The sequence below is a fragment of the Pedobacter sp. MR2016-24 genome (assembly GCF_026239655.1).
Classification (GTDB): Bacteria; Bacteroidota; Bacteroidia; order Sphingobacteriales; family Sphingobacteriaceae; genus Pedobacter.
Map to the genome: position 1 here is coordinate 461,370 of NZ_JAPIVO010000004.1, position 57,671 is coordinate 519,040.

Annotated in this window: 47 protein-coding genes and 1 tRNA gene (2 of these 48 cut by a window edge); 33 read left to right on the forward strand and 15 right to left on the reverse strand. The window is 41.4% G+C overall.

The window, feature by feature from the left end; genetic code table 11:
• On the reverse strand, positions 1–678 hold the 5' portion of the coding sequence (locus tag OQX62_RS13020; protein ID WP_265831970.1) for a GntR family transcriptional regulator. 348 nt of this gene lie to the left of the window's left edge; 678 of the gene's 1,026 nt are visible here — the first part of the coding sequence; its start codon is at positions 676–678; its stop codon lies off the left edge, out of view.
• A gap of 199 nt (positions 679–877) precedes the next feature.
• Here OQX62_RS13020 and OQX62_RS13025 point away from each other — a divergent pair, with 199 nt between their 5' ends.
• The 5 genes from OQX62_RS13025 to OQX62_RS13045 all read left to right on the forward strand — a co-directional run bounded on the left by OQX62_RS13025 (position 878) and on the right by OQX62_RS13045 (position 6,867).
• A complete protein-coding gene (locus tag OQX62_RS13025) occupies positions 878–1,030 on the forward strand; it encodes a hypothetical protein (RefSeq protein WP_265831971.1) in 153 nt (50 codons plus the stop codon).
• A gap of 123 nt (positions 1,031–1,153) precedes the next feature.
• A complete protein-coding gene (locus OQX62_RS13030; protein ID WP_265831972.1) occupies positions 1,154–1,939 on the forward strand; it encodes an SDR family oxidoreductase in 786 nt (261 codons plus the stop codon).
• A 211-nt stretch (positions 1,940–2,150) separates the two neighbouring features.
• Positions 2,151–2,543 (forward strand): BlaI/MecI/CopY family transcriptional regulator, encoded by a 393-nt coding sequence (locus tag OQX62_RS13035; protein WP_265831973.1) that lies wholly within the window; start codon positions 2,151–2,153, stop codon positions 2,541–2,543.
• 30 nt (positions 2,544–2,573) lie between these two features.
• Positions 2,574–4,343: a M56 family metallopeptidase gene (locus tag OQX62_RS13040; protein WP_265831974.1), complete on the forward strand. Its 1,770-nt coding sequence runs from the start codon at positions 2,574–2,576 to the stop codon at positions 4,341–4,343.
• 73 nt (positions 4,344–4,416) lie between these two features.
• The gene (locus tag OQX62_RS13045; protein WP_265831975.1) at positions 4,417–6,867 is read left to right on the forward strand and encodes a TonB-dependent receptor; all 2,451 of its coding nucleotides are present in this window, start codon (positions 4,417–4,419) and stop codon (positions 6,865–6,867) included.
• A 148-nt stretch (positions 6,868–7,015) separates the two neighbouring features.
• On the opposite strand, the gene OQX62_RS13050 is transcribed toward OQX62_RS13045, so the two are convergent.
• Positions 7,016–8,917: a DUF4153 domain-containing protein gene (locus tag OQX62_RS13050; RefSeq protein WP_265831976.1), complete on the reverse strand. Its 1,902-nt coding sequence runs from the start codon at positions 8,915–8,917 to the stop codon at positions 7,016–7,018.
• A gap of 367 nt (positions 8,918–9,284) precedes the next feature.
• Here OQX62_RS13050 and OQX62_RS13055 point away from each other — a divergent pair, with 367 nt between their 5' ends.
• The 9 genes from OQX62_RS13055 (at position 9,285) to OQX62_RS13095 (ending at position 25,007) form a co-directional block, all read left to right on the forward strand.
• On the forward strand, positions 9,285–10,040 hold the full coding sequence (locus OQX62_RS13055; RefSeq protein WP_265831977.1) for a hypothetical protein: 756 nt from the start codon (positions 9,285–9,287) through the stop codon (positions 10,038–10,040).
• A 135-nt stretch (positions 10,041–10,175) separates the two neighbouring features.
• Entirely contained in the window at positions 10,176–10,787 is a 612-nt protein-coding gene (locus OQX62_RS13060) for an RNA polymerase sigma factor (protein WP_265831978.1), read from the forward strand.
• A gap of 66 nt (positions 10,788–10,853) precedes the next feature.
• Positions 10,854–12,086, forward strand: a complete 1,233-nt coding sequence (locus tag OQX62_RS13065) for a FecR family protein (protein WP_265831979.1) — start codon at positions 10,854–10,856, stop codon at positions 12,084–12,086.
• Between the two features lie 252 nt (positions 12,087–12,338).
• Positions 12,339–15,623, forward strand: coding sequence for a SusC/RagA family TonB-linked outer membrane protein (locus tag OQX62_RS13070; RefSeq protein ID WP_265831980.1), 3,285 nt, complete (start codon positions 12,339–12,341; stop codon positions 15,621–15,623).
• 10 nt (positions 15,624–15,633) lie between these two features.
• Positions 15,634–17,217 (forward strand): RagB/SusD family nutrient uptake outer membrane protein, encoded by a 1,584-nt coding sequence (locus OQX62_RS13075; protein WP_265831981.1) that lies wholly within the window; start codon positions 15,634–15,636, stop codon positions 17,215–17,217.
• A 106-nt stretch (positions 17,218–17,323) separates the two neighbouring features.
• Positions 17,324–19,153, forward strand: a complete 1,830-nt coding sequence (locus OQX62_RS13080) for a glycoside hydrolase family 35 protein (RefSeq protein WP_265831982.1) — start codon at positions 17,324–17,326, stop codon at positions 19,151–19,153.
• 23 nt (positions 19,154–19,176) lie between these two features.
• Complete coding sequence (locus OQX62_RS13085; RefSeq protein WP_265831983.1) at positions 19,177–21,480, forward strand: family 20 glycosylhydrolase; 2,304 nt, start codon at positions 19,177–19,179, stop codon at positions 21,478–21,480.
• A 2-nt stretch (positions 21,481–21,482) separates the two neighbouring features.
• Positions 21,483–23,591 carry an alpha-L-fucosidase gene (locus OQX62_RS13090; RefSeq protein WP_265831984.1) on the forward strand — a complete coding sequence of 703 codons (2,109 nt, stop codon included), beginning with the start codon at positions 21,483–21,485 and terminating at the stop codon, positions 23,589–23,591.
• Between the two features lie 378 nt (positions 23,592–23,969).
• The gene (locus OQX62_RS13095) at positions 23,970–25,007 is read left to right on the forward strand and encodes a glycerophosphodiester phosphodiesterase (protein ID WP_265831985.1); all 1,038 of its coding nucleotides are present in this window, start codon (positions 23,970–23,972) and stop codon (positions 25,005–25,007) included.
• 72 nt (positions 25,008–25,079) lie between these two features.
• On the opposite strand, the gene OQX62_RS13100 is transcribed toward OQX62_RS13095, so the two are convergent.
• Positions 25,080–27,050, reverse strand: a complete 1,971-nt coding sequence (locus OQX62_RS13100) for a heavy metal translocating P-type ATPase (protein WP_265831986.1) — start codon at positions 27,048–27,050, stop codon at positions 25,080–25,082.
• A gap of 201 nt (positions 27,051–27,251) precedes the next feature.
• Here OQX62_RS13100 and OQX62_RS13105 point away from each other — a divergent pair, with 201 nt between their 5' ends.
• Together OQX62_RS13105 and OQX62_RS13110 are read left to right on the forward strand one after the other, a co-directional pair.
• Positions 27,252–27,752 carry a hypothetical protein gene (locus OQX62_RS13105; RefSeq protein ID WP_265831987.1) on the forward strand — a complete coding sequence of 167 codons (501 nt, stop codon included), beginning with the start codon at positions 27,252–27,254 and terminating at the stop codon, positions 27,750–27,752.
• 52 nt (positions 27,753–27,804) lie between these two features.
• A complete protein-coding gene (locus OQX62_RS13110; RefSeq protein ID WP_265831988.1) occupies positions 27,805–28,374 on the forward strand; it encodes a helix-turn-helix domain-containing protein in 570 nt (189 codons plus the stop codon).
• A 23-nt stretch (positions 28,375–28,397) separates the two neighbouring features.
• Here the strand turns inward: OQX62_RS13110 and OQX62_RS13115 are convergent, their stop codons facing one another.
• Positions 28,398–28,748 carry a DUF2200 domain-containing protein gene (locus tag OQX62_RS13115; protein ID WP_265832176.1) on the reverse strand — a complete coding sequence of 117 codons (351 nt, stop codon included), beginning with the start codon at positions 28,746–28,748 and terminating at the stop codon, positions 28,398–28,400.
• Positions 28,749–28,923: 175 nt separating this feature from the next.
• Positions 28,924–29,223, reverse strand: a complete 300-nt coding sequence (locus tag OQX62_RS13120) for a hypothetical protein (RefSeq protein ID WP_265831989.1) — start codon at positions 29,221–29,223, stop codon at positions 28,924–28,926.
• 116 nt (positions 29,224–29,339) lie between these two features.
• On the opposite strand from OQX62_RS13120, the gene OQX62_RS13125 reads away from it, so the two are divergent.
• On the forward strand, positions 29,340–29,918 hold the full coding sequence (locus OQX62_RS13125) for a hypothetical protein (RefSeq protein ID WP_265831990.1): 579 nt from the start codon (positions 29,340–29,342) through the stop codon (positions 29,916–29,918).
• Positions 29,919–29,995: 77 nt separating this feature from the next.
• Here the strand turns inward: OQX62_RS13125 and OQX62_RS13130 are convergent, their stop codons facing one another.
• Positions 29,996–33,076 (reverse strand): beta-L-arabinofuranosidase domain-containing protein, encoded by a 3,081-nt coding sequence (locus tag OQX62_RS13130; RefSeq protein ID WP_265831991.1) that lies wholly within the window; start codon positions 33,074–33,076, stop codon positions 29,996–29,998.
• 268 nt (positions 33,077–33,344) lie between these two features.
• Between OQX62_RS13130 and OQX62_RS13135 the strand changes: the two genes are divergently transcribed.
• From OQX62_RS13135 to OQX62_RS13145, 3 genes are read left to right on the forward strand one after another with little or no spacing between them, the layout of a single operon-like run.
• Entirely contained in the window at positions 33,345–34,316 is a 972-nt protein-coding gene (locus tag OQX62_RS13135; protein ID WP_265831992.1) for a pectinesterase family protein, read from the forward strand.
• 49 nt (positions 34,317–34,365) lie between these two features.
• Entirely contained in the window at positions 34,366–34,923 is a 558-nt protein-coding gene (locus tag OQX62_RS13140) for a YeeE/YedE family protein (RefSeq protein ID WP_265831993.1), read from the forward strand.
• A 10-nt stretch (positions 34,924–34,933) separates the two neighbouring features.
• Positions 34,934–35,347: a DUF6691 family protein gene (locus OQX62_RS13145; RefSeq protein WP_265831994.1), complete on the forward strand. Its 414-nt coding sequence runs from the start codon at positions 34,934–34,936 to the stop codon at positions 35,345–35,347.
• Positions 35,348–35,409: 62 nt separating this feature from the next.
• Here OQX62_RS13145 and OQX62_RS13150 read toward each other — a convergent pair whose 3' ends face one another.
• Entirely contained in the window at positions 35,410–35,970 is a 561-nt protein-coding gene (locus tag OQX62_RS13150; RefSeq protein WP_265831995.1) for a hypothetical protein, read from the reverse strand.
• 438 nt (positions 35,971–36,408) lie between these two features.
• Here OQX62_RS13150 and OQX62_RS13155 point away from each other — a divergent pair, with 438 nt between their 5' ends.
• A complete protein-coding gene (locus OQX62_RS13155) occupies positions 36,409–36,963 on the forward strand; it encodes a hypothetical protein (protein ID WP_265831996.1) in 555 nt (184 codons plus the stop codon).
• A gap of 859 nt (positions 36,964–37,822) precedes the next feature.
• Positions 37,823–38,194 carry a hypothetical protein gene (locus OQX62_RS13160; RefSeq protein ID WP_265831997.1) on the forward strand — a complete coding sequence of 124 codons (372 nt, stop codon included), beginning with the start codon at positions 37,823–37,825 and terminating at the stop codon, positions 38,192–38,194.
• A gap of 2 nt (positions 38,195–38,196) precedes the next feature.
• Here OQX62_RS13160 and OQX62_RS13165 read toward each other — a convergent pair.
• Positions 38,197–38,270: transfer RNA gene (locus OQX62_RS13165), tRNA-Pro, on the reverse strand.
• Between the two features lie 482 nt (positions 38,271–38,752).
• On the opposite strand from OQX62_RS13165, the gene OQX62_RS13170 reads away from it, so the two are divergent.
• The 8 genes from OQX62_RS13170 to OQX62_RS13205 all read left to right on the forward strand — a co-directional run bounded on the left by OQX62_RS13170 (position 38,753) and on the right by OQX62_RS13205 (position 47,637).
• Entirely contained in the window at positions 38,753–38,830 is a 78-nt protein-coding gene (locus OQX62_RS13170) for a potassium-transporting ATPase subunit F (RefSeq protein ID WP_084498241.1), read from the forward strand.
• A gap of 9 nt (positions 38,831–38,839) precedes the next feature.
• Positions 38,840–40,558 (forward strand): potassium-transporting ATPase subunit KdpA, encoded by a 1,719-nt coding sequence (gene kdpA / locus OQX62_RS13175; protein WP_265831998.1) that lies wholly within the window; start codon positions 38,840–38,842, stop codon positions 40,556–40,558.
• Between the two features lie 5 nt (positions 40,559–40,563).
• The gene (kdpB, locus tag OQX62_RS13180; protein ID WP_265831999.1) at positions 40,564–42,594 is read left to right on the forward strand and encodes a potassium-transporting ATPase subunit KdpB; all 2,031 of its coding nucleotides are present in this window, start codon (positions 40,564–40,566) and stop codon (positions 42,592–42,594) included.
• 96 nt (positions 42,595–42,690) lie between these two features.
• Positions 42,691–43,260: a K(+)-transporting ATPase subunit C gene (locus OQX62_RS13185; RefSeq protein ID WP_265832000.1), complete on the forward strand. Its 570-nt coding sequence runs from the start codon at positions 42,691–42,693 to the stop codon at positions 43,258–43,260.
• A 132-nt stretch (positions 43,261–43,392) separates the two neighbouring features.
• The gene (locus tag OQX62_RS13190; RefSeq protein WP_265832001.1) at positions 43,393–44,463 is read left to right on the forward strand and encodes a porin; all 1,071 of its coding nucleotides are present in this window, start codon (positions 43,393–43,395) and stop codon (positions 44,461–44,463) included.
• Between the two features lie 42 nt (positions 44,464–44,505).
• The gene (locus OQX62_RS13195; RefSeq protein WP_265832002.1) at positions 44,506–44,715 is read left to right on the forward strand and encodes a hypothetical protein; all 210 of its coding nucleotides are present in this window, start codon (positions 44,506–44,508) and stop codon (positions 44,713–44,715) included.
• A gap of 12 nt (positions 44,716–44,727) precedes the next feature.
• Positions 44,728–45,858, forward strand: a complete 1,131-nt coding sequence (locus OQX62_RS13200; RefSeq protein ID WP_265832003.1) for a sensor protein KdpD — start codon at positions 44,728–44,730, stop codon at positions 45,856–45,858.
• Positions 45,859–45,885: 27 nt separating this feature from the next.
• A complete protein-coding gene (locus tag OQX62_RS13205; protein WP_265832004.1) occupies positions 45,886–47,637 on the forward strand; it encodes an ATP-binding protein in 1,752 nt (583 codons plus the stop codon).
• Positions 47,638–47,644: 7 nt separating this feature from the next.
• On the opposite strand, the gene hutG is transcribed toward OQX62_RS13205, so the two are convergent.
• The 6 genes from hutG to OQX62_RS13235 all read right to left on the reverse strand — a co-directional run bounded on the left by hutG (position 47,645) and on the right by OQX62_RS13235 (position 54,380).
• Complete coding sequence (hutG, locus tag OQX62_RS13210) at positions 47,645–48,691, reverse strand: formimidoylglutamase (RefSeq protein WP_265832005.1); 1,047 nt, start codon at positions 48,689–48,691, stop codon at positions 47,645–47,647.
• Positions 48,688–49,926, reverse strand: a complete 1,239-nt coding sequence (gene hutI, locus OQX62_RS13215; protein WP_265832006.1) for an imidazolonepropionase — start codon at positions 49,924–49,926, stop codon at positions 48,688–48,690. The genes hutG and hutI overlap by 4 nt, the downstream gene beginning before the upstream one ends.
• A 19-nt stretch (positions 49,927–49,945) precedes the next feature.
• Positions 49,946–51,619: a urocanate hydratase gene (gene hutU / locus OQX62_RS13220; RefSeq protein ID WP_265832007.1), complete on the reverse strand. Its 1,674-nt coding sequence runs from the start codon at positions 51,617–51,619 to the stop codon at positions 49,946–49,948.
• Complete coding sequence (gene hutH, locus OQX62_RS13225) at positions 51,597–53,159, reverse strand: histidine ammonia-lyase (protein WP_265832008.1); 1,563 nt, start codon at positions 53,157–53,159, stop codon at positions 51,597–51,599. The genes hutU and hutH overlap by 23 nt, the downstream gene beginning before the upstream one ends.
• On the reverse strand, positions 53,152–53,661 hold the full coding sequence (locus tag OQX62_RS13230) for a MarR family winged helix-turn-helix transcriptional regulator (protein WP_265832009.1): 510 nt from the start codon (positions 53,659–53,661) through the stop codon (positions 53,152–53,154). Before OQX62_RS13230 ends, hutH begins: the two co-directional genes overlap by 8 nt.
• A 77-nt stretch (positions 53,662–53,738) precedes the next feature.
• The gene (locus OQX62_RS13235) at positions 53,739–54,380 is read right to left on the reverse strand and encodes a 2OG-Fe(II) oxygenase (protein ID WP_265832010.1); all 642 of its coding nucleotides are present in this window, start codon (positions 54,378–54,380) and stop codon (positions 53,739–53,741) included.
• A 515-nt stretch (positions 54,381–54,895) separates the two neighbouring features.
• Here OQX62_RS13235 and OQX62_RS13240 point away from each other — a divergent pair.
• The 3 genes from OQX62_RS13240 (at position 54,896) to OQX62_RS13250 (ending at position 57,593) form a co-directional block, all read left to right on the forward strand.
• Positions 54,896–55,477 carry a YceI family protein gene (locus OQX62_RS13240; RefSeq protein ID WP_265832011.1) on the forward strand — a complete coding sequence of 194 codons (582 nt, stop codon included), beginning with the start codon at positions 54,896–54,898 and terminating at the stop codon, positions 55,475–55,477.
• Between the two features lie 36 nt (positions 55,478–55,513).
• Positions 55,514–56,905, forward strand: a complete 1,392-nt coding sequence (locus OQX62_RS13245) for a hypothetical protein (RefSeq protein WP_265832012.1) — start codon at positions 55,514–55,516, stop codon at positions 56,903–56,905.
• Positions 56,906–56,981: 76 nt separating this feature from the next.
• On the forward strand, positions 56,982–57,593 hold the full coding sequence (locus OQX62_RS13250) for a YceI family protein (RefSeq protein WP_265832013.1): 612 nt from the start codon (positions 56,982–56,984) through the stop codon (positions 57,591–57,593).
• Between the two features lie 2 nt (positions 57,594–57,595).
• Here the strand turns inward: OQX62_RS13250 and OQX62_RS13255 are convergent, their stop codons facing one another.
• On the reverse strand, positions 57,596–57,671 hold the 3' portion of the coding sequence (locus tag OQX62_RS13255) for a DNA-formamidopyrimidine glycosylase family protein (RefSeq protein ID WP_265832014.1). It continues 686 nt past the right edge of the window; the window shows 76 of its 762 coding nt (coding positions 687–762); its start codon lies off the right edge, out of view; the stop codon is at positions 57,596–57,598.

The following is a 57,671-nucleotide window of genomic DNA, read 5'->3' on the forward strand; positions in this document are numbered from 1 at the left end:
CTTTTCTGAGTAGTAGGAACTTTCAGGAAAGATAATCTTCAGGGTATGGTATTTCGCGAGATTGGGGCGCAGTTCTTCCAGTGCATTGAATAGATCAGTTTCGAAATTCTCATAAACAGCCGTAAAATCACCTGTAATATGATCTGCGAGTTTGCCCATTAATACAAGTTTATTCTTGGGGATAGTATCAATCAGCGCATATCCCATTTCTTTACAAGCTGTAAAATTAGGAATGATTACGCATTTCGAATAAGCATCTGCTTTCTCCTCCAGCAGTTTTTTAAAGAGGTTGAAGTCATTGTTATAAATGTAGAAATCAATTGCTGCTTCACTTCCCAGCGTTGCAGCAAATGCATCATAAATGATCTTTTTATGCAGACTTAACTTATTAAAAAGTAATAATATTTTAATTGGATTATTGAATTCAATAGCTGTAATAAAGTAGCCCTTACCGGCTATAGGTGTAACCAACCCCATCTTCCTTAGCTCTTTATAAGCCCTTTCAACTGTGTTTCTGGCAGTTTCCAATACGATACTGAATTCATTTATTGAGGGTAAAATGTCATTCTTTTTGATCTGCTCTTTTCTTATACCCTGTAGAATAGCGTGCGTAAGCTGCAGGTATTTGGGGGTAATTGAACATTCATCAATCTTAATACACTTCAAATAATTATTCATAATGAATGCCTATAGCTTTCAAGTTTTAATGACCATAATCCCCTTTCAAAGGGATTTGCTGTTCCAAAAATATCACCTGTTCAATATGAACTGCCTGGGGAATATTTCTATAATTATTATGATTGTGGTTAATCCTTCTCTGATGTCCTATGTCTATATAGTGTTAGGTTATTTTATTAAAAATTTAAAACACATACAGATGAAAAGATTTAGAAATTTAATGCTGCTGCTGGTTGCAGTATCATTATTCAGTTCATGTTTAGTACAGGATGGACCACGTGGTGGTGGCGGATACGGACATCGTCCGCATGGCCATGGTCATGGACACGGTCATCACCGCGGACACTGGTAATTTTATCCTCAACAGCTGATCATCTGTTAAAGGTGGTCAGCTAATTTTATTTTGAAATCATTTTTATAAATTGTTTGTTAGATTAGCAACAGATCTATGTTGATTGTCAACTCATATTTAAAGATGGATATTTCACTGAAAGATAAAACTGCGGTTATTTGCGGAAGTACACAGGGGATAGGCTTAGCCTCTGCAAAAGCATTAGCGCTATTAGGTGCCAACTGTTTTTTGATAGCAAGAAATGAAGATAAACTAAAGGAGGGATTGACGCTTTTAGATACTTCAGCCGGGCAAAAGCATAATTACAGTGTTGCTGATTTCTCAAATGTACAAACAGTAGAGAAAGCCATAGCTGATATCGCGGTAGAACATACGGTTCATATTCTGATCAACAATACAGGCGGACCTAAATCTGGTCCGATCACAGCGGCTTCGGCATCCGACTTCGAAAATGCTTTCCGTCAGCATTTGGTTTGTAATCAGATACTGGTAAATGCAGTGATAGGTGGAATGAAAGGGGCGGGGTATGGCCGCATTATCAATATCATTTCTACTTCTGTACGCACCCCTTTGCCCGATCTTGGTGTGTCAAATACCATCCGTGCTGCGGTAGCTTCCTGGTCAAAAACACTGGCGAATGAAATTGGAACTTTTGGCGTTACGGTAAATAACGTTTTACCTGGCTTAACGGAAACCGGCAGATTAAGCAGTCTTGTCAAAGCTGCGGCAGATAAACAAGACCTCGATGAGCAAAAGGTTGCTGCTCAAATGGCAGCTACCGTACCCATGAAAAGATTTGGTCAGCCCGAAGAAATTGCAAATGTGGTTGCATTTCTGGCATCGCCTGCTGCATCCTACGTAACAGGTACGAGTATCCCTGTAGATGGTGGCCGAACACCTACCGTATAGATTTCTATTAATTGCTCTCTTAGAGCTACTGATTTTACTTTGGTTCGCTTCAATTCTTGGAGCGAACCTCATCTGTTTTATTCCCCTTTTAACATGTAAAAAGAGATGATCCCCGACATAAACTGTTGGGGAAAAGGATCTTGTATGGATTTTTTTTTTAAATATTTATCGTAATACTTGTTTCGTACGAAAAGTTTCCTACCTTTGAAATATGAAACATATAACTCCTGAAAATATGCTGCCTGAACCAACTAAAGCTGAACTGGAAATTCTCCAGGTATTATGGGAATTTGGCCCGTCTACAGTGCGCACTGTCAATGACAAACTAAATGAACACAGGAATGTGAATTATACTTCTACATTGAAACAAATGCAGATCATGGCGGATAAAGGCATCCTGAAAAGGGATGAAAGCCAGATGAAGCACATTTATATTCCGGTAGAGGCAGAGCATAAGACAAAAGATCAGCTACTGGACCGTTTTGTAAACACATTATATAATGGGTCGGCCTCAAAACTGGTAATGCAGGTGCTGGGAAACAAAAAGGCTTCAAAAGAAGATCTGGAAGCGATTAAAAAAATGCTTGAAAAATTAGATAAATAACAGAATTCAAAATAATTAAGAACCACAATTATGGAATTTCATCTTGTAGATTTTTTGCCGTCAAACCTGGTACATGCATTGGGCGTGACCTTATTTCATTCCCTTTGGGTGGGTGTGATCTTAGCTGTAATCACCAGTATTGTGATCATCCTCACCAGAAAGCAGAAAGCCGCTTTGAGATATAATCTGCTAACTGCATGCCTGGGTATATTTGTTTTAGTAATGGCAGGTCTGTTTTATCAGTCAGTCGTTTCCGCGCCCGCAACTGAAAATCATGTAGTGGGCCTGGGCGATACGATTACTGTACCTGTGAACAATTCTCCATCTGCTGTACGTGCAGTCACAGATGTGAATAGTCAGGTAGACCGTTTAATGAACCTGTGGGTAGCTTATTCTTCACAGATCGTGCTGGTTTGGTTCCTGATTATATTTGCGCGGAGTATTCAGTTGATAGCTGGTATTCACTCCGTATCTTATCTGAAGAAAACACGTGTGTTCGATGCCGGCAGGTACTGGGATGAAAAAGTAATTATGCTTTCTGCTAAACTGGAAATCAGCAGAACCGTCAGTATCCTGCAATCCGGACTGGCAAAGGTGCCACTGGTAGCTGGTCATTTTAAACCGGTAATTTTACTGCCTTTAGGTCTGTTAAATGGTTTGTCGACCGCCGAAGTAGAAGCGATTATCAGTCACGAACTGGCGCATGTGAAACGCAGCGACTATATTGTTAACATTCTGCAAAGCTTCGTGGAAATTGTATTTTTCTTCAATCCGGCCGTTTTATGGATCTCTAAGCTCATCAGGGAAGAAAGAGAAAATTGCTGTGATGATCTGGCGCTGTCTTGTACAGGAAATAAACAGGATTATATCAAAGCACTCATTTCTTGTCAGGAGTTCCAGGCAGATGCACCAGAACTAACCCTGGCTATTACTGGCAGGAAAAACCAGTTGGTTCAACGGGTAAGCAGAATCGTATTTAATAACAGTACTTCATTGAATGGCATGGAGAAAACACTGCTGACCACAAGTCTTGTATTTACTTTACTTTTCACTGCAGCATTTACACAAATCAGTAAACCTGTTAAGATAGAAAAAATTGAGATCGATCAAACTCACAATGTGAGCAGGCAGGATACTTCTACAAGAAGTAAAACCAAAACGCTGGTCAAACATGGTAAAAAGAAACCTGCAACTGTGGCCTCCACAACCACCGTTAAAAAGAATAACCTTTCTGAAGAACAATGGAGTAAACAAGAAGAAATTGCTGCTGCAAAGGAAGATGTGAGAGCTGCAAAAGAAGAGGCGTGGGCGGCGAAACAGGAAGCATGGGCAGCGAAACAAGAAGCATTCGCGGCAAAAGAGGAAGCGAAAGCAGCCAAAGAAGAAGCCAAAACTGTTAAGTTTTCGGCTAAAGCAGGGCACGCTTATACTTATTCGTCTTCAAATGGGCTTAATGTTCCACTTAGTATAAATATACCTGCAGCTCCTGCCATGCCCGCTGTACCGGCTATTCCTGCTATGCCAGCGATGCCAGCGATGCCGGCTGTTCCTCCTGCGCCAAAGATGCCGAATCTGCCTCCTGCTCCACCCGCTCCTCACATGAATCAGGCAGAAGCGATAAAAAATGAACTGATTAAAGACGGTTTGATCAGTGATACAAAAAACATGAGCTATAAGCTCAATAAAAACGAGCTGACTGTAAACGGAACAGCACAATCTGACGCTGTGCGCCAGAAATATGTTAAAAAATTCCTTAAAAGTCCTAACCAGACAATCGAAACAAGAGTAACCAGCAACTAGCTGGTTACTCAACCCTCGTTACAACAAACCGGACAGGTATTCCCATCTTTAAAACGCTTTATATCACCTCAACATGCTGAAACAACTCATAGCTCTTGTAGCTGTTTGGATCTTTATTGCCCAAAATCCGGCTTTTGCACAAAATGGTGCTGCCATCACAGGAAGTATTCAGGATGCTGATGGCAAAGCTCTTGATCTGGTTACCGTAATACTCTTTTCAACTAAAGATTCAGCTGTAGTAAAAACAGGTTTTTCGGAAGGAAATGGTTCATTCGAATTCACTAAATTAAAAGCTGGTAATTACTTTATCCGTATGTCCGCATTAGGTTATGAAAATCGTGCAACGCAGCTGATTTCTGTAGATAGCAATAGTAAAACGGTTCAGTTGGGTGTTTTTAAATTGGGGGCGACCAGCAAAGCATTGAAAGAGGTTAGCATTTCGGGCAAAAAGGCTTTTATTGAACAGAAACTGGATAGGGTGGTTGTTAATGTAGATGCATTAATTGCCAATGCCGGAACTAGTGCTTTAGATGTATTAAGTAAATCTCCGGGTGTAATTGTAGACCAGAACGGAAACATCAGTCTGAAAGGAAAAAACGGCGTAACTATTTTTATCGACGATAAACCTACGTACCTGACTGGGGCGGATCTGGAGAGCTATCTGCAATCTTTACCTTCCTCTTCAATGGAGCAACTGGAAATCATGACCAATCCTCCGGCTAAATACGACGCAGCGGGAAATGGTGGAGTAATCAATATCAAAACAAAAAAAGGTACACTGAAGGGTTTTAATGGGGGATTGAATCTAAGTCTTACACAGGGCAGGAAAACGAGAACGATCAATAGTATCAACTTCAATATCAGGAATAAAAAGTTCAACTATTTTACCAACCTGAACTATAGCCATAACAGTAATTTTATGGACCTGGATATTAACCGAATTTACAGAAATGCAGACGATAGTCCGAAAACGTATTTCAATCAAAACACCTATGCAAACAGAAAAGGGGACAGTTATAATTTAAAAGCAGGTGCCGATTATTATTCTTCAGATAATACAACATGGGGAATAGTAGTCACGGGCATTTCAAGGAAGTCTACTGAAGTAAACACGGGTCGCAGTAACTTGTTAAATTCAGCACAGGTGCTGGATTCTACCATAGCTGCAGATAATATCAATAAACTGAATTTCAGGAATGGAGGTTTCAACCTCAACTATCGCCATCAGTTTGATAAAAATGGTCATGGGATCACTGCAGATGCAGATTACCTGACCTACAGGAATAAAACTAACCAGGTATTTTATAATTCCAGTTATTTTGCTGACCAGAGCCTTAAATCTCAGGACAGGCTGGACGGGGCATTACCATCCAACATTGATATTTATTCAATAAAAACAGATTACTCATTACCATTAAAAAACGACTGGAAGTTTACAGCAGGGTTAAAATCCAGCTATACCAAAACAGATAATGTGGCTGACTATCGTACAACGGTTAACGGGCTAACGGAACAGGATTACGATAAGAGTAACCATTTCCTTTACAAAGAGAACATCAATGCCGGATATATCAATTTTAACAGAGAAATGAAGCAATTGTCTGTTCAGGCGGGCTTAAGAGCAGAAAATACGATGTCCGACGGTCACCAGCTGGGTAATTTACTGAAAGCAGATTCTTCTTTTAAAAGGAATTATACCGGACTTTTTCCTACGGTGTATCTGCTGTATAAATTCGATACGCTTGCCACTCACCAGCTTGGGATCAATTACGGAAGAAGGATAGACCGTCCGTATTATGAAGACCTTAATCCTTTTTTGTCCCCTTTGGATAAATTTACGTATTACCAGGGTAATCCTTTCTTAAAACCCTCTTATACGCAAAGTCTGGAACTTTCGCATACGTATAAAAGTAAGTATACGACCACGCTGAGTTATTCCAATACTAAGGATGATGTAAACGAAACGATAGAAATCCTGAATGGCATTTATTACAGCCGGCCGGGCAATCTGGGTCGCAAAATTGTGAAGAGTCTCTCTTTTAACGGAACTTTTGATCCTGCTCGATGGCTGAGCATCAACTTATACTCGGAGCTGACCAACATCACGACCAAAACAGATTTTTACACGGGAAAATTACATACCAGCGGAACATTTTGTTATGCCAGCGCAAATGTGAAATTGGGATTTGGCAAGGGATGGGACGGCGAGCTGAGCGGGAATTACCGTACTAAAATAACCGATGCACAATTTGTTCTGGGTACAATCTGGCAGGCAAATGCCGCGGTGCAGAAGAAATTGTCTGCAAGCACGACGCTGAAATTAAGTGGTAATGATTTGTTTTATAGTAAGATCAACAGGGGGATTATCAATAATCTGGCACAAACATCGGCCAATTGGGTAAACAAGGGCGATTCAAGAACGGCAGTACTGTCTTTAAGCTACCGATTCGGGAAAGCATTCAGTACACCTGCAAAACATGATGAGTCTGGTGCTGAGAGTGAGAAGAACAGGGTGAAGAATTAGGGATAGAAACCGGTGGAATACCAACGTTATCAATCATAAAGGTCAAATGATCTATGAGATTACATCACACGAGTAACAACGCTTCTTAATGAAGGAAAGGCCGGAATTTGCAAATAAATTCCGGCCTTTCTTATTTTAGAACCAACAATTATTTATTGATCTTTATCAGGTAAATGATGTTTGAGGAATTGATCTCTTCTACTACTTTCTTGTTATCAATTAAAAACCTGATATCGGTTACTTTTACCGTTACCGTATAATGCGGTGTTTTCTGTGTAAATGTAAGGTGGTTTGGTGGCAGGATATAATCCGCGTCATAAGGATCTTCCTCGCTGCCTGCGAAAGGCTTTAACTTCGCCTGATCTTTCATCGTGGTAGTCATCAAAGTCCGCAGATCAAATACCGCCTTTTCTCCATTCAGTTTCAACCCGGGATAATTTTCAGTTCCATCCTCTATTATCCGGATGCCATCGATAAGTTGACCCTTGGTTTCATTGATGTAATTGTTGCTGTTTAACATCAAATCATAGCCTTTAACATCCACAATACCACTGCTCTCCGCGGTGATATAATAATTAGTCTTTAAAGCGGATGTAGATTTATCCCAGTCATATCTGTAACCAACAAATTTATTTAAGCCGAGATAACTGGTGATCCATAATAACTTTTTTGTTTTCAGCTCATAGTTGTCGATTGAACCGCGCTGATTGGTGCTTTTCAGTTTGCTTAAAGAATCACTCACCAGCTCCAGGTCTTTTTTAACGTATGGCTGGAATACTTTTAAATCATAATTATTGATCATGTATTCTATTTTTTCTACAGCCAGCTCGCCTTCTTTTTTTGCGATTTTCCGATCGCCTGAAGAGATGAGCTGATCCTCCTTAATCAGGCCGTTCCTTTCCAGTATGTTGAGCATGATGCGTTTCTGGGAATACATGGATACAGAAAATGCACTCTGCGGACCATAGATGGACAAAAGTGTACAGATACATAAGGAGATCGGGATCAGCTTGATATTTTGTTTCCGGGAAAAAAGGAAGTAGAGTGCAATAAATAATTGCCAGCATGCCAGCAGGATTAAAAAGTAGCGGAACTCGGTAATTCCATAGCTGAAGATACGTGTGCCTACGGCTATAAATAACAAGACGATCAGCGGAAGCATCAGGAAGTAAAAGCTGCGGGAAAAGGTCCTGATCCACTTATTTTCTTCCTGGTGACTGATGGGAAAAACCAGCAGCAGCGAAAGGAGACCGAATACAGAATAGCCCAGGATCAGGTTGGATACCAATCCTTTTGGCAGATTCCATTGCACCAGGATTTTTATTTCATAGGCCAGCAGAATGACTACATACAATGTTGCCAGCGGGATCAGCACATACTGTGTGAAAATCTTTAGTCCTTTAGGATAAGACAGATCATTATCCAGTGCAGCAGTATCTGTTGGAACGCCTGCAAGGAAAAACAGGGTACTGAATAATCCTGTAATACAGATAAAAAGGATCATAAAAGTGTCCCATTCAAACTTGAAATTGAAAAGGAAGTTCATAGCGCCAAGCGCAGCCGATATACCCGCAAATAACACAGCACTGTATAAAGCACTGGTCAGGAATCTTAGAAATAGCGTTTTGTTGAACTGCCAGAATCCCTGGATTTGTCCGGGTGCTAAAAAAGCGGCGAATGCAACAAGAAGATGAAAACCAGAGCTGAGTAAAAAGAACCGGGTATAATCTGCTTTATTCACATAAGGATTAATGAGGAAAATCAGTCCTGCCGCCAGTAAAGCGGTGATTATTTTATACATCAGCAATTGCTTTCCGCTTATTTTTCTGCTTTCTACATACAGGGTGGTCGACAAACTAATAAGCAGGCCAAGATTAGCAGTCATCAATGCTCTTACACACCAGGTTTCAGCAAGGGTGGCCGTATTGGAAAGTTCAGTTAAAAAGATAGCTGCTACGGTACCAATAACAGCAAACAGCATTTCAAAAGGGAAACGTCTGATGACTGTGGCCACATCCGCTAATACATTTCTTAGAGAGGGAAATTTCATGTTTTAAAAATAGTAAATTATATTAACGAAAGAGGCAGGCAAAGCATAAGTAGCGGGTGAGTTGATAGTGAATGATCCCATAGTGAGGCCATAGCCATCCCATAGCGGAGCCATAAGAAAATCTACTAGCTGGATTCTTATGGTTCGGCTATGCGTCCACTATGATTCAAGGCTGGCTTCTTTTACTAGCTGTCTACTGTCTATCTGCTGCTGTTCCGTAATTACTAACTCCGCTTGCGGTCAATTGCAGTCAAATTGAGTCAATACCGTTCAAATTGCGTCATTGTAGGTCTTGGGCTTGTAAATCGATAAATTGAATAGGTTAATGATGTACTTTTGTATCAAATCATTTAAATATTATAAAATTATGGCAAGATTTATTAAAAACCAATTGAGAGGTGCCGTGGGTCCGGTGAACTTCAGAAATGTAAAAGGCAGGTTAATTGTATCGGCAAAAGTAGCCCCGGGTACAAAGAAGCAAACCAAAGCATCGGTTGTAACAGCGGATAATTTTGGGAAAGCAAGCGCGACGGGTATGCAGATCAGAGCATCTTATCATCAGCAGATCGTTCAGCTGCCGGACGGAGAAATGCACAGGCGACTAAACAAAGAGTTTATTGCCATCTACAATTCAGACCTGCATAAAGAATCGGGTACTTTTCACTTTAACGCGGATAGCTTTTCCGCCTTGACCAACTTTGAATTCAATGATAAATCCAGACTTAAAAACAGGATGATTGTTCAGCCGGATTTTGTTTTAGAGGACGGCAAGCTCAGCTTGAGTTTTCCAAACGACAAGGAAAGAAAATTTTTGAAATTCCCTGCCAACGCATCAGCGTGTGAGCTTTGTATCGCGGTGACTTATTTGAAAATGGATGATCGTACATGTCTTAGAAAACCACTGTTAGCGGAAATCATAGTAGAAAAAGATAACAATCAGCCTATGGGACAGTATTTCACATTTGATGTACCGGAGGGTTGTGTGTTCCTGTTGAGCATCTTTCTGAAATTCAACAATTCACCCATAGTGAAAAATTATAAGAATCAGAATGCAGGAGCAATTTGTTACACTATATTTTCGCCTGGTACTTATAGTGGGGAAGTGATTAACCGCTGGCATTAGGATGAATTCACCGATGATCAGCCTGGCCTGTATTGTTTTACACGATGACCAGGCTGATCATCGTATTATCACTTATACGTCCTTTTCAGTATTCAGGAACAGGATATTTATTTTTTCCTGTACCTTAGTCCTTCAATGACCAACCCTGCAATTTCACCCCCTTTAAATGAATCCGACCTGCTCTTAAAACTGCAGGCGGGTGATACCCGGGCGTTTGAACAATTGTATCATCTCTATAGTCCCAGGTTATATCTTAATATCCTGAAGATGGTGAAGGATGAGCTGACTGCCGAAGAACTGATACAGGAATTGTTCACTAAAATCTGGCAGAAGAGAGAAGTGATGGGTATAGAGACTGATTTTCTTTCTTATTTATACCGTGTTGCCCAAAACCTGGTGCACGACTTTTTTAGAAAGCTGCAACAGGACAGGAAAATGATGGAGCACTTCAAAAGCATCGCTACAGAAAATTATGAGCAAATAGAAACTGCGCTGAATTATAAAGAGAGCGAACATCTTTTAAATACTGCACTGGATAAATTATCACCGCAACAGCGAAGTGTTTACGTCTTTTGTAAAGTTGAAGGCTATACTTATAAACAAACGGCAGAAAAAATGGGTATTTCCCCTCATACAGTGAAGGAATATCTCAGTAAGGCTAATAACGCAGTAAAAATATATCTCATTTCTAATCTGGAAATTACATTTGGCTTGTTTCTGCTGCTTTTCTATAAAAATAAGAGCTGATATTGTAATTAAATCGTTTTATTTTCATTTCCTATCCCCCCGTTTTTATTTTTCATACGTCTTTATATGAAACTGAATATAAATATGGGCCTGAACGAGATTCCTGACGACTTGTTTGAAAAGCTAATCCGCAATGCGTGTTCCGCGGAAGAAGCTGAGAAAATAATAGCGATGTTAGCAGATGCAGATCAGCAATCTGTTTATGATGACCTGATTCTTGCACAGCTGACAAAAAAGGCAGACCTGAACGACTTACCCGAACATGTAAGAACAAACCTTAATGCACGTTTTGGTCGGATTATCGCTGAAAATGCCGTAGGACAAACAACTGTTATTACTCAAAAATTATACTCCCGTAAATGGCTTAAATATGCCACTGTTGCAGCATCGGTTGCCGCTGTTTTTTCATTTCTGTTCTTGTTTAATCAGCATAACTCCAGTCAAAAGCAGTTGGCTGTGACTAAAACTAAGCCTGCCGATATTGCACCCGGAAAAGATGATGCTGTTTTAACCCTTGCTGATGGCAGAAAGATTTTACTGTCCGAAACCGCAAACGGTCAGCTCGCTGAGCAGTCTGGCCTTAGCATTACTAAAACTGCAGACGGCAAAATTGTTTATCATATTGCGGATTCAAAATCAGGCGCAGCAAATTCAGGATCACTATACAATACAATCTCTACACCAAGAGGAGGACAGTATCAGGTGAATTTGCCGGATGGAACTAAAGTATGGCTTAATTCTGCATCGTCGATAAAATTCCCTACAGCCTTTGCCGCCGCAACCAACCGTAATGTGGTCCTTACCGGAGAAGCTTATTTTGAAGTGACAAAGGATAAAAAAAGACCATTTATCGTTACGACAGCAAAACAATCCGTAGAGGTATTAGGCACTCATTTCGACATTTCTTCTTATGCTGATGATGTTAGTACCAAAACAACTTTACTTGAAGGTTCAGTACGTGTTACGGCAGATCGTAAAAGCTTATTGCTGAAGCCGGGTCAGCAGGCAGAGCTGGCTGAGCAGATGAGCGTTTCGAATGTTGATCCTGAAACGGCTATAGCCTGGAAAAATGGCTACTTCAGCTTTGATGATGAAGAGCTGGGCAGCGCAATGAATAAGGTAGCCCGCTGGTATGATCTGGATATAGAGTTCACTGATGCAGCGCTAAAACATAAATTGATAGCTGCGTATAGTACCCGATTTGCAAATGTTTCAGAACTGCTGAAAAGATTAAATCAGGTAGGCAGTGCGCGGTTCGATTTAGAGGGGCGGACGATCAAAATATCCAGAAGAAGATAATAATTCCGTAAAAACTTAAAAAATAATATATACTAACCAAAACTGAAATTTACATGACCAGGAAGCAAAATTCAAGCTAGGCGCAGCTCATAGTTGATATGAATCAGGAACACTCGCGATGTCCCTGATTGATCTGATCAAAATATGCAAAATTGTCCTTCACATTATTCTTTAACAGATACATAAATGTATAAAAATTTTATCATAAAATATTGTAGGCCTTCCGCCTATATCAAGAAATTTCTGCTCGTTATGAAGCTGACAACAATACTAATTTTCACTGCCCTTTTACAGGTGAGTGCCGCCGGGTTTGCCCAGCGGATTACCTTCACGCAAAAAAATGCAAGCCTGAAGCAGGTATTTAAAGCGATCAATAAACAGACCGGTTACAACGTATTCTGGTCGCCCGAGCTCTTTAAAAATGCCAGAGTAAAAGACGTTAATTTTGTAAACACACCGTTAAGTGAAGTGCTTGATGCCTGTTTAAAAGATATGTCGCTTACCTATATGATTGAGGATAAAAATCTGATCATTAAAGAAAAGCCGGTTGCCTCCAATCCGCAACAGCAGACCGTGGTTAAAGGTAAGATTACTGATGAGAATGGTTTGCCTATTCCCGGAGCAGGTGTGAACCTTAAAGGTGGTGCAAAAGGAACTGTATCGGATATGAATGGTCTGTACTCCATTTCGGTTCCGGCTGCGGGAGGTACTTTAGTGTTTACTTTTATTGGTTATACTACGCAAGAGATTCCTGTCAATAACCGTACGCAGGTTGATGTAAGCTTGAAACCTGACGTTAAAGCATTATCAGAAGTGGTGGTAGTTGCCTATGGAACGCAGAAAAAAACCAATCTTACCGGTGCTATTTCATCTATTAAAGGTGAAGATTTAAGTTCTAAAGCAGTAGGTCAGGTTTCTTCAGCATTGCAGGGAGTGGCATCGGGTGTTACGGTAACTACAAATAGCGGACAGCCTGGAAGTGATATGGGAACTATCCGTATCCGTGGTATTGGTACATTGAACAATAATAATCCTTTGGTTTTAGTGGATGGGGTACAGACAGATATCAATAATGTTGATGCTAATGATGTAGCAACGATGTCGGTTTTAAAAGATGCGGCAGCTTCTTCAATTTATGGGGTTCGTGCGGCGAATGGTGTGATTCTGATTACGACAAAAAGAGGTTCTTCAGATAAAACAAGTATCACTTATTCCAATTATTTTGGCTGGCAAAATCCGACACGTTTATCAGAATATGTGGGCGCGCAGCAATTCATGCAGCTGGCCAACCTGACTTATATCAATTCAGGTGCAAACGCAGTTTATTCTGATGCACAGATTGGACAATACAATAATCCGGGGCGTGATCTTAATCTTTATCCTGACAATAATTGGTTGGATAAGGTTTTGACAGGCAGCGGCTTTCAGCAACAGCACAGCGTCTCTCTTGCGGGCGGCACTGAAAAAAATCAATACCGCTTCTCTACCAACTATTTTGATCAGACTGGTTTGGTAAAAAAAATGAATTATGATCGTCTGACTGTTCGTTTGAATACAGATTCAAAAATCAGCGACAGGTTAGATTTCAGTGCAGATATCTCGGCGAACATTTCTGACCAAAAGGAACCTCAGGGTGTTGCAGGTTCTGCATGGTACCAGTTTAGTCAGGCTGCTATCGCAAATCCACTAAGTGTAGACAAATATACAGATGGAACATGGGCTACCTTACGTGGAGGACAAAACCCAGTGCGTTTACAGGAAGAAGGTGGTTTATACAATTACAAGAAAAACCTATTCATCGGTAATTTTAAATTGAATTACAAAGTGATTGATGGTTTAACGGTTTCGGCTATTGCATCTGAAAATTATCAAAGTACAAATAACAGCATGCACAATAAAGCACTGAATGATTATATTAATTATTCAACGAAAGAGCTTATCCCATTAGGAACTACAAATAATATCACTAAAGAACGCATTGATTACTGGATGCATAATTACCAGGGACTTGTAAATTACAAGAAAGTTTTTGGCAAACATAATTTCAACTTACTTGCCGGTGCGTCGAGATTAAGTGAGACCTATGATTTTCTGACTGCTTACCGCAATAATATATCAGACAGTGATTTGGATCAGATCAATGCTGGTGCCTCGAATACAGCAACAAATTCGGGTTATAAAACGGAATACCTGCTGATCTCTTATTTTGGAAGGCTGAATTATTCATATGATGATAAATATCTGTTTGAAGCCAACATTCGTCGCGATGGCTCGTCACGTTTTCCGAATGGATCTAACTGGGGTTGGTTCCCATCTTTCTCTGCCGGCTGGAATATAGCCAAAGAGGATTTTATGAAAAACTTTACTGGTATCCAGGAATTGAAATTAAGAGGTTCATGGGGCAAGCTGGGTAATGATAATCCATTAGCCAATGGCTCATCAGCTTCGGTAAATTATCCATACCAGTCTACCTTTAGTTATAACAACAATTACCCTTTCGGTGGTGAATTAAATACTGCTGCTAATCAGGCCATGTATTTGAATTCAGGTCTGGGCTGGGAGACAACTACCATGTCGGATATTGGTGTTGATGTAAGCATCCTTCAAAATAAACTGAAGTTTACATTCGACTATTATAACAAAACAACCGATAACATTCTTTATAAATTACCAATCCCTTCAACGGTAGGTTTTGATCCTTCCTACCAAAACGCAGGGAGTATGCAGAACAAGGGTTTTGAATTTAGTGTAAACTATAGCGGAACCGTAGGCGAGGATTTCAAATATAGCGTAGGTGGTAACATTTCAGATGTTAAAAACAAAATCACTGATTTAAAAGGTACTGATTATCTGACTACAGATAATAACCTGATTACAACAGGATACAAAACTGGCGTACCAATCGGTGCATATTATGGTTATCAGACAGAAGGTATCTTCCAGTCGGCTGCACAAGTCGCTTCCCATGCCACACAAACTTCCACTACATCTGCGGGAGATTTAATTTACAAAGATCAGAATGGTGACGGTGTAATAGATGCATCGGACAGGGTTTATCTGGGGAGTAATATTCCCCGCTTTACTTATGGCTTCAACCTAAGTGCAAACTACAAAGGTTTTGATTTTTCTGCATTACTGCAGGGCGTTGCAAAAGTAGACATCAGTACATTGACGATGGAAAAAGCTCCATTAAGTACAGATGGTAATTTTAAACCTATCCATGACGACAGCTGGACAGCTACCAATACTGATGCTGCTTATCCAAGATTAATCACGTCAAATATCAACTACCAGGCTTCTTCTTTCTGGGTAAAAAGCGGTTCTTATCTGCGTGTGAAAAGCATGCAGTTGGGTTATACGATCAAACCGTCAATTACCAGCAAGATTGGTTTAGCTAAACTGAGGTTTTATGCTTCCGGACAAAATCTGTTCACCTTCAGCAGCCTTCCTGGTGACATAGATCCAGAATCACCAAATGACAACCGTTTTTATCCACAGGTTAAAACTTACACATTCGGTCTAAATGCAAATTTTTAAAATCAAGGAAATGAAGAGTATTAAATATATAATTACTGCAGCAGCTTGTATTACCATCAGCTTCTCTGCATGTAAAAAAGATGAATTGAATAAGCAGCCGACCGACGCATCGTCTAGTACAACTTACTGGAAAACGGAGACAAATGCGGTTGAGGCAACAAACAATATTTACAGATACCTGGGTGATTTCTGGGACAGAATATTCATCTCTGGTGCTACTGACGATAGTTTCGCCTGGAGTAACTGGCCGTCTGATATTATATACGTAGGTAACGGAAGCGCAACCAGTACCACTGGTGTGTTCGGCCATTACTGGGGAAATTTCTATAAGATGATTGCTGCTGCCAATAACGTACTGGATAATATAAATAAAGTAAGTAGCATGAGTGATGAGATGAGAAACAGGCTGATTGGAGAATCACGTTTTTTGAGGGCATATGCTTATCAGCAGCTAATTGGTATGTATGGCGATGTGCCATTGATCACACGTGTTCAACCTATAGAAGAATTCTACGTTACCCGTACCCCACGGGCACAAGTGGCAGATTTTATTGTCAAAGAACTAGATACAGTTGCTAACTTTCTCCCTTTATCTTACCCTGCTACTGATGCAGGCAGGGCGACTAAAGGTGCTGCTTTGGCATTAAAAGCAAGAACATATTTATATGAAGGCGATTGGGCAAATGCTGCTATTGCTTCTCAGGCTGTAATGAATTTGGCGGAATACAGTATTGATAATAATTATCTGAGTTTGTTCAATGGAACGAATGAAGACAGCAAGGAAATCATTTTGTCTGGTCGTTATATTCCCAATACTTATGCGAATGGTACTGCTACCTGGGTAGGCGGACCATCTGTAGGGGGCTGGTCGGAAATTACACCGATTCAAAGTCTGGTAGATGAATATGAATGTACTGATGGGAATACCATTGCTACTTCACCATTGTATAACGCAGCAACACCTTTTGAGAACCGTGATCCAAGACTAAAATTAACTATAGTTGTTCCGGGAGTGGTTGTAAATGGTACTACAATAGATGTTACTGCTCCAAATTCAATTGATGGTCTTGCAAAAAATAATGCTTCATTTACAGGATATTACTATAAAAAATACATTCCGGCTGTGATCTCGGGTAACTATGATAATAACTCTTCTAATGATATTATACTATTGCGGTACGCTGAAGTGCTGCTGAACTATGCAGAAGCTAAAGTTGAATCCGGATCTATCGATCAGTCGGTTTATAATGCGATCAATCAGGTAAGACAACGTGCTGGTGTGAATATGCCTGCAATTACAGCAGCAAAAGCGAGCACTCAAGCTGAACTGAGGACTATTATTCGTAGAGAAAGACGTGTTGAATTCCCTTTGGAAGACAATCGTTTCTTTGACATCCGCAGATGGAAAATTGCAGAAACAGTAATGAATGGCAGCGTATATGGAATTTTGAATAATTTCAATACTGATAGAGCTGATTATGGCTCGCATGTGCTGGTAGAAAAACGTTCATTTAAAACGCGTGACTACTTATTTGCTATTCCTCAGAATGATCTTGACCAGAACAAAAACCTGGTTCAGAATCCAGGCTGGTAATTAAACATAATTAAGGCAAAAATATGGGCAAATGCTCCTTATTTGAGGAGGCTAATGCCAATATTTTTGCCATTTTTGAATGATAAAGATAAATTTCCGATTATTGATGAAAAAATCCCTTACTATTCTATCCGCTGCGCTTTTATTTTTAAGCACGAACCTGCAGGCACAAAAAGCTACCCATAAATTTGAACTGGGCGATTCCAGCTTTATGCTGGATGGAAAACCTTTACAGATGATTTCTGGTGAAATGCACTGTGCACGTATTCCCAAAGAATACTGGCGCGACAGGATGAAGATGGCTAAAGCAATGGGCTTAAATACCATTGGTACTTATGTTTTCTGGAATGCACATGAAGAAGTGCAGGGTAAATACGATTTCAGTGGTAACAATAACATTGCTGAATTTGTGAAGATTGCACAGGAAGAAGGGCTTTGGGTGGTGATGCGACCAAGTCCGTATGCCTGTGCAGAATGGGAATTTGGTGGTTACCCATGGTGGTTATTAAAAGATAGTTCAGTAAAAGTGCGGAGTAAAGATCCACGTTTTATTGAAGCCTATAAAAAATATATCAATCAGCTGGCTAAACAGCTGGTACCGCTGCAGGTTACGCATGGAGGAAATATCCTGATGGTGCAGATCGAGAATGAATACGGTTCTTATAGTGATGATAAAAGTTATATGGACCTGAACCGTCAGATTTTCCGTGAGGCGGGTTTCGATGGTGTATTGTTTACTTGTGATGGTGCTGATCAGATGACTAAAGGTTACCTGCCGGGCTATTTACCGGCTGTAAATGGTCTGGAAGATCCTGTTGAAGTAAAAAAACTGATCAATAAACACCATGAAGGTAAAGGACCATATTATGTGGCGGAATGGTACCCGGGATGGTTTGACCATTGGGGAGAGAAACATGCAAAAGTAGCTGCGGAAGGTGCTGCGAAAAAACTGGATGCCATTTTGGGTGCAGGTATTTCGATCAATATGTACATGTTCCATGGCGGTACTACGCGCGACTTTATGAACGGTGCGAACATGAACAAAACTGAAGCTTATGCACCGCAGGTATCCAGTTATGATTATGATTCACCCTTGGATGAAGCAGGAAATCCGACAGAAAAATTCTTAAAATTCAGGGATGTGATTGCAAAACATTTGCCTGCGGATATCAAATTGCCAGCTGTTCCGGCTAAAAAGAGAACTATCGCAATAGGGGATATTCAACTGAGTGGGTATGCACCGGTATTTAATAAACTACCGAAAGGGCTGACCTCGAAAACACCGTTAACTTTTGAAGAACTGAACCAGGCTTACGGTTTCGTATTGTACAGAACGCATATCAGTGCCGCAGGATTATTGAAAGTTAAAGAATTAAGAGACTACGCTACGATTTATATCAACGGAAAACAGATCGGTACGCTGGACAGAAGGCTGACGAAGGATTCATTACAGCTGGTGAATGTGCCTAAAAATGCGGTACTGGATATTTTAGTAGAAAACAACGGAAGGATTAATTACGGACCTTACCTGACAGACAACAGGCATGGAATTACCAGGGAGGTATCTCTTGATGGAAAAATAGTGCAGAACTGGGAAAACTACAGCCTTCCTTTTGCTAACCTGAAAGGATGGAAATATACAGCTGCCAATATTGATAAAGTACAGCCTGCATTATATAAAGGAACTTTTGAAGTTAGCGATGTTGCAGATACTTATCTGGATATGCGCCGGTTCGGAAAAGGTTTCGTTTTCTTAAACGGCCATAACCTGGGTAAATACTGGAATATAGGTGCACAGCAGACGATATACGTGCCTGCAGTTTGGTTGAAGAAAGGTAAAAATGAAATCACGGTGTTCGACCAGCTAAAGTCAGGACACACCAAAATTTCTACGCTTGCTGATCCGATCCTGGATAGCCCCGTTGCCGCAAAATAATTTCATTGATACAATAAACCTACATGAGACCACAAAATTATAGAAATACTATCCTGCTTTCAGCACTGCTATTATTTTGCAGCATGCCCATCATTAAAGCACAGGAAGCCGCGGCTAAATTTTCATTGATCCCTTATCCAACCTCTTTGCAGGCAGGAAAGGGATCTTTTATTTTACAGCCTACGACTACAATCGTTACTGAAAGTGCCGTGTTTAAACAGGAAGCAGAACAGCTCAATCGGTTGTTGAAACAGTACTTCGGTAAACCGTTTAAAGTCAGTGCCACGAAAAAAGCCATGGCCATTACCATGCGTTACAGTGCTGCAATTACGGCGGAAGAAGGATATGCACTAACAATTGAACCCAAGAGCATTATTATCCTCGCTAAAGAACCTGCGGGCATGTTCAGAGCGGTGGAAACAATCAGACAATTGCTGCCGGCCGATGAACATCCTGGTAAATTTGCGACCAAAATTGCCCTCCCGACTGTTCAGATCAGGGATCAGCCGGTTTACGCGTGGCGCGGACTTCATCTGGATGTGTCGAGACACTTCTTCTCTCTGGAATACCTGAGGAGGTTTATTGACCGGATGGCCTTATATAAATTCAATAAGTTTCATTTGCATCTGACAGATGATCAGGGCTGGAGAATCGAGATCAAGAAATATCCAAAACTGACAGCAGAAGGTGCATGGCGGGAATTCAATAATCAGGATTCTGCCTGCATAGTGAAGTCGAAAGAAAACCCTGACTTTGCCATCGATCCCAAACATATCGTGGTTAAAAACGGGAAGAAGATGTACGGCGGTTTTTATACCCAGGAACAGATGAAAGGCATCGTTGCTTATGCTGCGGCGAAACATATTGACATCATTCCTGAGGTGGACATGCCGGGACATATGATGGCTGCAATTAACAGCTATCCTTTTTTAACCTGTAACGGAGAAAACAAATGGGGTAAGTTATTTACTACACCGATCTGTCCTTGTAATGAGGCAACTTTTGAATTCGCACAAAATATTTTTACGGAGATCATGGAGATTTTTCCAAGTAAGTATATTCACGTGGGTGGCGATGAGGTTGACCGCAGCAGCTGGGAAAAATCAGACGAGTGTAAAGCGTTTATGCTGAAAAATAACATCAGGACCACGGCAGAACTGCAAAGTTATTTCATCAACCGTATGGAGAAATTCTTTAATTCTAAAAACCGCAAGCTGATTGGCTGGGATGAGATATTGGAAGATGGGGTAAGCTCTACCGCAATGGTGATGTACTGGCGTTCATGGGTAGCAGATGCCCCGGTGAAAGCAGCTAAAAACGGGAACCAGGTGATTATGTCGCCCGGCAATCCACTATATTTCGACAATGAACCGGATCAGAATTCACTGGCCAATGTATATGCTTTCAGCCCGATTCCTACAGGATTGACTGCTGCAGAAGCGAAGGGTATTGTGGGTGCCCAGGCCAATACCTGGACGGAACGTATTCCTACGGAAGCCCGTGCAGATTATATGATCTTCCCGCGTATGACAGCACTGGCAGAACGGTTATGGTCGGACACACATGATTATACTAGTTATATGGCAAGGTTAATTCAACATTTCCCAAGATTGGATGCGCTAAAAGTAAGCTATCGTTTACCGGATATCGCCGGGATGGCAGAGCAAAATGTTTTTACCGATTATGCGGTATTAAATCCTCAGAAACCGCTGAAAAATATAACTTTGCGTTACACAACTGATGGAAGTGTACCAAATATGAACGCAATTGTACTGGATAAACCGCTGACTATCAATAAGGCATCTTACGTCCGCCTTGCTGCATTTACGGCTTCGGGCAGAAGGGGAGATATTTATAATTTGCATTATAAACAACAGGATATGGCTGCACCGATTGTAAATGTAATGGCAGCTAAACCTGGTTTGTTGTGCGATTATTATCCTGGTTCCTATAAAAGTTCGAAATTAATGGCTGGCAAACCTGAAGCTGTTTATACCGTGAATGAAGTGGTGGTTCCTGCTGAAGCTAAAGCGCCGTCTTTCGGACTCAAATACCATGGCTACTTGGATATTCCGGCAGATGGCATTTACAGTTTCTTTTTTACCTGTGATGACGGCGGGATATTAACTATTGCCGGCAACGAAACCGTCAACAATGATGGTTGGCATGGCCCTTTTGAAAAAAGCGGACAAGCGGCATTGAGAAAAGGATTACAGCCCATTGCAATGGATTTTGTGGAAGGTGGCGGCGGTTTTACCCTGAAATTAAAATATAGTGTCAATGGTTCTGCTCCCGTAGAAGTACCGTCTGACTGGTTAAAAAATTAAATATGAAACATCGTATTCTCACTTTTTCTTTAGTGCTGTTCATGGCGACAAGCGTTGCGCAGGTAGCACCAAAACCTTACGGGGTATTACCTTCCAAGGCACAGCTCAACTGGCATGAAATGGGCATGTACTGTATTATACATTTCGGTGTAGATACCTATACAGATAAGGAATGGGGCTTTGGAGATGAAGATCCTGCAATTGTAAATCCTACGCGTTTCGACGCCTCACAGATTGTAGGTGCGGCGAAGGCCGGTGGTTTTAAAGGAGTAGTTATTGTGGCTAAACACCATGATGGTTTATGTATCTGGCCTACCAAAACCACCACACATAATATCACTCAAACCAAATGGAAAGATGGTAAAGGTGATATGGTGAAAGAATATCAGCTCGCCTGCGAGAAATTAGGCATGCAAATGGGGCTTTATTGTTCACCATGGGACAGGAATAGTCCTGTTTATGGCAAGCCGGAATATATATCACTGTACCGCGCACAAATTAAAGAACTCTACTCCAATTACGGACCACTGTTTATCTCCTGGCATGATGGTGCCAACGGGGGAGATGGTTATTATGGAGGTGCCAATGAAGCGCGTAAAATAGACCGCAGTACTTATTATGGCTGGGATACTACCTGGGCTGAAATCCGTAAACTGCAGCCAGGAGCTACAATTTTTGGCGATGTCGGTCCGGATGTACGCTGGGTAGGGAATGAAGAAGGCCATGCGGGTCTGACCTCCTGGGCTACTTACACGCCTGAAGCGCCTGATGCAGGCAATCAGCCTTCAAACGGTTACGTGAAACACTGGCTAGGTGTGGAAGGTACGCGAAATGGAAAATATTGGATGCCGGCAGAATGTGATGTTTCGTTACGTCCGGGTTGGTTTTATCATAAAAGCCAGAACGGGCAGGTGAAGTCGCCTTATACCTTGCTGGATTTATATTATAAAAGCGTAGGTCGCGGTGCCAATCTTGACCTGGGTTTGTCGCCCAACAGAGATGGCGTACTGGATGATGAGGATGTAAATTCGCTGAAGCAGTTCGGCGAGATACTGAAGCAGACCTTTGCAGTAAATCTGGCTAAAGGAGCGCGTTTAACCGCCAGTAATATTCGCGGGGGTAAAACAGCAGTTTTTGGTCCGAAATTAGTAACCGATGCTGACCGTTATTCTTACTGGGCTACAGACGATAAGGTTTTAACACCATCACTGACAGTAGAATTGCCGGTAGCAAAGAGTTTCAATGTGATCCGTTTGCGTGAAAATATTAAATTAGGTCAGCGCATTGAAGCTGTCGAAGTTGACGGTTTGATCAATGGTGCCTGGAAAAAAATTGCAGAGGCTACAAGTGTCGGTGCAAACAGGTTGATTCGTTTACCACAAACGGTGACCACCAATAAAATAAGGTTACGCATTACTAAATCTCCTGTATCTATCGCCCTGAGTGATTTCGGATTGTATAAGGAGCCGGATCATCTGACTGCTCCTGTTATTTCCCGTGACAAAACAGGGATGGTAACGATGGAAACGGCTAGTCCTGTAAACAGTATTCATTACACGCTCGATGGCACAGTGCCGAACATAAAATCACCTGCATACACTCAGCCCTTTTTGTTACAAGATGGAGGCGCAGTGAGTGCTATTGCAACTGTAGATAAACAAAATAGTGAAGCGGTGAAGTTGCAACTGGAAGTGAGTAAAACAAAATGGAGCATTATGCCCGGTGCAATTGGTTCACATCCTGAAGCCGTTATTGATGAGCAAAACAATACCTTGTGGAGCACTTTACAGGCAGACAGTACACAACAATTTAAACCGGAATCTATTGCAATAGATCTTGGGAAAGTGAATACGATCTCTTCAGTAAGTTATTTGCCACGCCAGGATAAAATTTTAGATGGTGTTGTAGATACTTATACTTTTTACACCAGTACCGATGGTCAGCAATGGGTTGAGGTAGCTTCGGGTGAATTCTCGAATATCCGCGCCAATCCAATTAATCAGGTCATAAAATTGAAAAATGCAGTTTCTGCCCGTTATATTAAATTTACTGGTCGCAGGGTTGTAAAAGGTAATGGAGTTACTGCCGCTGAGATAGGAATTTCAATGTAAGCTGACCTGTATAGCTATTCTAGGAGAAGACAGAATAAGGGCTCGCGGTTATATTGGTCATACATTGGTTTGGTATTCACCAGACATTCGTTTGCTACTGGTTTGGTTTTCCAGACCAGTAGCTGTCAAATGGCATAGGATTATCTGGTGTAGATAGCTTCCTGCATTTCACTTGCATCTTCTTACAAAGAGATAATCGCTAATTGTAAGAATAGCAGGATGATAGCTAAATAGCGGTGCTGAAGGGGTATGAAACTTTGCCTTAACTTAATATGAAAGTCTCTTTGAGCTAATACTAGTCGCTTATTTTCGCCGTTGGAAAGACAAAATAACAGGCACAAATCTGCCTTCGTTATACATTTTAATTTAATTATATTTATGAAAAGATTTCTGACAGTAATCACACTCCTTCAAATGACCCTTGCCGGTACTTTAGTTGCACAAGTTAAACCTTCGATCTATCTCACAGGATATACTTTTTCTGCACAAAAAAAGGATGTAGGGGTACTGAAAAATGGGGGAGATGCAAAAATTACCCATATTACTTTAAGTGGCCCGGATGCAGCGGCATTTAAAATTAATAAAGGCAATGTGCTTACTTTGCGCAGCAACACTGTAAAACCCGAGGTGAAATGGCTGGATGTGGACATTACCGCGATAACCGCTGAAGCAGAGATTAAAGAAAGCTTTAGAATTGTCAGGGACCAGTTCATCCATAATAAAGTTGTTGCCCATCGTGGTGCCTGGAAAAACACAGGGGCTACAGAAAATTCAATTGCTGCTTTAAAACATGCTATTGATATGGGTTGCGAAGGCAGTGAATTTGATGTTCATTTATCTTCTGACTCCGTTCTTTTTGTCAACCATGATGATAGTATCCAAGGTCTTACCATAGAAAAAACACCGTCGCAAACGCTTGCAGCGGTGAAATTAAGTAACGGTGAATCCTTACCAACATTGAAAGATTACCTGCTTGCAGGTATGAATCAGAATAAAACCAAGCTGGTATTAGAGATCAAAGCTTCCATCATCAGTAAGGAAAGAGGGATTGCGCTGACGCATAAAGTGATGGCAATGGTGCGTGAACTGAAAGCTGAAGCATGGGTAGATTATATCAGCTTTGACTATGATGTATGTAAAGAGGTGATTAAACTGGCTCCTTACGCACAGTCGGCCTATCTGAAAAGCGATAAAGCTCCGGCAGCACTTGCTGCAGATCATTTAACAGGTCTCGACTACCATTTCAGCATCATGCAGAAAAACCCGGGCTGGTTCAAAGAAGCGAGAGCGGAAAAGGTAAGTATCAATGTGTGGACTGTAAATGAAGAGCCTTTAATGGATTGGCTGCTGAATGAAAAGGTAGACTATATTACTACAAATGAGCCGGAAATGTTATTGAAGAAATTGAACAAATAACAACGGAGATTATTAATCAAAAAGGGGTGAACATTTTCGTGTTCACCCCTTTTTGGCTTTATGCTGATGATCTTAGTCAAGGTTAATTTTCTGGATTCTCACGGCATTCAGAATAGCAATTAATGCGACGCCGACATCGGCAATTACTGCTTCCCATAAATTAGCAATACCACCTGCGCCAAGTACCAGTACAAGAATCTTCACAGCCATGGCTATAGTGATATTTTGCCAGACAATGTTTCTGGTGATCCTTCCTATTTTAATCGCAGTGGTTATCTTGGAAGGCTGGTCATTTTGAATAACGATATCAGCCGTTTCTATAGTGGCATCACTTCCCAGACCACCCATCGCCATACCGGCATCAGCCAGGGCGATGACAGGGGCATCATTCACACCATCACCCACAAAGGCGATACGGCTTCCTGCATCTTTGAAACCCTGTACTTTTTCCACTTTCCCTTCCGGAAGCAGGTCTCCAAAGGCTTTATCAATCCCCAGAAGCTGAGCAATTTTATCCACGACGATTTGTTTGTCGCCCGATAACATGACTGTCTGTATCTTCATGCTGTGCAGCTGCTCAATCGCCTGTTTCGCATCTTCTTTAATTTCATCCGCAATAGTGATGTAACCTGCATATTGGTTATCTATCGCAATCAGTACGACGGTATCTACCAGGCTATCCACCTCTCCAGGATAAGAAATACTATACTTTTTAAGGAGTTTACCATTTCCTGCAAGGACAGTGCTTCCGGCAACCGTTCCCTTTAGTCCGTGCCCGGAAACCTCTTCTACATTTTCAGCCCTTTCTAATCCTGCTGCATCTCCTGCATATTCCACCACTGCTTTGGCAATTGGGTGCGTAGAATCCTTTTCAAGGGCTGCGGCAATACGTATGAACTCGCTTTTATCCCGGTCAACTGTCACCACTTCCTGCACCTTAAATACACCCTTCGTCAGTGTACCTGTTTTATCCATAATGACCATGTTGATTTTCGTCATCACATCCAGGAAATTGGAACCCTTAAAAAGAATACCATTACGTGAGGCGAGGCCGATTCCACCGAAGTAACCCAGGGGAATGGATACGACCAGGGCACAAGGACAACTGATCACCAGAAACACCAGAGCCCTGTAAAACCACTGGTGGAAGTCGTACGGCTGAGTAAAAAAGTAAGGAACCAAACAGACCAGCAGTGCAAGCGCAAAAACAATAGGCGTATATACTTTAGCAAAACGACTAATGAAAAGTTGCGTTTGTGATTTTCTGGCCGTGGCATCCTGTACCATTTCCAGTATTTTGCTGAGCTTACTATCTTTGAAAAGCGATTTCACCTGCACTTCAGATACCTTATCCAGATTAATCATTCCCGCAAGAACTGTTTCGCCTTTTCTTTTCGTATCCGGTTTACTTTCACCAGTTAAAGCTGCTGTGTTGAACGTCGCAGTAGCTGAGTTCAATATTCCATCCAACGCCACTTTTTCTCCCGCTTTCACCTGTATCAGCTCATCAATTTGGACTTCACCGGGATTGATCACCGTAGTCTGGCCGTTTCTGATCACCGTAACCTCATCAGGCCTGATGTCCAGCAGAGCTTTGATACTCCTCTTCGCACGGTCTACAGCTGCATCCTGAAACCACTCTCCAATCGAGTAAAATACCATTACTGCTACCCCTTCACTGTAAGAGCCAATACTGAATGCACCTATTGTGGCTACACTCATTAAGAAGAACTCATTGAAGAAGTCAAAGTGTTTCGCCTTTTGCCAGGCCATGCCCAGCACATTGTAGCCTGCCAATAAAAAAGCAATGGTAAAGATGATCAGGTTGAAAGGAAATACCGGCTGATAGCTGAACCCGAATTCCAGGACCAGCATCACCATTAAGATAAGCAGGGCAGAAAGCAGCGGCCAATGACTCAGCCAGCTTTCGTTTCCTTCTCCTGAGTGGTCGTGATGTGAATGGTCATCGTCGGGTATTTCTTCTTTTGTTTTTTCTACAGCACCTTTAGTTTTATGGTTATTTTCGCAACACTCTCTGCTCATAATCGTATTTTATATTTTGTCTATTACAAAATGGAAGGCCTTGTTCATTCTCAGCGCAATCAGCGTTATAGTGGTAAATCTAACAAAAATTGAAGGAAACCTTGTCTGACTATGCAATTTGATTGAGTTTGATTATTGCGCATCTTTGCGTTAAATAACAATGATCAGACCAGTTTCTGTAGCAGAATTTAAAATGATTTAATGCAGACTATTCCTGTAAGACATATTAGCAATATGCTTCGAGAACCCGCCTTTTCGGGGACTTTTGATATGCTTGATATTAAACTTTATCTGGCCGGTCAGGATAGGGTACAGCTGCTGCACAGGCATGATTTCTTTTATGTACTATTCCTGGAAAGGGGTGATGGAATACATCATATAGATTTTGTAGATTATCCTGTGATAGATAATACCGTCTTCTTTTTAGGTCCCGGAAAGGTGCATGAATTAATGTTAAAAAAGCAATGTAGTGGTTACCTGCTTAAATTCAGTACTGATTTCTATGTTCCCCGGGAGCTGCCTTTAAAAATGGTTTTCAGGAAGGTAAGGAATAAGAGCTTTTATACGTTCAATGCTGATCAGGTGAAAGCGCTCTCTTCTATATTGAGTAATGTTTACCGGGAAAGCAAGCAGAAACACGAAATGCATAGTAATGTAATCATACCAGTATACATAAGCAGATGTAAGTCAATAGTAAGATAAAAGGGAGGATAAGGAAAATATTGCCAAATGTATTTAGGATGGAAAGCAGACTGTGAACAGTACGATTGTCAACTTAAATAAAATAATAAAAAAAGGGATTCTGGATAGTGAACTGGACTTTGAACGTGCTTCTATTATTGAACGTAAATTGAGGGTATTAGCCAAAGAACAACCTGATCTAAATGAGAAAAGACAGCAGATAAGAGCTATTCTAAAAGAATATGAAGAACGGGAATGGAGCCGAACTGAAAATATTACCGCTGCTAAAATTCAGGAGAATGATCTGGCGGAAATGATCGCTGAGCAGGAGCGTCTATTTCTACATAATCGGAAGCATTTGATCAGAAAGCGATTGCAGGAACTATCAATATCTCAGAAGGACTTGGGTAAAATTTTAGGGCATACGAGTGTCAGTTATATTTCTGAATTAGTTAATGGTATCAATCCATTCACTACGCATGATCTGATTATTATTCACCTGTTATTAAAAATTGATTTTAAGGATCTTATACCCACGATGCTGAAAGTAGAAGAAAGGTTGAAGCTCGCTCATGTGATTCAAGAACTCAGCAATCCTAAACTTAAGCTCAATGAGCAGAGTCTGGAACTAGTCGCATCTTAAGGCGTTATTTTAATGTATAATGATCAACCTCTCAGAATCTTTTCCATTGACTTACCTTTTGCCAGCTCATCGATCAGCTTATCTAAATAGCGAACCTGCTGAATGACTTTATCTTCGATTTCTTCTACACGATAACCGCAAATTACACCGGTAATTTTTGAAACATTTGGGTTGATCTGTGCCTCGGCAAAAAAGGTTTCAAAATTGGTTTTACTGTCAATGTGCTCTTGCAGTGATTGTTCATTATATCCTGTGAGCCAAAATATAATTTCATCTACTTCTGCTTTTGTGCGGCCTTTTTTCTCCGCTTTTTGGATGTAGTGCGGGTAAACACTTGCAAAAGACATTTTGTATACTCTGTTGCTATTATTCATCATTGATTCCTTAATTAACTTTATTCTTTATTTATAATCGCATCTACCTTAGTAAACAATGGATATTAAATTTAGAATAAAGAATTAAAAAAAATATAATTTTTAAAGGAATCATTCGATGCACCGAGAGAGCATACTACTGATGATGGCATAATAGGGATATTGCACAATGATCTTAGAATTCATCATCCTCGTTAAGTTCCGTGTTAACTGATAATATGCTAGCTTCAGTTTCCATATCATCCCCAAATTCATTAAACCACAAGTCAAAAGAATCCTCAAAATCGGTGTTATCTACTATGTATTGAAAATTGGATTGTAGAAATTCATCTTGATCAATGCCCTCCTTCAGTTGTACGTAATAAAACCAAAAGTCCGCCTTCTCGTCATATTTCTCTTCAATACGATCCAAAGACTCGTTAAACTTATCCTGGAAGCTGGTAATAAAGGTTTGTCTGTCTGAAATGTTCATCATATGGATCAAAGTTCGGTTTTATTTTTTAATCTTTAATTCGAAGCGCTTAGGTAGATTATGGAAATTGCTCTCCCGCGGCATCCTAATTCAAACAATCTGGTTATTAAAACTACTTTATGATGAGAAACATTCTATTATTCTTCGTCTTCTTCCTTTCCTTCCTTTCCGCAAGGTCACAAGCTCTTTCTCAAGAAAAACAATTTCTGACCTGGTTTTTTACTGCCGGCCAGAATAAAAACAAGAAAAATTTTTTGTACGTTCCTGAACAGACAAAATACACGACAGACAATTTGAGAAAGACAATCCTTAAAGATACCCTTAAAAGTACTTGGGGAACAGCAGACAAATTGGTGCTCACAAAAAAAGAAAAGGATTATGTCAAAAAAAGTATTGATAAAATGGAATCAGACATATCATTAAATGATATCTTCCCAAATGCTAAAATCATCGCCCAAGATACATTAGATATGTATTTTGAAAAATATAAACCTTTAGGTTGGGAGATGTTGTACAATAAAAATATCCATGGCTTTTATAGCTTAAACACGCCAATATTTTTGCGGAAAGGGACAGTATGTATTTTTCAATATGGTTATTATTGTGGCAGTCTATGTGGTAATGGAGAGATTGCTGTTTATGTAAAAGATAAAACAGGATGGAAGTACTTTTTTAACTTATCCAACTGGGTAAGTTGAAAATATACAAGCCGGCTGCCGTCGCCCGAAAAAAGATAGATTGTCTTGCCAAGGGCAATCTATCTTTTTTGCAATATCTATTTCAAGGTCACATCCAGATAAACCGAATGGCGACCGTATGTATCGTAAAATGGCTTGAAAACCACATCATCAATGGTGAATTGCAGCTGTTGCGGATCTCCTTTAATCGTCTTTCCTAAATCTTCGGCATCCAGCGTTACTTTACGCCAGTCTTTTCTGGCTTCAGGCTCCTGGGCAGCCAATAATATTGGTCCGTAAAACAGACTGGCAATGTTCTGCTGATCCATTACCGGATCCAGGTGAAATTGGAAAGGCATTTTCAATTCTACGATATCACCATCTTTCCATTTGCGGCTTATTTTCAGGTAGCTGCCTGGTGTAGCTTCCAGGTTTTGATCCTTGCCGTTGATCGTTACAAAAAATCCTTTGGTCGCCCAGCCCGGTACACGTACATTCAGATCAAATTTCCCACTTCCTTTAATAGTCAGTTTGGTATGATCTTCTTTCGGGAAATCTGTTGTCTGCTCCACCGTTATCTTGCGTTCTGTCCAATCCAGTTGGGAAGGGATATACAGATTCACGTAGAGCGACTGGTTGTCTTTGCTTTTAAAATAAATCGAATTCTGTAGTTTGGTACTGCTTTCCAGTGCTGTGCCATTGCAACAGGTAAAACCGGACATATCTCCGTTGCTGAATTGCTTGCTGGCTCCCGGTCTGAGTGGTACATGGTAAGTATTTGCCGGACTGTCTTCTGCAACAGAAGCCAGGATATGGTTATAAAGGCCACGCTCATAATAGTCCATTAACTCCGCACGCTGATCAAAAAGGAACAGGTCGCCGGTCAGTTTTAACATGTTGTAGGTTGCGCAGGTTTCATTCTGTCCCCCTTCGGAGAAACCATTCTGATACAAGGTAGAAGGCTGACTGGTAAAACATTCTGCATTCGCAGGATTACGTGCTCCTGCAACTCCACCAATACTATACATGTAATCATCCATCATTTTATGCCAGAAGTTATCGGCTATTTTGTAATATTCCGGCTTGTTTGAAACATTGTACATTTCGATACTGCCTACAATCTGCGGTATATGCTGATTGGCATGCAATCCACGAAAGTTATCTACATTTTTGGCCAGCCCATGTGAGTGTGCAGTATCACCAAAGAATACTTTGATATTGTCAAACAGTTGTGCAGTTTTTAGATATTTCTGATCGCCGGTAATTTTGTACAGACGGGCCATCGATTCATTCATTCCCCCAAACTCGCCAGCGATATATTTATTCCACATCATGATCAGCGTTTCCTGTGGCAACTGATTAAGACGGACAGCTACCCAGTCACTCATGTTAGTGGCTATTTCCAGGGCTTTTTTATTGCCGCTCACTTCATAGATATCAATTAAACCAGCCAGAATTTTATGTAAGGTATAATATGGAGCCCATATCTGGTCTTTTTGTCCACCATATTTTGCTCCATGTTCTAACATGATAAACTGATCAGGAGGGTAGGCACTGATAAATCCTTTTCCCCAGTTCCAGTAATCGTTACGAATACCCGCCTCGCTGAGGTCGGAATCATAAGCTGAGCGTCCCGGACCAAAAGGTACTGCTTTGGGATCGGCTACAAAGGCGGCACCCGCAGCTTTTGGTGTTCCGGATAATTTGGAAAGCGCATATAGTGTATTTACCATATACTCCATTTTTTTAGCGAAGTTGGCCTGAAGGGCTTTGTCATATCCTGTACCCGCATAAGCTTGTGCAATTGCAGACAGGTAATGGCCTGTGGCATGTCCTCTTAGTTTCGTGTCTTCGCTGTCCCATACCCCCAAAGGTTTTGCCCCCTGAGGTTGTTTCTGGCCAAATGCCTGACGAAACATATAGAGAAAGGAATTGGGATCGGTTTTAGCCAATGTATTGACGAATTTATCCCGATTTTCGATGAATTTGGTATTATGGCCCTCTGCATCTGCTTCAAGTTTAACCTGATCCAGATGGAAGGCTGACAGATTTGAAACGGGTGCGGCTGATTTGCTGGATGCCTTAATCGTGACAACCGCTTTTGGTTTAAAATCAGTTCCGGGAACACGTCCGGTAATGGTATAGGTTCCGGCTTTGAGCACAGCAGTATTATCGGTGTCAGACGGCCAGATTACGCGTACTGCGGGCCCATTTACATTATTCTTATAAGTACCCTTCACATGACCTGGCAGCCGTGGCAAAGTTCCTGTTTCAGTTTCAACAGCTACATCGCTTACCTGAACTAAATAACTCGTATAAAGCTGTGGCTGATTAGCAGGGAAGTGCTGCAGGTCATCTTCTGGTTTACCCACATTTACTGCAGTTGTTTGTCCGCCGCTTAGCGAATTTTTGTAAATTCCGGCAATCTGTCTCCTGTTCAGCGGAACACGATAAATGCGGAAATCATGTAGCAGTGCATTGAGATTAGGATCTCCCTGCACTAAAGATTTTCCAATATACAGGAGGTTTTTATCTGCGGACGACTGACCGAATACCGCTGATAATTCTGATGGTATATCTTTGGCTTCACCTGCTGGCTTGCCATCCACATAAGTAACCATAGTTTTCGAAGGAATATCTATCACGATGACCAGATGAACCCATTTATTTAAGGCAATCGCAGGGGAAACTGCTCCTTTTTTATCTTCTTTTCCCGCAGTGATCAATGCCTGAAAACCTTTTTGATTATTGGTACCTACAGGTGCAGCAAAAAAGTGTTTACCGGCATCTTTCCCGAAGTCGAAAAGATGTTGTCCGGCTGCTGCCGAACGCAGGAAAATCCATCCCGAGATACTGAGTGATTCCAGGTCTGTTAAAGCAGTTCCCGGAAGTGTAAGGAATGAATTGCTGTTACCTGAAAGAGATAAAACCTTTCCGAAACGCTCATCTTTAACAAATTTGACTGCGGAACTTTGGAATTTGGCATGCAGATTATTGCGTGACCAATCTTTCCCATCTCCATCAAACACATAGCGTGCAATCATTCCTGTTTCTCCGATTCCGTCCAGTATCTGGTCGCCATTTTGAGCCTGAGCAGTGTTAATACTCTGAGTCAGAACCGTAACAAACAAAATAACACGCAAGAATACTTTGTACATTTTCATATTTAAATCATTCATTCGACTATATTTTTCTTTTTACCTGAGCAATGTTTACTGTTTTCAAGCCGGCCGTGCCTGTTAGCACCAATGAAACTTGCAGAAGCTAAAACTAGTCAGAATCCTGATGTTACTGTAGGTCAATTTTAGCTAATAATCACATGATATTAACTGGTAACCAAATCGTAATTCATATAATCTTCGGTATTTATACAAATGCACTGTATATTACAATATGATTTTTCCTCTTGAAATGAAAAGAATGTTGGTAAAAATATGCATTAGCATAATGATAACTATACTGACAACTGTTGCCTCCGTTGCGCAGCAAGCTAACCCTGTGATTAAGTTTACTGTTGCGCAGGACGGCTCCGGAGATTATAAAACCATACAAGAAGCGGTAAACGCAGTAAGGGACCATATGCAGTTCCGCGTCACCATTGATGTAAAAGCAGGTACTTACCATGAAAAGCTGTATATCTCACCGGCTAAAAAGAACATCGCAATTATAGGTGCGGGTAAGGAAAATACGATCATCACTAACGCCGATTATTCAGGCAAATCTTATCCCGAAAAGGACTGGACGGGAAGTTCGAAATTCAGCACTTATACCTCCTTCACGGTTTTGGTGAGGGGGAATGACTGTGTGCTGGAAAACCTGACGATAGAGAATACTTCAGGAAGGGTAGGGCAGGCCGTTGCACTGCATGTAGAGGCTGATCGTTTTGCGGCACGCAATTGTGCAATTCTTGGAAATCAGGATACCCTGTATACGTCTAAAGATGGAAGGAATTACTTTGAGTCCTGTTTCATCGCGGGAACTACAGACTTTATATTCGGGGAAGCTACTGCTGTATTTAAGCAATGCATTATTCAGAGTTTGAGTGATTCTTATATTACTGCCGCATCCACAACTAAAGAGCAGGAGTTTGGTTATGTGTTTTTTGATTGCGAATTAAGAGCAGGATCTGGGGCAGGAAAAGTTTATCTGGGGAGACCCTGGCGGCCTTATGCAAAGACAGTTTTTATCAGAACGCTTATGGGGGCACATGTTCTTCCTGAAGGATGGAATGCATGGCCTGGTGACCCTATGTTCGCTGATAAGGATAAAACTGCATTTTATGCTGAATTTGAAAGTTCAGGTCCGGGAAGCGCTACCACAAAAAGGGTGGCATGGTCTAAACAGCTGAGTAAAAAAGAAGCTAAAAAATATACGATGAAAAATATCTTTAAATCATGGGTGCCAATTTTTATTGATTAACGTACATTGCAGGGAGACGACGGAAGCATAATTAAGCCTCTGCAACCATATGATAGAATTCCTAAAACAGCCCTGGCCATGGTATATTTCTGGTTTGGCAATCACAGCGATTATGCTGATCCTGGTTTACTTCGGTAAGTCATTTGGTTTCTCTTCCAACCTGCGTACCATATGTGCAATGGCAGGGGCAGGGAAGCGTGTCAGCTTTTTTAATTTTGACTGGAAAAGCCAGCGCTGGAACCTGATGTTTCTGGTAGGCGCCATTATCGGCGGATTTATCTCCTCTCACTGGCTTCAATCTGATGTGCCATTGGCTTTATCGAAATCAACAATACTGGATCTGCAAAAAATGAATATTCATTTTGACGGTCATATTGTACCGGATCAACTGTTCAACTGGCATTTTTTGACGACTGCTAAAGGGCTGTTTATTTTTCTTGGCGGCGGTTTTCTGATCGGTTTTGGTACGCGCTACGCAGGCGGTTGCACTTCAGGACATGCAATCAGTGGTTTATCTAATTTACAGCTTCCATCGCTTATTGCAGTGGTCGGTTTTTTTATTGGCGGTCTGATCACTACCCATCTTATTTTTCCATTACTATTTTAATCCGTGTGCTATGAAATTTATAAAGTATATCATTACTGGCATCCTTTTCGGAATTATCATGAGTAAATCCGAAGCTATTTCCTGGTACCGGATACAGGAAATGTTTCGTTTTCAGTCTTTCCACATGTTTGGTATTATTGGTACAGCTGTACTTTCCGGCATATTTTTCACCTGGTTAATCAAAGTGTTAAAAGGGAAAGATTTGCATGGTGAGGAGATCCGGTTTCCAGCTAAAGACAGGTTCTGGAAAAGATATTTATTTGGGGGAGTAATTTTCGGATTGGGCTGGGCACTCACAGGCGCTTGTCCGGGACCTATATTTGTACTGTTAGGGCAGGGTTATGCGGTGATGCTAGTGGTGATTATCAGTTCGCTGTTGGGTACTTATACTTACGGGGTTTTCAAATCAAAACTGCCGCATTGAAATAATATCAGGTTTGTTCTTCTTGTTATACTGCCGTTATTGAGGAGTAGGCTGGTCTGATATTATATAGGACTGCGCTTCAATTGCTTCCTGACCATTTTGGCTCTCGCAAAAAAGGCGATACTTTCAACTGTAATGAGATGATCAATCGTATAAGGTAGTTCTTCCTTAATCCACTCATAACGCGGAGCAAGATTGGCCAGTGCCTGCATGCAGTGTACTTTGGTAGCTACCAGCGTTTGCGGATCAATGAGATGGGTGAACAGTAATTCAATCAGCGGTGCGAAGTCAATTTGTTTTACCAATTGCTGATAACAGCTGTCTGCTTTCCTATCAGTTATCATAGCAACCATTTTACTGAAATGACGCATGGCTGATGGATTATATTGTTCAGGCAGGAAATCCAGAAAACGTGTCAGGTAAGCACTGAACAGGACTGCTTGATTTGTTAGCAGGTACTCCAGCATCCAGGCCGCACGAAAAGCAATTTCCTTCTGCCTATGCAGGCTGAGTTCCAGCAGATCATTGATATCAATATTATTTTTTTCAATGATAACGACGGACTGCAATACACGGTTTGCGGAAAGTCCTGCTAATGCAACGGTCAGTTCTTCCTTGTTCATATTTTAAAGCTATTTAAAATATTTTTTGATATTAAATATTACTGTGTATTTTAATACATAAATGCAGATCCTTTTCAGACTGGTTGCTGGTAGATTTGTTGAATCGTCAGTGCTATAATATTTAATAATTTTTTTTCATAAAGTCTTATTTTGTTGATAAATCATTCATCTCAAGTAAATTAGGAAGAATTATATTAATCGTGTTATTTGAAATTGAAAATTTACTTTTTTGGTTCGTTTTATTTTTAATTTATTCGCCTGCTATTATACACGGAATCCCTCAGCGCTGCTCTCCGGACTTTATCTTGTAACGGGGGATAAGAGATGTGATATTTTTAATAACAGTTGATTATAGAGCAACCGTTTAAATTCGCATACATTTGAGTTAGTGGCAAGGCAAATTGCGTAGAGACACATTGGAAATACAAAACGTAATAAATGATTGAAATTGGACTTATATTAATTTCCTTGCTGATAGGGATTGTTTTTCTTGTCTATTGGATTCCAAAGATATTGGGCTATCCAAAAATGGGCAAATACTCTGCTGTAATTGTGACACTTATAATTATCATCATCACTTGCTTCACAATCTTTGAGGACGATTTATTCTCAAAAAATGATGCACAAAGCTTGTTGGCTGAACAGAGTATTCAAATTGAAGATGATTTTAGTATAGAAAAAAACGAATCAATGTATTCTCCCGGGGATTATTATCACACTTTTACGCTGAACATAACATCAAAAGACAGACAAAGAATTATAGGTGAAATAAAAAGTTCATCAAATTTTAACAAAGAAAAAGTAGTTGAATATTATTCTGAAAATCGAATTGATTATTATACAGGATCAAAAAGAATAAAAAATTATGAAACAAAGGATCAATATATTCGGGAACTTTTCGAACCGCGAGGGAATGGGTATGCACCAATCTGGAGAAAGATAAGAATTGAAAAGAAAGACAATAAATTAATATTCGAAGATATTGATGAGTAGAGTGACTGACAATAGTTACAAAAAATAGCTGGAATTTCTTTACGCCGATCAGATTTTCAAATACTATATTGATGACCAGCAGGCGTGTACATTTAAGTGAGCGTCATAACTAATATTATGACTACTATAATTGATAATTTAAAGTTTTTGATAGACAGAGTTTTAGTGCGTTTGTAGGTTTATTGCACTAGGAATATCTGAGCAATCCCTAGAGTTGGGAAAATAGAACTCTGCTAAGTCAATATACAGTCGACATACAAGGTTACTATGATAACACAAAGCAAAGTATAAATGCTGGCCAATCTGATTGGTCAACATTCGCAGACATATTTAAGGGCGCTAAGATTTATGAGTAAATGAAAATCAATATAAAGAACGGCGATTTGATAATGGTAAAAGCAAAAATCACTATGAAATCGACAGAAGACGGTGGAAGGCATTTTAGTTTTAAATCAGGTTATAGGCCTAATCATGTGTTTGAGCTACCAGAAAATCTCTAGGACTTAAAAACATACAACGGCGACATCCTTTTCGACGACCAGGAATTATTTGAACCAGGTACTGCAAAAGTCGTAACAGTTAGATTTTTGAATATTTTAGATATACAAAGATATATCAGCATTGGAAGAAAGTGGTATATCAATGAAGCAGTCAGGACTTTAGGATTTGGTGAAATAATGTCGGTATAAAACTGTTGGTAATTTTGCTAAATTGTTTGGAAATGATTGCGACACAGTTCATTTTACACTCCTCTTCGAATCTCTGGCCAGATCTCCCATTACAAAATAGAGCAATGCACCAATTAAAATAAAGATAAGCAGATAATACCAATGACGTCTATCGGTTATGTGCATACCGGATGTTAAAATTACTGGTATCTGTGCTTACTGTTAAAATAGTAATGAATGTTTATAATCGTAGCATATACAAAAAATTAGTCGAGCATCTTGACAAGAAGCAGATAACTGTTTATCAATTAAAATCAGGAGAGATTGGTTTTATTCTTGACAAAAAAATTAGTTATGAAGTAAAAGAAACAGCAACTGAAAGTGATCTAAGGAACTTAACTGACATATCGAAAAATCTTGATATTGAAGATTGCCATGTCATAGGTAGGCACCCGGTAAAATTATTTGATCTTTTATTTGGTGTGGATTCATCCATTAAGATGATCTTAATAAAAAGGTTAGTTCATAAAAAAAGAGATCATTCGATCTCTTTTTTTATTTAATGTCGGGGTGGCAGGATTCGAACCTACGACCTCCTGCTCCCAAAGCAGGCGCGATACCGGGCTACGCTACACCCCGAAAAAATTGGTATCACCTTTTTATTAGTATATAAAACAAGATCCCCTGTTTTGCTATGCGACAAAGGTAAATAAATAGATGAGATATTTATAGGGTAAAATGGTTTAAGTCTGAAAAATCACATAAGACCTTGCTTTTCAAGCAGAATAATTTCAAATAATATTTAACAGGCTGTATACGGAACCTGAAAAGCCAATTTCTAATCCTATTGGTTGCAGGAGAGCTGTCGCTTACCGAAATGACAATAAACCCTTCCAAAATGGAAGGGTTTATCTTTCCAAAATTTCCTTCAACTCATATTACAAATCATAAATGATTGATTTATAGCGATTAGTGAGTGTGTCCTTTTCTTTGGTACCAACATTGGCAATGGGCATGTAAACAAACATAAAAATGATCACTGCAATTCTATTCATCGTCCTCTTAGCCCTTTGCTGGGTAGTTTACAAATCTATCGACTGGTTCGAAAAAATCTAACAATTATGACTGCACTATTTATTATCGCTATCGCCGTATTCATCTACATGATTTATGTGCTGATTAAACCCGAAAAATTTTAATTAAACGCTATGAACACTGAATTATTAGGAATTATTGCCACCTACCTGCTCACGCTGGCAATAGCTATTCCCCTGGGTAAGTACCTGGCAAAGGTATTTGCCGGAGAGAAAGTCTGGACTGACTTCTTAAAACCTGTTGAGAAAGGTATTTTCAAATTATCTGGTATCAATACGAACGAACAAATGAACTGGAAGCAGGCCATGAAAGCGATGCTTACCATTAACCTGGTCTGGTTGGTTTACGGTTTCTTTGTTTTACTCAACCAGGATAAACTGCCGCTTAATCCTGATGGTAACCCGGGAATGACACCGGATCTTGCTTTTAATACCATCATCAGTTTTGTGGTGAACTGTAATTTACAGCATTACTCTGGGGAAAGTGGTGTTTCTTATCTCACACAGCATGTGGTTTTAATGTTCCTCCAATTTGTGAGTGCGGCCACAGGTCTCGCTGCCGCAGTGGTATTCTTTAAAGCGTTCAGGGATAAAACCACAGCTACCTTAGGTAACTTCTGGGAATATTTTGTGAAATCAATTACACGCTTATTACTACCGTTAGCGCTGATAATGGCTATCATACTGGCATTCTCAGGAACGCCATCAAGTTATGAAGGTAAGGATCAGTTCATATCCTTACAGGGCGATACGGTAAATGTATCAAGAGGCCCGGCAGCGGGATTCATTGCTATTAAACACCTGGGGACCAATGGCGGTGGCTGGTTTGGTGCGAACTCGGCACATCCATTGGAAAACCCTTCTTACTTCACCAATATGGTGGAGCTGATTGCTCAGGTCATACTGCCTATCGCAATGGTAATCGCTTTCGGTTACTTCATTAGAAAACGGAAACTGGCCTGGATGATCTTCGGCGTGATGACCATAGGGATGTTTTTATTACTGATCCCAACAGTAAGCAGCGAACTGGGAGGAAATCCTGCCATTGCTAAAATGGGCATTTCACAGTTGAGTGGTGCAATGGAGGGTAAAGAGGTGAGGTTCGGGCCTGCCATATCGGGCTACTGGAGTACGGTAACGACCATCATTTCTACAGGTTCTGTAAATAGCATGCACGACAGTACAATGCCTTTAACCGGCTTATGGCAATTGCTGGGTATGATGATCAACGCTTTTTATGGCGGCTGCGGAGTAGGAGTGCTGAATTATTTTATCTATCTGATTATTGCGGTATTCATTTCAGGTTTAATGGTAGGCCGAACACCAGAATTTTTGGGTCATAAGGTCGAAGCAAGGGAGATTAAAATCGCAGCGATCATCACATTGCTGAGTCCATTCTTAATTCTTGCGGGCACGGCTTTATCGAGTTATGTATTTATGGCACATGGCGATGCAGCCTGGGCAGTACAGCCAAAAAACTGGTTGAATAACCCTGGTTTCCATGGTTTCTCGGAAATGTTATATGAAATCACCTCTTCTAATGCGAACAATGGTTCTGGTTTTGAAGGGCTGGGTGATAACAATGTTTTCTGGAACGTGACTTCCGGTTTCATTCTATTCCTGGGCAGGTTCTTACCGATCATCGGTCCGGTAGCCATTGCTGGTTTATTGGGTGCTAAAAAATATATTCCTGAATCTGCTGGTACATTAAAGACAGATACAATGACTTTTAGTCTGATGACCTTCGCCGTCATTCTGGTGCTGAATGCACTTTCTTATTTCCCTGCACTGGCTTTAGGTCCATTGGCAGAATACTTTACGCTGATTAAATAGAAATCATGAACTCTTCTAATAAATTATTTGAACCCGCATTAGTGCAAACGGCATTAAAGCAATCTTTTATCAAACTTGATCCAAGGGTAATGGTGCGTAACCCTGTGATGTTTACTGTAGAGGTAGGCACAGTGGTGATGGCTTATGTAACCGTATATTCTATCAACCATACAGGTCAGGGTTCGCCGATATATAACTTTTTTATCTTTTTGATACTCTTTTTAACGGTGCTCTTCGCGAATTTTGCGGAAGCAATTGCCGAGGCGAGGGGAAAGGCACAGGCAGATAGTCTGAGAAAAACCCGGGAAGAAACACCTGCAAGAGTGGTGCTGAGTAATGGAAGCCTGGAAACACGTTCTTCAAGCCAGCTTAAAAAAGGAGATGTGTTTTTCTGCGAAGCAGGAGATACCATTCCTACGGATGGGGAGATTATAGAAGGTATTGCAACTATTGATGAGTCGGCCATTACGGGTGAGTCTGCGCCGGTAATTCGTGAGTCGGGTGGCGATAAATCTTCGGTCACTGGTGGTACCAAGGTTTTGTCAGACCAGATTAAGGTAATGGTCAGCACAGAACCTGGTGAAAGTTTTCTGGATAAAATGATTGCACTGGTAGAAGGTGCTTCACGCCAGAAGACACCGAATGAGATTGCTTTAACTATCCTGCTGGCCAGTTTCACATTAGTGTTTATCATCGTTTGTGTGACTTTGAAACCATTTGCTGATTATGCGAATACGCCTATTACAATCGCAGCTTTAATCTCTTTGTTTGTGTGTTTGATCCCTACTACCATTGGCGGTTTGCTTTCCGCTATTGGTATTGCAGGGATGGACAGGGCTTTACGGGCAAACGTAATCACCAAATCAGGTAAAGCGGTAGAAACTGCTGGTGATATTGATGTATTGTTACTGGATAAAACCGGTACCATTACTATTGGTAACCGTAAGGCTACTAATTTTTATCCGACGGCAAATGCAAATCTTAAGGAATTCACTGATGCCTGTGTATTAAGTTCACTAGCGGATGAAACGCCGGAAGGCAAGTCTATCGTGGAGTTGGCTACCTTGCAGGATAGCCGCACATTACCGGTTATCCCTGAAGGTGCTGAGTTTATCAAATTCACGGCAGAGACAAGGTCGAGTGGCCTGGATACGCCAGATGGCAGAAGAATCCGTAAAGGGGCATTTGATTCTATGCGTAACATCGTGACCAAAGCGGGGAATGTATTTCCATCGGATATTGAAGAAGAAGTCAAAAGGATTGCGTCTAATGGTGGAACTCCGCTGGTAGTAACTGTTAATGAAAATGCTTTAGGGGTGATTGAATTGCAGGATATCATTAAACCGGGTATTAGTGAACGTTTTGACAGACTCCGTAAAATGGGGGTGAAAACAGTGATGGTAACGGGCGATAATCCGCTGACTGCTAAGTTTATTGCAGAGAAAGCAGGTGTGGATGACTTTATTGCTGAAGCCAAACCTGAGGATAAAATGAACTACATCAAAGACGAACAGGCGTTAGGTAAGCTGGTGGCGATGATGGGCGATGGTACAAACGATGCCCCTGCATTGGCCCAGGCAGATGTTGGTGTAGCGATGAACAGTGGTACACAGGCAGCGAAAGAAGCTGGTAATATGGTGGATCTGGACAATGACCCGACCAAGCTGATCGAGATTGTGGAAATTGGTAAACAGTTGCTGATTACCCGCGGAACACTGACTACCTTCTCTATTGCGAATGATGTGGCCAAGTATTTTGCGATTGTACCAGCCTTGTTTATTGCGTCAATTCCTGCATTGCAAAGCCTGAATATCATGGGATTGCATAGTCCGGAAAGCGCAATTATGTCGGCCGTAATATTCAACGCCATCATTATTCCTATTCTGATCCCGCTTGCCTTGAAAGGGGTAGCTTACAAACCAATCGGTGCGAGTGCTTTATTGCGGAGAAACCTGCTGATTTATGGATTGGGAGGGGTTATCGCACCATTTATTGGTATCAAGTTAATTGATTTATTAGTGGGTTTATTCGTATAAAATTTAATACCATGAAACCATCATGATCTTACAATTCACAAATGACATGAACAGATCATGATAGCTTCATCACCGTTAAAAACAAATTATAAACAAATGAAAAAGTACATCTTACAATCTATACGCCTTACAGCAGTCTTATTAGTTTTGCTTTGCGTTATATATCCCTTAATCGTAGCATTTGCCGGCGGCTTCTCTAAAGGCAAAGGTGGTGGTGAAAAGATCACCAAAAATGGTCAGGTAGTTGGATATGCCTTGCTTGGACAGTCTTTCACCAAAGCTCAGTATTTCTGGGGCAGACCTTCTGCAGTAGGTTATAATGCAGCAGGTTCTGCAGGTTCCAATAAAGGACCATCCAATGCGGATTACCTGAAAGAAGTAAGCAACAGGGCAGATTCTTTACTCAAATATCATCCTTATTTAAAACGTACTGATATCCCTGCGGATATGGTTACTGCTTCTGGTAGCGGACTGGATCCCAACATATCTATCGAGGGTGCAAGCATTCAGGTGAAAAGAGTTGCAGCATTCCGTCATCTGGACGAAGCAGCAGTAGCGGATCTTGTAAAAACACATATCCAGGGGCCTTTACTGGGGTTATTTGGCCCTTCATCGGTAAACGTATTAGAACTCAATCTTGCGCTGGATGAGCTGAAAGCTAAATAGTCCGGGAAAGACAAATCAACAACAACAATAACAAAATTTATTACGAACAGCATGACTGTTCATGACCTTACAGATCTCAATTTTACTGAAAGATCATGATAGCTCATCACCAATAACAAACAAATATTACGAATGAAAACACGATTAATATTAGCTGCCACTTTATTATCAGGAATCTATGCCAAAGCACAGGATGCACCAAAAATTAAAGTTACTGGTTATTTAGAGACTTATTACAGTTACGATTTTAACAAACCGGCGGACAATAACAGACCCGGCTTTATCTATTCACATAACAGAAGTAATGAGGTGAATCTGAATTTAGGATTTATCAAAGCCAATTATGAAAGTGATATGATCCGGGCTAACGTAGCCATCATGGCGGGTACGTATGCGAACGCAAATCTCGCTGCAGAGCCTGGTGTACTGAAAAACGTATTTGAAGCAAATGCAGGTTTAAAGCTGTCTAAAACAGCGAATCTGTGGGTAGATGCCGGAATATTTTCATCGCATATCGGTTTTGAAAGTGCAATATCGAAAGACTGCTGGGTGCTGACAAGAAATATCTCTTCTGAGAATACACCTTATTATGAATCAGGAGCCAAAATTACTTACGTTACTGAGGATGGAAAATTTACCGCCACTGGTTTATATCTTAACGGCTGGCAGCGGATCAACAGGCAGAATGGTAATAGTCAGCCTGCAGGTGGCGCACAGCTAACCTGGAAACCTAATGCTAAAATCACGGTGAATTACAGCAATTACCTCGGAACAGAAGGAGCCGATTCTATTCGTGTGAAACGTTTTTACCACAATATTTACGGGATCTTCCAGCTGACCGATGCATTTGGCGTAACACTTGGACTGGATTATGGCACGCAGCAGAAAGCAAAAGGAGACAGTGATAAAAATGAAGTGATTTCTCCAGTGCTTATTGCACGTTATACGATCAATCCAAAATGGGCAGTGGCAGGCAGATTTGAGTATTATGAAGATAAAAATGGTGTTTTTATCAGCACAGGTACACCGAATGGTTTTAAAACTAATGGCTATTCACTGAACATAGATTATGCGCCGATGCCAACCGCCGTAGTGCGACTGGAAGGGAAAGTTTATGATAGCAAGGATAAGATTTTTGTGAGGGAAATTAATCCTGTAAACCACAATGCAGCATTAACGGCAAGTATTGCAGTTTCTTTCTAAAGAACAGGTCGGGGTATATCCCCGACCTTAAATCATAAAGATATGAGTACTATTTTTGAGATACTGATCACTGCTTTGCTGACCTTTACGGTTGGTTTTTTATTTCTGAGGTATCAACCTAAAAAGAAAGCGCTTAAATTTAAAAATAGACGGAGTGATAACAGGGTATTGCTGTTGCTTTTAACGGGTATATCGGTTTTTTCGGTGATATTCTATTTAGTAAATCAGGGAATTGTGATCATCAAATGGTAAATCAGCGCAGTAATGGAAGAAGAAAATAAAGATCATTCTGTACGTCAGTTTCTTGACCTGGTTAAAAAGTCGAGAAGGGGCAAGTTTAAGGTTTATATCGGCATGAGTGCCGGGGTGGGCAAGACTTACAGGATGTTGCAGGAAGCACATGCCTTGCTTAAAAATGGAATCGATATTCAGATTGGTTATATAGAAACACATAACCGGGAAGAAACGCATGCACTTTTATCGGGCATACCGCTTATTCCGCGACGCAAGCTGTTTTACAAGGGAAAGGAAATGGAGGAGATGGATGTCGCCTCTATTCTGAACAGGCACCCGGAAGTCGTGATTGTGGATGAGCTTGCACATTCGAATATCGAGGGGAGTAAAAACAGTAAACGCTGGCAGGATGTATTGGATATTCTTGATGCGGGAATCAGTGTGATTTCTGCAGTGAATATCCAGCATCTCGAAAGTATGAATGAGGAGATCGAGAAAATCACGGCTATTCCGATTACGGAACGCATACCGGATAAAGTACTGGAACTGGCGGATGAGATCGTAAATATCGATTTAACTGCTGATGAACTGATTGATCGGCTGCGGTCTGGTAAGATCTACGACCAAACCAAGATTGAACGGGCGCTTAATAACTTTTTTCAGCCTGAGCGCATTTTGCAGCTGCGGGAGCTTGCCTTGAAAGAGGTTGCGCACCATGTGGAAAGAAAAATCAGCATAGAGATACCGAAACAGATTAAACTGCGGCCGGAACGTTTCATGGCTTGTATTTCTACAAATAATGTAACGGCAAAGGTAGTGATCAGGAAGACAGCGCGATTAGCTTCTTATTACCGTTCTCCATGGATACTCTTATATGTTCAAAATACGAGTGAAAGTAGTGACAGGATTAAGCTAGATTTACAGCGTCATCTGATCAATAATTTTAAGCTGGCTACGGAGCTCGGTGCTGAAGTGATCAAGGTTAAAAGTGATGAGGTTACAAAAACGATTATGAATGTGGCAAAGGAGAAAGAGGTAACTACCATTTGTATTGGTAAACCTCACCTCAGTTTGTTTCAGGTGATTATGAGGACAGCCGTTTTTAATGAACTGCTGAAGAATATTTCGGAAACGGATACCGACCTGGTGATACTTTCTTAGCTATAAATGATTTAGACAATAGAATAAATGAAGATAAAAACTAAACTGCGCCTCGGATTCGGATTCCTTTTCGTGGTGGTCTTGTTTTTCGGTGCCATTTCGCTGTATTATATGAACAGGATTTCTGTCAGTGCAAAGGTGATTCTGAAAGACAATTATGAGACTTTGAGTTATACCAGGGCAATGCGCGCGATCCTGGATGAACAGGAGCTGCCTTTAAATACTGCAGCTATAAACAGTTTTAAGGATAACCTGGATAAAGAAAAACGGAACGTAACCGAAAAAGGGGAAGCCGAAGCGGTTCAGCAGATTGCTGATAGTTTTGCTGTTTTGAGCGCTGGCACTTCCCGGGAAGACCAGAAGCAGGCTGTCGCCCGGATCAGGGCGCAGTTAACGGATATCGACGGACTCAATATGGCGGCCATTGTGAGAAAAAACGAGAAAGCACAGGCCGCGGTAGAGAAGGCGAGTTTGTATTTAGTAACTGCTGCGTCTTTTTGTTTTCTGGTGCTGTTCTCGTTTATTGTTAATTTTCCGGGCTTTGTAGCCAATCCACTGCGGGAGTTCTCTGAGGCAATTCGGGAAATAGGGCGTAAAAATTATAAACAGCGACTGGTGTTTAATGGCACCGATGAATTTGCTGAACTGGCAAGCTCTTTTAATGAGATGGTCGCACAGCTGAACAAATGGGAAAATAGTAATCTGGCCAAGCTGCAATCAGAAAAGTTGAGGATTGAAGCCATCATTGAGCAGATGCAGGATGCAATTATCGGATTGAACGAAAAGCAGGAAATCCTGTTTATCAATAAAGTAGCGGCGTTGGTGCTTAACCTGAATGAAGGTCAGGTCATCGGACTGAATGTGAAAGACCTGATGAAGAAAAATGACCTGCTGAGCAGGATCATGACGAACGAACAGGGAAGTCAGCCGATCAAGATTTATGCTGATGATAAGGAATCTTATTTTCAACTGGAAAAACGGGAGATCATCGTTCCTGAGTATGAACAACAGGAAAGCGATGTGATCCGTCAGAGTAGCCGCACTGCAGGAATGGTGTTTATTTTAAAGAACATCACTCAGTTCAAGGAACTGGATGAAGCTAAAACCAATTTCATTGCTACAGTATCACATGAGCTGAAAACACCTATATCTTCTATTAAAATGAGCATCAAACTGCTGGATGATAAAAGGGTGGGTGAGATGAATACGGAGCAGAAACAATTGCTGGAGCATGTAAAAGATGATTGTAGCCGCTTATTGAAGATTACGAGTGAATTGCTGGACCTGGCACAGGTGGAAACGGGCAACCTGCAGCTTAATTTTGTGAAGGCTGACCCGTCAGAGATCGTTACTTATGCGTTGAATGCAGTGCGTTTTCAGGCAGAGCAGAAATCAATTCAGCTGGAGCTGGCGACTCAAGCCGGACTGCCTTTTGTGAGTGCGGATGTTGAAAAAACAGCCTGGGTGCTGATCAACTTTTTGTCCAACGCCCTGCGCTATAGCGGAGAGAAATCAAAGGTGGTGATTCAGCTGGAAGAAAAAGGGAAGAATATAGAGTTCTCTGTCAGAGATTTTGGAAAGGGGATAGATGAACAGTATCAGAAGAGACTGTTCGACCGGTATTTTCAGGTACCAACCGATGGAAATAATAAGTCGGGCTCCGGTTTGGGACTGGCCATTTCGAAGGATTTTATCGAGGCCGAAAATGGCCGGATCTGGGTAGAAAGTGAGATGGGTGAAGGGAGCAGATTTTGTTTCTCACTCCCCATTGTGGGTTAAATTTCGGTTATACCCGGTTAATCATTTTAAAAGCCAGGGCGGCAGCTAATTTAGCGGTGCGCTGTTCGCTGTCGTATGTCGGGTTATACTCAGCAATATCAGCACTGATGACTTTTCCGCTGGCTACTATGGTTTGCAGGCAAGTAAAGAAAAAAGGATCGGGAAAAATGCCGTTATAGGCTGCGGCACTTACACCGGGAGCCACGGAAGAAGAAAATACATCCATGCATATGGTGAGGTAAATGACGGATGATTCTTCAATAAAGTTCAGGATTTTTTCTGTTAATGCCGATTGTGCCGCTGGCAGAAATTCCTCGGCACTGATATAATTTACGTTGAGGGCTTCGGCGCTGTCAAACAGGTGTTTGGTATTGCTGTTCTGCTGAATGCCGATAGGCAGATAGCGGAATTCCTGGTTGGCGGTCGCACAATCGTTAGCGATCTGCAGAAAGCCTGTGCCGGAATTATACCCGTTTTCGTTACGCTCGCGTAAATCGAAATGTGCATCAAAATTGATGATTCCAATAGAATCGGGAAGGTTTCTGTTACTGGGATGATCCTGATCTGCCATGTGATCATCTTTAGCTGAGTTTTTCAGAAACGCATGAATACCTTTATAGTGACCATAAGCTACTTCATGGCCTCCTCCAATCACAAAGGGCTGATAACCGTTTTTTAAAGCTGTTTCAATGAGCATTGCCAGTTCATCCTGTGCCTGTTCCATCTCATTACCTGCGCAAATAATGTCTCCCAGATCTGTAAAGCGGGTATCCTGCTCAAAATGTACAGGCAGACTACCGCAGGTTTTTCGAAAATTTACAGGGCCTTCCTTTGCACCTGTACGGCCACCATTTCGTCTTACGCCCTCATCGCAGGAAAATCCGATTAAGGCTATTCCTTTCTGGTCGCCGCGGAGTTTAGTAAGTTCTTCTTGAGAAAGATCTATAGCAACAATGCGCTGATGCCATCGCTGTACCGCAGGATCTGTGCCGTCATTTCTGCCTGTCCAGACAGCCTGGTCAGTTTTCCTGTAAAAAGCCGGGTTTATTTTCATGTTATGGGAGGTATAAGGGTTCCACTTTTCCAGACCTTAGCTGGTTTGAGTTTGCCCTGATGATACAGGATTTCACGGTAATCACTGCAGGGGTAGGCTTGCATATCGGCCAGCATTCCGGCTTTAAGCTGACCACGATCACTAAGGCTTAAGGCATATGTGGCACGGTAAGTTAACCCTGCAAATACTTCTGCTGTTCCGAGTTTTTCCGCAGCACTCATTAGGGCAGCCTGTAGAAGCAAATCACCCATCGGTGCAGAACCCGGGTTCCAATCGCTCGCAATAGCCAGGCAAGCACCTGCATCGAGTAACTTTCTTGCCGGAGCATAAGGCATTCCCAATCCTAAAGATGCACCAGGTAATACCACCGCTATCGTGTCTGTATCCTTGATCAGTTCAATCTCACGATCTCCTGAAGCCTCGAGATGGTCTGCGGAAACTGCGCCCATAGCGATGGCTACACCTAAACCACCGGTGCTAAACTGATCGGCATGTACGGTAAGCTCAAAACCCATTGCTTTGGCGGCTGTTAAATATTTCAGCGCTGCTGCGGTGCCAAATGCGTTCTCTTCGATAAAGATATCTGCCCTGTTACTCAAACCTTCCTTTTTAACTATAGGAAGTAGTTCCTGCAGGATATAATTGAGGTACGCTTCTGTATCGCCATTAAAATCACGGGGCAGCAGATGTGCAGCCAGACAGGTCGAAATCAAATCTGCTTTTGTCAATCCATCAGCCTGTTTAATCGCACGCAATTGTTTCAGTTCTTCGGTTACACTGAGTCCGTAACCGCTTTTCACCTCTATTGTGGTAACTCCTTCAGATAGATGCCTTTCGGCACGTTTTACCAGAGAAGCGACCAATGCTGGTTCATCTGCTGCGCGGGTTTGCGTTACGGAATCCCAGATACCACCACCTGCTTTAGCGATTTCCATATAGGATTTTCCCTGGATTCTTAAATTATAATCCTTCGCCCTGCTGCCGGCGAAGCAGATATGGGTGTGGCAGTCGACAAATCCCGGAAGTAATACATAGTCTTCTTTAATTTCTTCTACTACTGCATCCGGATGTTGTGAACGCAAAGTTTCAAAATGACCCGTTGCGATGATTATTCCGTCCGCAGTCAATATACCACCATCGGTAATCACTTTTAACTGATCATCTTTAATTGCGCCTTTCAGTGGCATATCTGCCAGGCTGAGCAGCTGACTAAATGGTCCGGTTAGTTTCTTCATTTGATATGTTTAAAAGGTATTACCAGATTTTAAGATCGAATTTTTCTGCGCATTCCTGTGCTTTATCATATCCTGCATCGGCATGACGGAAAATCCCCATGGCCGGGTCATTGTACAAAACTCGGCTGATACATGTTGCGGCTCTTTCCGTACCGTCGGCCACCACAACCATTCCTGCATGCTGTGAATAACCCATTCCTACACCACCGCCGTGGTGAAAAGATACCCAGGTAGCACCTCCTGAAGTATTAGCCATCAGATTTAACAAAGGCCAGTCAGACACTGCATCAGAACCATCCAGCATAGACTCTGTTTCCCTGTTTGGCGAAGCAACAGAACCACAATCGAGGTGATCGCGACCAATCACGATAGGGCCTTTAACTTTTCCGCTGGCCACAAGTTCATTGAAGAGCAGTCCGGCTTTTTCACGCTCGCCCATCCCAAGCCAACAGATTCTTGCAGGTAAACCCTGGAAGCTAACTTTCTGCTGTGCCTTTTCCAGCCAGTTGATCAGGTGGGTGTTTTCCGGAAAAGCTTCCATCAGGGCACGGTCAGTTACATATATATCTTCAGGATCACCCGACAGGGCTACCCAACGGAAGGGGCCTTTGCCTTCACAGAATAAAGGACGGATATAGGCAGGGGTAAAGCCCGGGAAATTAAAAGCATTCTGCTCTCCGCCTTGTTTGGCAAATTCCCGGAGGTTATTGCCATAATCAAAGGTAACAGCGCCAGCTTCCTGCAATTGCAGCATAAATCCTACATGTCTGGCCATACTGAGTAATGAGGCTTTTTTATAGGCCTCAGGATCTTTTTTTCTCAATTCTGCCGCAGCAGCGAGAGATAATCCGTTCGGGATGTAGCCGTTCAGCGGATCGTGTGCAGAAGTCTGATCGGTCAGGATTTCGGGGATGAGCTTATCAGCGATTAACTTTTCCAGGAGATCGCCTGCATCGCTGACTAAACCGATGGAAATAGCGGTGCCGGCCGACTTCGCCTCATTTACCCACTGAATGGCCTCCTCGTAAGAGTGTGTCATCCGGTCTATATATTGCGTGTCTACACGTTTTTGTATTCTTGAAGCATCTACATCGGCACCTAAAAATATAGCACCAGCCATCGTCGCTGCCAAAGGCTGTGCACCGCCCATGCCACCTATACCGGCGCTCACAATCAGCTTTCCTGTCAGGTCATGAACAAAATGCTGGCGACCACATTCTACAAACGTTTCATAAGTGCCTTGTAAAATACCCTGTGTACCGATATAAATCCAGCTTCCTGCAGTCATCTGCCCGTACATCATCAGTCCCTTGCTTCTCAGTTCGTTGAAATGCTCCCAGTTTGCCCATGCAGGTACCAAATTACTGTTGGCAATCAATACGCGCGGTGCCTGAGGGTGACTCCTTGTAATGCCTACCGGCTTACCTGATTGCACCAGAAGCGAGTGATTTTCGTCGAGTTCAAGCAATATTTCAATGATTTTACGAAGTGATTCCGGATTGCGGGCAGCCTGGCCGATACCGCCATATACTACCAGTTCCTCAGGATTTTCCGCAACTTCCCCATCGAGATTGTTGAGCAGCATTCTTAATACAGCTTCTGTCTGCCAGCTTTTAGCATGGAGTGCATTTCCTGTTGGTGCTTTATAATGCGGATGGTTTGCGTAGGTCTTAATAAATTCTGAATTCGTCATCGCTTTTTAAGTTTATATGGTTCAGTTGAGCATTTTCATTTGCAGTTTTTAACAATATACCGCTGGTAAGTAATTGGTGCAGCTGATTGATATCATCTGCAAAAATCCGGTCGTCTTCAATCACAGGAACGTGTTTGCGGACCAGCTGATGACAGGCTTCTATGATGGGAGCCGACAATAATGGCCGGCGGAATTCCATCGCCTGTGAGGCATATAAAAGTTCAATCGCCTGGATATATTCGAGATTGTCTATCACCTGGTGTAATTTCCTGCCACTGATAGAACCCATTGATACATGGTCTTCCTGGCCAAGGGAGGTAGGAACACTATCGGCACTTGCAGGGAAACATAAGGTTTTATTTTCCGTCACCAATGCTGCGGTGGTATATTGGGGAATCATTAATCCGGAGTTTAGGCCTGCATCGGCAGTCAGTAATTTTGGTAAGCCATATTTCCCTTCGTTCATCAGGTAACAGCGTCTGTCGGCTATATTTCCTAACTCTGCGGCTGCAACAGTGACATAATCTAAAGCCATAGCAAGTGGCTGACCGTGGAAGTTACCTCCGCTGATAGAATCTTCTGCACTGAAAATGATAGGATTATCCGTTACAGAGTTCAGTTCAATCTCCGTAAGTTCTTTTAAATGCAGCCAAGCATTTCTTGAAGCACCATGTACCTGCGGCATACAGCGGATAGAATAGGGGTCCTGCACTCTGCTGCAGCCAATATGAGAACGACCTATTTCGGAGCCTTCCAGTAAAGCGGACAGGCGGGCGGCAACCAGTTTGGTGCCTTTATAAGGTCTTAGCTGGTGCAGACGTTCGTCGAATGGTCGCGTAGAGCCGGTAAGGCCTTCCAAAGACATGGCCCCGATTATATCGGCCGCGTCCAATGCATTGTTTAAACGTTCTACTGCCTTTACAGCAAAAGCAAGAATGAACTGCGTGCCATTGATCAATGCGAGTCCTTCTTTTGGTCCCAGGCTAACAGGAGCAAGGCCATATTCTTCCAGTACCTGACTGCTTTTGATGCGTTCCCCTTTATGGAATACTTCTCCCAGACCAATCAAAGGAAGAAACAAATGCGATAATGGTGCGAGGTCTCCGGATGCGCCTACAGAACCTTTTTCGGGTACCACAGGAATAATATCATGGTCGATATGCCAGATGATCCGGTCGAGCGTAACAGGGGAGATACCAGAATAACCCTGCGCCAAAGCCTGTACTTTGGTGATCATCATGATTTTTGCAATCTCCTGAGGAATAGGGTTTCCTACACCTACACTGTGACTTTTGAGGATGTTGATCTGCAAAAGTGAGGTGTCTTTTTCTGAAATATGGGTATCACATAAGGGTCCGAAGCCAGTGTTTACGCCATAAACCGGCTGTTGACTAAGTACTATTTTCTTCACTTCTTCCCAGGAAGATTGGATGTTTTCAGCGGCTTCCGGAGGAATCACGCCTTTAATTTTGCCGGCTGCAATAGCCAGGCATATTCCACTGGTCAGGTGGTCTGTACCATAAAAGAATGTATTAGACATTTGCTGGAGATTTTTCTGTTGAATGTATTTTATCTGTAATGCTTTTCACGATATCCACCGATTTAAAAGCTGTTTCGAGGTGTGTTAAGGTATCAAGGAGCGCCTGACTTTCCGCTCCGCCACCCACCACTTCTTCCATGGTAGCACGAATGGCATCCCAAACCGGAAGAATCTTTTTCAGGAGCTTTCTACCGGCCGGGCTGAGCTGCACTAATTGTTTACGCGCGTCTTCCGGACTGGTGGTAGTAATGACAAGACCCTTACTTTTGAGATTGGTGACAAGCTGGCTCGCAGCGGGATGGGTAACCTCTATCTTTTCACAAAGTTCCTGGATAGATAAGGAATTGTTCTCTGATAGTAAATAAAACACCGGGAACCAGGTGGTTTCGAAGACGATGCCTTCTGCACGGTATGACTTGTTGATTTCAGAAAGAAAAAGCTCACTCAGGCGCTTTAATCTGCTGCCTAAAACCAGGTATCCTAAAGACTGATAATAATTCATGGCTAAATATATAAGGAATTATATAAGTTCTTATATAATTCCTTATATATTTAGCAGAGCGCATTGAAAAATGCGACTTAAGATACTTTAAACCAGCCGGTAATGCTCATTCTGGGTTTGTTGGTCAGCAATACTTCATGTTCCAGTTCACTGCTTTTAAAGAAAACGCTCTTGCCATTTTCGGGAGAGATGTGTTGAGCAAGGCCATCCTGATGTATACATAATTCTCCACCATCGGCCTGTTGCCAGTCGCTGTTTAAATAAGTAATCATCGAGTACTTCCTGCTTTCATTATTTTTAAACTGATCGAGATGTTTTTTGTAAAAACTTCCTTCTTCATATAAGGCATAATGAAACTCATAACCTGTAATCCCTGTATAACAAGTGCTGTTCAGATAGCTTACAAAATCATCCATCAGATCGAAGAATTCATTTTCGTAAGGGTCGTTATGTGACCGGTCCAGCCAGTAGATTTTATCACTTCTGACGGATTTATTGTGTACCACCAGGGTATCGTTTCCAGTTCCTGCGTAAAGGAGTAATTTATCTGTATAAAGGGTATTCAAATTGTCTTTGAGATGAGCGGAGAGAAGCTCACTTAAAAAATTTTCTGCTATTCCTACTTTATTGTCTATAAAACTATCGATCAGCGTATTGAAGATCTTCTGCAATAAGGGTTGATTAGCAATAACCGGCAGGATTGCCGGTATTGGGATCAAGGTAGTTTATTAAATGGCAAATGCGGGAATTATCTGCTTGTATATCAAAAGAAAAAGAATTGTGCACGTTGTAAGTAGATAGCACAGTTGGAACTGATAGTGAGCAAGGTTTGTATTCACAAGATATAAATAAGTATTTAGCCAGCCCATGAGAGGTCATAAACAGGTCTGGCGACCTGCTTATGACCTGTTGTCGACCTGTTTAGGACCTGTTGTCGACCCGATAATACAAACTCAGGTGACTATCATCTCAAACTTGATATACTTTTAGTAAAGCTATAGATTTCATATTAGCTTTTTCTAAGACAGAGCTCATATATTATTTTCCCGGCTTTCAGCATCTGGAAAGTCATAATATGATTTACGTTGCTTTTTTAAGTAATCACAATCACCATACGCGGCAACGGCCATCACGCATTAGTTTTCTTTATAGGTCTAATTTGCACTCGTTATCAGAGCGTAATACAATGGCCTGCTGACCAAAGAAAAATTGATTTTCACTTAAACTCAAACCCATGTCACTATCTTCTAAAATCTCAAAAGGAACAGTTTTAATCCTTCTTGCGCAAATGTTCGCGATTGCAGCGATTGCCCAGGTAAAATATAGCGCTAAAGACAATCTGAAAATATTAGTGAGTGGCACATCTACTTTGCACGACTGGACAATGGCGACTGCTAAAGGAGATTGCAGTGCAACATTTACTGTTAACGGAGCTGGTCAGCTAACTGATTTAACGGCTATGCACCTGAGCATCCCGGTGGAAAGTCTGAAAAGTGAAAAAACTGCAATGGATAAAAATGCTTACAAAGCTCTAAAGGCAAGTAAGTTCAGTGCAATCACTTATACACTCAGTAGTGCAACAGTAACTGCTGATGGAAAAGTAAAATGTCAGGGTAGTTTATCTGTAGCCGGTACTGCAGTACCTACAGAATTACTGGCGACAGCAAAGGTGAATGCGGATAAAAGTATCAGCATCAGCGGCAGCAAAAAAATCAGTATGAAAGCTTACAAAGTGGATCCGCCAACTTTTATGATGGGCACTATCAAAACGGGTAATGATATCACTGTCAATTTTGATCTGGTATTAAGAAAATAAACAAAAATATTTAAACGTAATCAAACAATTCATATCATGAAATCTACAATTACCAAATACAGTATGCTGATGCTGATGGCCGGAGTACTGCCTGCAACAGTGATGGCACAACAACCTAAAGTCGCCAATATAAGAGCTTACGATAAAACAGGTATCAACGTATTCGAAGATCCGAAAGATACCATTACGACTTTCGACGGGATGAAAATAAAGTTCGGCGCTGGATTTACCCAGCAGTTTCAGGGACTTAAACATAAAAACCCTGATGCGCTGAATAATGATATCGGTTCTTTTAGTCCGGCAGTAGCAGGAAACAGGCTCAAGATCATTACCCCTGGTTTCCAGACTGCACAGGCAAATTTGTATATGGATGTACAGCTGGCAGATGGTATACGGTTAAATATTACCTCTTACCTGTCTTCAAAACACCACAATGAAACCTGGGTGAAAGGAGGATACATTCAGTTTGATAAACTTCCTTTTAAAGGACAGGTATGGGAAGACCTGATGAAAATTGCCACCATCAAAATCGGGCATTTTGAGATTGATTATGGTGATCAGCACTTCAGAAGAAGTGATGGCGGACAGGCGATATACAATCCTTTTATGGAAGGAAACATCGTTGATGAATATGCTACAGAGATCGGCGGACAAATTTTACTGAGAAAAAATGGCTTCTTCGGCTTGCTGGGCGTAACCAATGGTATGATCAAAGGAAATGTGGACTCTTTATCAGCCGCAGCGAATCCTGATGGTGATTACCATAAATCTCCATCTGTATATTTAAAAGGTGGATTCGATAAACAACTGTTGCCGGATGTACGATTGAGGGTAAGTGCTTCTTATTATGGAAACCAGAGCAGTGGTGATAATACCTTATTTGGTGGAGATCGTTCAGGTTCCAATTACCAGTTTGTAATGGAACAGAATTCTGCCAATCCCAAAAGCACTACTGGCGCTGGTACACCATTAGCCTTCTCTGGCCGCTTCAATCCGGGTTTCAGTAAAAAGATCAATGCAGTGATGCTGAACGGATTCCTGAAAGTGAAAGGATTCGAATTGTTCGGAACTTATGAGTTTGCTTCAGGAAGAACAGCCAGGGAAACTGATACACGTGATGTGAAACAGTTCGCTATCGATGGGGTATACCGATTCGGTAAAACAGAAGACTTTTTTATTGGGGCAAAATATAATACAGTGTCTGCACGCCTGGCAAATAATGCAACAGGTACCGGAGCAGGACCAGTGGTGTTTAGTGATGATGTAAAAGTAAACCGGGTAGCAGGTGCAGCCGGCTGGTTCATGACTAAAAATATCCTGCTGAAAGGGGAGTATGTTATTCAGAAATATAAAGATTTTCCGGTGGCTGACTTCCGCGCAGGTGGCGAATTTAAAGGTTATGTGATAGAGGCAGTAATAGGTTTTTAAGATTTGGTTTGTTTTGTGGTGGAGCCGGGATGTTAACCCATCCCGGCTTATTTATTTGTGCTTGAATCAAAAGAATATGAAGATACAACTGAAATCCGGCCCCCTGATTTATCTGATCGCGATATTGCTCTGTTTAGCTGCAAGCTCATTTGAAACGGCATTTACCCATAAATGGGTAGTATTAAAAGATTGCAGTGTAAAAGTAAACGGCACGACCAACGTAAATAAGTTTAGCTGCAGTATTCCTGAATACACGCAGCCAGACACGATCAGTTTACGGAGTGGGAATACTGCCGGATTATCAATGTCAGGTCAGCTTGCATTGCCGGTACTAAATTTTGATTGCAATAATCAGATGATGACCAATGATTTGCGTAAAACACTGAAAGCGAAAGAATTTCCTAAGCTGTACATCCGGTTTTTGTCTATGGAGAAATATCCGGACTTAAAGGCTGAAGCAGAATTAATCACCGGAATAGTGAATATAGAGCTGGCCGGGGTAGTAAAAAAAGTAAAAGTAAATTATAGAATTACCACAGATGCACAGCAGGTGATCCATCTGGTAGGAAAGCAGACAGTGAACTTTTCAGACTTCAACTTAAAACCGCCCAAAAGATTAGCTGGTATGGTGAGGGCAAATGATCTGCTGAATGTAGAGTTCCGGGTAAATTTCAGGATTGTTTCCTGAGGCTAAAATTCCAACTCAGACTGTGCTACCTTGTATAAACACTGGCAACTCACACAAAAATAGTCTAGTCTTTTTGTT

Coding starts and splice junctions, on each gene's coding strand:
- OQX62_RS13025 (WP_265831971.1), top strand. CDS start 878: ATGAAAAGATTTAGAAATTTAATGCTGCTGCTGGTTGCAGTATCATTA.
- OQX62_RS13030 (WP_265831972.1), top strand. CDS start 1,154: ATGGATATTTCACTGAAAGATAAAACTGCGGTTATTTGCGGAAGTACA.
- OQX62_RS13035 (WP_265831973.1), top strand. CDS start 2,151: ATGAAACATATAACTCCTGAAAATATGCTGCCTGAACCAACTAAAGCT.
- OQX62_RS13040 (WP_265831974.1), top strand. CDS start 2,574: ATGGAATTTCATCTTGTAGATTTTTTGCCGTCAAACCTGGTACATGCA.
- OQX62_RS13045 (WP_265831975.1), top strand. CDS start 4,417: ATGCTGAAACAACTCATAGCTCTTGTAGCTGTTTGGATCTTTATTGCC.
- OQX62_RS13050 (WP_265831976.1), bottom strand. CDS start 8,917: ATGAAATTTCCCTCTCTAAGAAATGTATTAGCGGATGTGGCCACAGTC.
- OQX62_RS13055 (WP_265831977.1), top strand. CDS start 9,285: ATGGCAAGATTTATTAAAAACCAATTGAGAGGTGCCGTGGGTCCGGTG.
- OQX62_RS13060 (WP_265831978.1), top strand. CDS start 10,176: ATGACCAACCCTGCAATTTCACCCCCTTTAAATGAATCCGACCTGCTC.
- OQX62_RS13065 (WP_265831979.1), top strand. CDS start 10,854: ATGAAACTGAATATAAATATGGGCCTGAACGAGATTCCTGACGACTTG.
- OQX62_RS13070 (WP_265831980.1), top strand. CDS start 12,339: ATGAAGCTGACAACAATACTAATTTTCACTGCCCTTTTACAGGTGAGT.
- OQX62_RS13075 (WP_265831981.1), top strand. CDS start 15,634: ATGAAGAGTATTAAATATATAATTACTGCAGCAGCTTGTATTACCATC.
- OQX62_RS13080 (WP_265831982.1), top strand. CDS start 17,324: ATGAAAAAATCCCTTACTATTCTATCCGCTGCGCTTTTATTTTTAAGC.
- OQX62_RS13085 (WP_265831983.1), top strand. CDS start 19,177: ATGAGACCACAAAATTATAGAAATACTATCCTGCTTTCAGCACTGCTA.
- OQX62_RS13090 (WP_265831984.1), top strand. CDS start 21,483: ATGAAACATCGTATTCTCACTTTTTCTTTAGTGCTGTTCATGGCGACA.
- OQX62_RS13095 (WP_265831985.1), top strand. CDS start 23,970: ATGAAAAGATTTCTGACAGTAATCACACTCCTTCAAATGACCCTTGCC.
- OQX62_RS13100 (WP_265831986.1), bottom strand. CDS start 27,050: ATGAGCAGAGAGTGTTGCGAAAATAACCATAAAACTAAAGGTGCTGTA.
- OQX62_RS13105 (WP_265831987.1), top strand. CDS start 27,252: ATGCAGACTATTCCTGTAAGACATATTAGCAATATGCTTCGAGAACCC.
- OQX62_RS13115 (WP_265832176.1), bottom strand. CDS start 28,748: ATGAATAATAGCAACAGAGTATACAAAATGTCTTTTGCAAGTGTTTAC.
- OQX62_RS13120 (WP_265831989.1), bottom strand. CDS start 29,223: ATGATGAACATTTCAGACAGACAAACCTTTATTACCAGCTTCCAGGAT.
- OQX62_RS13125 (WP_265831990.1), top strand. CDS start 29,340: ATGATGAGAAACATTCTATTATTCTTCGTCTTCTTCCTTTCCTTCCTT.
- OQX62_RS13130 (WP_265831991.1), bottom strand. CDS start 33,076: ATGAATGATTTAAATATGAAAATGTACAAAGTATTCTTGCGTGTTATT.
- OQX62_RS13135 (WP_265831992.1), top strand. CDS start 33,345: ATGATAACTATACTGACAACTGTTGCCTCCGTTGCGCAGCAAGCTAAC.
- OQX62_RS13140 (WP_265831993.1), top strand. CDS start 34,366: ATGATAGAATTCCTAAAACAGCCCTGGCCATGGTATATTTCTGGTTTG.
- OQX62_RS13145 (WP_265831994.1), top strand. CDS start 34,934: ATGAAATTTATAAAGTATATCATTACTGGCATCCTTTTCGGAATTATC.
- OQX62_RS13150 (WP_265831995.1), bottom strand. CDS start 35,970: ATGAACAAGGAAGAACTGACCGTTGCATTAGCAGGACTTTCCGCAAAC.
- OQX62_RS13155 (WP_265831996.1), top strand. CDS start 36,409: ATGATTGAAATTGGACTTATATTAATTTCCTTGCTGATAGGGATTGTT.
- OQX62_RS13160 (WP_265831997.1), top strand. CDS start 37,823: ATGTTAAAATTACTGGTATCTGTGCTTACTGTTAAAATAGTAATGAAT.
- OQX62_RS13170 (WP_084498241.1), top strand. CDS start 38,753: ATGACTGCACTATTTATTATCGCTATCGCCGTATTCATCTACATGATT.
- kdpA (WP_265831998.1), top strand. CDS start 38,840: ATGAACACTGAATTATTAGGAATTATTGCCACCTACCTGCTCACGCTG.
- kdpB (WP_265831999.1), top strand. CDS start 40,564: ATGAACTCTTCTAATAAATTATTTGAACCCGCATTAGTGCAAACGGCA.
- OQX62_RS13185 (WP_265832000.1), top strand. CDS start 42,691: ATGAAAAAGTACATCTTACAATCTATACGCCTTACAGCAGTCTTATTA.
- OQX62_RS13190 (WP_265832001.1), top strand. CDS start 43,393: ATGAAAACACGATTAATATTAGCTGCCACTTTATTATCAGGAATCTAT.
- OQX62_RS13195 (WP_265832002.1), top strand. CDS start 44,506: ATGAGTACTATTTTTGAGATACTGATCACTGCTTTGCTGACCTTTACG.
- OQX62_RS13200 (WP_265832003.1), top strand. CDS start 44,728: ATGGAAGAAGAAAATAAAGATCATTCTGTACGTCAGTTTCTTGACCTG.
- OQX62_RS13205 (WP_265832004.1), top strand. CDS start 45,886: ATGAAGATAAAAACTAAACTGCGCCTCGGATTCGGATTCCTTTTCGTG.
- hutG (WP_265832005.1), bottom strand. CDS start 48,691: ATGAAAATAAACCCGGCTTTTTACAGGAAAACTGACCAGGCTGTCTGG.
- hutI (WP_265832006.1), bottom strand. CDS start 49,926: ATGAAGAAACTAACCGGACCATTTAGTCAGCTGCTCAGCCTGGCAGAT.
- hutU (WP_265832007.1), bottom strand. CDS start 51,619: ATGACGAATTCAGAATTTATTAAGACCTACGCAAACCATCCGCATTAT.
- hutH (WP_265832008.1), bottom strand. CDS start 53,159: ATGTCTAATACATTCTTTTATGGTACAGACCACCTGACCAGTGGAATA.
- OQX62_RS13230 (WP_265832009.1), bottom strand. CDS start 53,661: ATGAATTATTATCAGTCTTTAGGATACCTGGTTTTAGGCAGCAGATTA.
- OQX62_RS13240 (WP_265832011.1), top strand. CDS start 54,896: ATGTCACTATCTTCTAAAATCTCAAAAGGAACAGTTTTAATCCTTCTT.
- OQX62_RS13245 (WP_265832012.1), top strand. CDS start 55,514: ATGAAATCTACAATTACCAAATACAGTATGCTGATGCTGATGGCCGGA.
- OQX62_RS13250 (WP_265832013.1), top strand. CDS start 56,982: ATGAAGATACAACTGAAATCCGGCCCCCTGATTTATCTGATCGCGATA.